Below are 51,983 nucleotides of genomic sequence, written 5' to 3'. Positions count from 1 at the left end.
CACGACGACCTCACCTCCTGGGTGCGGGGGACCTCTTGGGAGGTGGCTCGAAGTGCCGGGCCAGGCGGGACTCAGCCGAGATGAGACCGAGGATGCGGACCTGGAGCCAGCGCCACGTCCGCTCGCGGAGGACGCCGGACTCCACGTCGATGCCGTACAGCTGATGCAAGTCGGCCTCGATCAGCGGCCACTGCTCCAGCAGCCGCTCCCAGGTCAGCGATGTGGCCGACCGCGCCCGCCGCGGCGTTGGGAGCCCGCCCTCGTACCACTCGTAGAGCCCTGTGATGGGGTCGTACTCCCCGCATCCGACTCCGAGGTACGCGGCTTCGCCTGCCGACGGGCCGCCCGATTCGGTGCTTTTCCCGGCTGCTGGCCCGTCTTCCAGAACTCGCGAGCGGTGTCCTTGTCGGTGGTCACCCAGAACATAGCGGTGAGCGCCACGTGCTTGAAGCGGGACCACCTCACGCCGTCCGCCAGCAGCGCGTCGTACGCGTCGCCGAGGCACATCCGGTAGAGGTCCCGCTCCTCGTCGTCGTTGAGGACGGGCGTTTCCGGCGCGCTGCCACCGGCGGCGAGCCGGGCCGCGAGCGAGGTGATCCGCTCGATTCGGATGCCATCCTCGGCGGACGGGTCCTCGATCCGGTACATGCGCTCGACGCCGTCCCGGCCGACAACGGGAAGCTCCAGGTAGTCGTCGAGGAAGTTGTCGAGCGGCTCGAATGTCCCCGCCATCAGGGCGCCAGCGGGTTCTCGATCGGGGTCAGCGGGCCGTCCCCCGTGAACGTGATCTCGACCTCGCCGAGGGCGGTGTACTCGCCGCCGGCGGGCTGCCAGTTCGGGATGGCCTTGCCCTCGTACGCCTCCGGCAGGCCGTTGCGGTTCATGTAGCGCAGGTGGACGAGGTTGGCCTCCCCGTACGCGAAGTGGGCGAGTCTGATCGCTTCGTGGACGGGGTGGTAGACCTTGACGTCCTTGTTGGCCTTGCGGCGGATCGTGGCGCTGATCTCCCACGCCTGTGCAGTCTTGGTGTTGCCCGCCCAGCCGTCGGAGTCGTAGTCGCTGCTGTCCTCGATGTTCGGCTCCGAGGCGGGCTGGAACTCTCTGACGCCTGGGCAGAGTTGCCAGTCGGGCACTTCTGCCGTGCCCATGTTGACCTCCAGCCGCCATTCCCGGGCGAGCTCGGTCTCCTCGGTGGGAGTGGACATACGGTCCTCCTAGTCGATCAGGTGGGATCCGGCCCGCACGGTCCGGAAGTAGTAGTTCGCGACCAGCTCCATGCGGCCGCGGGTGTCCTGGCCGATCCAGGCCTGGCTGTTGCGCCAGGAGATCTCCACGCGCACGCCATGGGCGTCGTAGGAGCGGCGGTTGTGGAGGGCGGTGAACACGTCGTTGGCCAGCTGCACGACGGCGAGCGGGTTGGTGCCCGCGCGCATGCGCGCCTGGATGCCGGTCACCGAGTCCGTGGAGTCGTCGTCGGCCACGGGGTATGGCGTCAGCCCGATCGCCCGGTCTGGGCCGTCGGGCACGCGGCCGAGGACGATGCCCGTGCTGCTGGCTGGCAGGGCCTCGGTCGGCGAGTAGACGCCGACTTCCTGGGCCGCCAGGAGCTCGGCGACACCTTGGAGCAGGTCGGCGTCGTGGGTCTCGCCGCTCACCGCAGCGCCCGCCGAAGCTCGGCGGCGACCAGGGCCAGGACCTGCTCGCGTTCGGCGTTGAGCGAGTTCTCCAGGTACTTCGCCTCGCGCCCGGGCGCGTGCCTGTAGTCCATGCGCTCGTGCTGGGGGACGGCGTACGGGGTGTCGTAGCTGACCATCGCGGTCAGATCCGACTCGTCCACGCTGGCCGTCCCGGACCGCTGCAGCGCGGCCTCGTCCAATGGGACGCGGTCGTTACTCACGCCCAAGACGTGCTCGGCGCCGAGGAAGAGTCCGCGGGCCGCCGCCTGCCGCAGTTCCCCACGGACGGCGGAGGCGTCGAAGCGGAGGCGGTAGGACTGCGGCACGGCGACCTCCTCATTCGAGCTGGATCTCCAGGTGATTGGGAGTGCCGAGGCGTTTACCGTCGCGGCGTTTGGCCTGGATGACGGTGGTCGTCCGGCCGTCCGGGAGCGTCACGCGAGACAGCGGCGGAGCGACCGTGGCGAGGTCTGCGTAGGCGGTCGACGTGGACGTCACCTGCTCGCCGCCGGACGTCCGCACTGCCCGGGTCTGCTCGTCGAGTAGGCATCGGACGGCGGTCGGCGTCCCGTACAGGGAGCCGGTGCTCGACTCGTCGACGTACGGCTCCACCGTGATCTCGTGGATGAGGTACCGGCGGGGGATGCGGCCCATCAGCAGCCGCCCGTGTACGCGACCCAGCGCAGCTTGTCCGCCGGCAGGGACTGAAGCGCTCGGATCAGCTTCGGCGCGTAGTAGTCCGGCCCGGACCGGTTGTCGCCCGCGCCGTACTGGAGGCTTACCGAGCCGATCGTCACGCCCTGAAGCGGGCCGGAGATGTCGGTCTCCTCGCCGACCTCGCCCCAGAATTCGACCTGCGCACACACCGCGTCAGCGAAGGCCTTTACGACCTCTGCGTCGGTGGGCATGCCGTCGCCGTCCACGGCGTACACCGCAGCCTTCAGGAAGTCGCTGTCCAACAGTTCGGTCGCGCGCGCCAACAGCTTCGCGGCATTCAAAGGGGGCGCGGCCTGGAGATAGTTGGCTAGGTCGGTCGTCGTCGCGTACGACACGCCCTCCGTAGCCACTGTGGGCAGCGGTGCTACCGAGACCAGCTCGGGTTCAACGCCAGCTCCGGTTCCGGTGACGGTCCACAGCAGTCGCCACACACCCGCAGCGGTGTAAGTGAGGGGCGCCGTCCACGTCTTGCCACCATCAGCCGTGCTCGTGGCGGGCGCCGTTACGGTGCCGTTCGGTGCCGTGACGGACAGCGCGGCCGCTGTGGTGCCGTCGAAGGGGTCCACGGTGAGGGAGGCGGTGACTGTGTCTCCCACGTCGGGCATCGTCAGCCTCCTTCTGTGCGTGAACGGGTGGAGGGGAGGCCCATGGCTCGGGCCTCCCCAGTCGCAGGACGCCTGGCGTCACTACGCGGAGACGCCGATGATGTGGACGTCGTAGGTGACGGGAGTGCCGGCCGCGCTGTTCGCGACCTTCAGCTGGTCGCCGGTCCCGGCCGTGACCGCGTACCCGATCGCGTCTGCTTCTCCGGTGCCCAGGGCGAGGAAGGCGCCCGGGCGGATGATCGCTGTCCCGGTCGCGCCCAGCAGCGCGGCCCACGCGTTCGAGGTGGCGTTGCCGATGACCACGTTGTTCGTGTTCCCGGCAGCCGCCGCGACGATCAGGCCCTTGATCCGCGCGAAGGTAATCGTCTGGCCGAAAGCGTCGAGCAGGGAGCCCGCCAGGTCCAGGTCTTCCGTGGCGCTGGCGGCGAGCGTGCGCCGGTCGCTGAACACACGGTCGGCGCGACCAGCCCCGGTGCCTGAGAGGAGGGACATCTTCCGGTTCAGCGGTTGGGGCACTCGACCGGTGCCGAGGTCGAGCGCCTGAGTCAGCTCCGCGAAGGCGGATACGGCGAGCAGCGTTCCGGAGAGCGCCATCAGCTGTCACCTCCGTACTGCTTGATCAGCTCGTCCTTGGTGAGGCCCTCGATCGCGGCCTCCTCGGCGGAGTCCCGAGCCTGGGCCCGCGCGTACGCGGCCCACTCGGCCTTAGACGCGGAGCGGGCCGGACGCTGTGCTGCGTCCGGCCCGTCTCCGTCCCCTCCGCCCCCACCAGGCGGCCCGTCGGGCGACGTCGCCCCGTCGCCCTGCTCTTGGGGTTCCTGTGGCCCGAGCGCGGGCTCCTGCGGCGTCTCCGACTCCGAGGACTCCGTCGGCTCCTGGAGCGTCTCCCAGTTCGGGAGCATCTCCAGGCGCGCCGACCGGTACTCGTACTCGACGACGTCGTCGGTGTTCTTGTTGCGGTAGACGAACATCTACTTCGCCTCCGCTCAGGCCAGGTCGTAGGCGTCGGCGTCGATCGCGATGTCAGCCTGGATGACCACCGTGGTGGCGTCACCGGACGCGACCTCCAGGGACAGCACCGCACCCGCGGCCATGTCGCCGGCCGTGCCGGTCGGGGTGCCGGAGGTGAAGACGCCGTTCCCGGCGGTGAGATCGGCGGCGAGGACATCGGCGACGCCGATCTTCGCGTTGACGGCGGCCGCGGCGCCGCCGGAGCGGAGGCCGTGGACCTTCACGACGGTGCAGGCCACGGGCGCCCGCCAGACGACGTGCGTTGCGGCACCGACCGGCGCGCCGGTCAGCCGGATGGACTGGGTCATGATGCGGCGCTGGTACGCCATGAAGGGTCTCCTGACTGGGGAGCGAGCAGAGGGGCGGGCCGCCGCACCGCGCGGGCGCGGCAGCTGCGCGGGATCAGGCGACGTCGGCGCCCTTGATGAGGCAGGCCCGGTTGGCGTCGAGGGTCTTCGTGCCGTACAGGCAGTCGACGCTGACCACGTCCTGCTTCTTGTCCATGTCGTAGCCGTAGATCACGCGCAGACCGAAGCCCTTGTAGCTCGCGATCGCCGCGTTCGGGTTGCCCCGCGGCAGCTGAAGCGGCCGGAAGGCGAGGGCGAATGCGGTGCGGTGGAAGGCGACACCGACCTCGGTCGTGCTGTTCCCGCTGGTCTGGGCGGGCTTGGCGATGTTCTGCGTCATGTACGGGTCGAACCCGAAGGTGCGGCGACCGAGGAACGCCTCGGTGAGGCCCTCGGTGTTGCCGCGCTTGTCGGCCTCGTGGAACAGCGGGTCGGCCAGCCACTTCGACGCGATCATCGGGCCGACAACGGCGCGCCGCTCCGTCATCGGGACGCTGTTCGTGTCCAGCTCACGGCCGGCCTCGATGAGAGAGCGCGGGTTGTCCCACGTGAACTCGTTGTCCCCCGCAACGACGCCGACTTCCTGCGTGATGTCGTTGCGCAGGGTCAGCAGGTCGCGGTCGATCTTCTGGGAGATCGCCTCCATGGCCGGGGTGAGGAGCTGCTCGTCGAAGTCCTCGATCTTCAGCGTGAGGTCCTCCGCCGTGACCGCGAAAGACACGTCGGCGAAGTGGTTCAGCGTGAGGTCGATGCCGTTCTCTTGCGCGTCCTGGACGGTGATGCCCTGGCTGCGGTCGTACTCCTTGGCCTCGAACACGGCGGGCTGGCGGATAGTGATCTTGTCGCCGACGCGGCGGGCGAACTCCGCCTCGTAGTCGCGGTGTACGAGGTTCGCCATGACGGTCGTCTCGTACAGGTTGGCCAGCGCCTGCTGGGCAATGATCTCAGGCGTGAGCAGGGTGTTTGCCATGGTGGCTTGTCCTCCTATCCGGCGCGGCGCTTCCGGCGCTCGGCGCGGATGTCGTCGATGGTCTTAGGCCCGGAGCCGTTGCCCCCGGAGCCGCCGTTGAAGTCGCTCGACGTGCGCGCGGGCGCCGGGCCCGCGGTCTTGAGCTTGGGGTTGTCGTCGACCGCCTTCTTGATGGCGGCCTGGACGGCCTTCGCGAATCCCTCGTCGGACGGATCCAGTCCCTTGATCGAGGCCAGGAACGCCCGGCTGTCGGTGAGGGCGTCCGGGTCGGCGCCGTGCTTGGCCGCACCCCGGTACACCGCCAGCTCGACCGCGGTCTCGCGGTGCGCCGCGGTCGCCTGCTCGATCCTGGCGGTCAGGGCCGCCGGGTCGGGCGGGGTGTCCTTATCGTCCTTGATCAGGCCGAGTGCCTTGCCGAGCTCCTGCACGATCTCCGTGCGAGCCTCGTCGGCCGCGTTCTTCTTCGCGGTCGTACGGGCCTTCGCCGCGTCCGCGTTCGCCGTCTTCAGCTCCTTCTGGAGCCGGGCGATCGTCGCGGTCGGGTCCTCGTCGCCGTCCTTCTTGGCGGGTGGCTTGGGCTTCGGCTTGGTGTCCTTGCCCGCGTCGTCCTGGTCGTCGTCGCCGGTCCCGCCGGCGCCGTCTTCGTCCTGGTCGTCGTCGCCGGTGCCCGAGTCGTCACCGCTGCCGCCGCCGTCGGATCCGGAGTCGTCTCCGTCCCCGCCGTCGGCGTACCAGCACGGGCCGAAAGGGCCGGTCGTGTAGGGGTGCGTCCAGCCGATCTCGCCGGTCTGGCGCGCGAGAGTTCGCTTGTGCATGTCGTGCACTCCTGGTGCGCGTAGGGAAGCCCCGGGCCTGCCAGAGCTGTACTGCAATCCGGCCCGCACCTGGCGGGCGGAAGTCTTTGTCAGTGGTCGGCTGTACCGTGCTGGGATGCCGTCTGAGATAGAGAGCGCTCCAGGCCGATGCCGCCGCTGCGAGGGGCCCCTGAGCCGCAAGGTCGTCGTTGCGCGCGCCTGGGGCGGGTCAGAGATCAGGAAGCCGTCAGCGCCGTATTGCGCCTCGGGTTGCACCAGGCAGGAGTTGGACGCGTGGGACCGCGAGCACGGGTCGGACTCCGTGGGATAGCTACCGCGCGGTAGTGATCTGCTCGCGGTGACTCTTACGAGGCAGGCCGGTCTCGCCGACGAGCTCACGGATACGGCCTTGGTACGCGCGCACCCGGGAACGCGCGTCCGTGCGCGCCGCGTCGTCCATGGCCGCGGCCTCCCGACGCTTCCACTTCCGCACCTGCCGCTCGAAGTACCTCTGCCTCTGCGAGTCCTCGTACGTGCCCCGCGTTGCCTGCGGCTCCGGAACTCGGGAGACGCCAGGCAGGTACGCACTCACGTCGTGGCGACAATTCGGGTGCATGAGGCCGGCCGCGCGAGCCTCCGGCAGAGACCCAGCCACCTTCACGGTGACCATCTCACCGTCCTCGGTGGCGTGCTCCACCTGGACGTCCCGCACCCCGGGCCCACCCGTGCGGGCGAGGATCTTCCGCTCCCACGGACGGCACAGCGGGCACTCCTCCGGTGCCTGCGATACCAGCACCAGTTCCACCCCAGCCGCGCCAAGACGGTCGGAGTGCGCCTCGACGGCGGCCCGGCCAACTGCGGACCGCATCGCCATCTCGACGTACGACCGCAGCTCCCACGACCGGCCAGCCCGGTCGACGAAGCCGGTCACCCCGCGGTTCGCGAAGGCGTCCAGAGCGGACTGCGCGGCCTGCCGCCGGGTCTGCGCGCCGAGTGCCGGCGCTGCGGCTGCACGCGAGATGACATCGCGGTAGGTATCCATCGTGGAGCGCAGGATCCGCAGGTAGACCGGGCCGGTGTCGTTGATGACGGCGGCCGCGAGACGGTCCACGATCGGCGCGGTCGGCACAGCAGTAGCGGCGGCCGCCGCTTGCCCCACACCGAGTGCCCCCAGTTCAGCGACGGCCGCTTGCTGGCCGCGCTCGTACGCCTCGGCGAGGGCCTCGTGGATCGCCCCGGAGGCGTCCGCCTGGAGCGCGGCCAGCACCTCGTCGACGGCGGCCTGAAGGTTGCCGACGGAGGCCAGCTTCAGCTCGACCCAGACGGGACTGTCGATGCCTTCCGCGAGGGCCTGGCGCAGCTTCTGGAGGAGGACGCCCTCGGCCGCCTCGTACAGGTCGGCGACGGCGGCCGCGAGGTCCTCGGCGAGGGCTGGCGAGACGGGCACAGCCGACCACCCCCTGAGCTACGGCAGTGCGCCGGTCTGCATCGGGTCCGGCACGGCCTGCCCGGTCTCTGCCTGGATCCGCCGGACTTCAGCTTCGACCATGCCTTTGTCCCACTCAGGATGGATCATGCCGACCAGCGTCTCCGTGGACGCAGCCATCGCCCGCTTCAGGACGTCGGCCGTGTTCGCCAGCGACAGCGGGTCCTCCTGCACCGAGTCGTAGAACTCGATGTTCGGCCGCTGCGGCACCACCTGTGTGCCGAACACGTGCCGGTCGACGGCGAGGAGGGCGTGCGCTGCGTTGCCGAGGCCCGGCCGTGTCCGCAAGATCTTGCGGCCCCGGGTCGTCATCGACCGCCGCTCCTTGGCGTTGGTCTCTGTCGCAGTGATCGCGACGTCCCCGCCGATCCCGAACGTCTGCCCCGAGTAGCCAGCCGACCTGAGGATCTGGTTGACGAGCTCCTCGGCGGTGTCCCGGTGCTCCTGGACGCGGATCGCGAACTGCGCCACGGTCAGCTGCGCGCCGTCGCCGCGCGCGAGCATGTCGATGCCCGCGAACGCCTCCTGGTCAGGGTTCCAGGACGCCCCGCGACCGGGGCCGTTGGACTGAAGGTACGCGTTCGGGACGATGATGCGGCCCTTGCCGAGGCGGATGTCCCGCATCCATGAGGCGTAGGTCTCGTCGAGGGCGTCCATCAGGGGCTCAACGCCGTCAAGGTCGCTTCGTCCGAGGCTCTGGAGCGCGGTGTTGCAACGCCACCGACGGGAGATGTCGTTGGGAATGTACGAGACATCGAGGCCTTCGAACCCGGTCTCGATCAGCCCCTCTTCGGTGACAGCTTCGGCGAACCCTTCGGTCGCCGGGTGATCCTCCAACGGAACCCGGTGACCGAGCTTGGACTTCGTGCCCTGGTACAGGCCGTGCTCGATGACGCCGCGCTCGTGCCGCTCCAGGTGCCGCCAGACCTGGCCGTCCTCCTCGTGGATGACCCGCCAGAACGTCACCGCAAACAGGCGGTTCCAGCGGAACTCCGGTACGGCGCGGTCGGCGTGGACAGCGTCGAGCCACGGCCGATCGGCCATGTCGGTGTCGTACACCGGCCGTAGGTACACACCGCCCAGTGCGGCGCCGAGTTCGGCCGCCGTCTGGAGGGTGACAAGCATCCCGTCGTCGACCAGCTCGTCGAGGCGCTTCTGCGTCGCCGTGTCGCTGCCGGGGACGGTGAACTTCGGCGGCTCGCTGAAGAGGAGGTTCGCGGAGCCGCCGCAGAGGTCGCCAGCGATCGGCACATGCAGCTTGGTCCGGCGTTCGCCGGGGGCGGTTGGGGTGCCCCACCACCAGCGGGCGATCTTCCCCATGACGCCGGTTGAGTACTGGATCGGTTTGGGGTCGGGGCCGAAGCCTCCTCCGCCGGCGCCGTAGAGGGCTTCGAGGCGGTCGGGGTCGCCGCTCCACCAGGTGTCCCAGGTGTGCATGGCGTCGAGGGCTGGCTTCAGGTAGGGCGGGGGCCAGGTGACGTTACTGGTCGGCAGCGGCATCGCGTGGCCACCTCCCCGTGAGTGCGTGCCAGCAGGCCCAGAGGCGGGCGCGCCGGGTAATGCGGACGTTGAGATCGAAGGCGAGGGCGTTGTCCTCGACTCGGTGGCCGGTTGCGATGGCTCGGACTCCGGTCCAGCGGGGGAAGCCCGGGAGCGGGCCGAGACGAGCCACTACGCGGCCACCTCCAGTCGGGTTGGCAGGTATGGCCGCCACAGAGATTCGGTCGTCCGGATGCCGTACCGAAGTGCGTCGACGCTGTGGTCGTCCTGCTTGATCGGCTTGTCCTCGCCGCGCTCTGCCGCTTCGTCATCCCAGCTGTAGCCAGGCATTTCGTCGATCAGGCCCTGCGCGGACTCGTGGATGTACAGGTCGTCGGTGGACAGCAGGCTGCTGACCGTGCGGATGCCGTCGAGGACGGAGTTGTCGGCCTGGGTGACGCCGAGGACCTGGTCGCGGTGCAGCTGCTCGATGTACGAGCTCGCGGACGGGTCGACGACCGTGAACTCCGGGGCCACCCCCACCACGTTCGTACCCGGCTGTGGAACCTTCGCGAGCCAGGCGCGGCGGGCCTTCGAGTACTCGGCGTCGGTCATCTGCCGGCGCTCGCGGCGGGAGTCGTACCGGTACTCGGAGACGACGTACAGCTTCCGGTCCGCGCCCAGGCCGATCAGGACGTCCGCGTACGGGTTGACCGTGCCGTAGTCGATCGCGTCGCACAGCCAGCGGTCGATCCTGGGGAGCGTCGAGACGACGTGCCGCTTCTCGTCGAAGCACTCGTAGATCGCGCCCTCGGACTGCACCCAATGCCCGAGGATGTAGCGCCGGTACCAGAGGCCGGTGAAGTTCCGCCGCATCCGGGCCTTGTAGTCCTCGGACAGGGCAGGGTTGTCGTCCATGACGAAGTGCCAGGTACGAATGCCCAGTTCATCGGCGCGGTTCAGCCAGTCCTTCTTCGCCCAGTGGCCCGGGTTGTCCGGGTTGGTGGTCGCAAAGATCAGGGCGCCGGGGACGGACATGCGGTCGATGAGCCGCTTGAAGAACTCCTTGGGCAGGAGAGTGAGCTCGTCCACGTACGCGCCCGCGCCCGTGAGACCCCTCAACCGGGCTTCGGCCTTGGCGTCGTTGGCGGTGATGACCTCGATCTGCTTGCCGAGGATCCACGCGACGCTGGAGCCGCGGGTGTAGGAGACGAGCTTGGCGACCTCGGTGCCGACGATGCTCGGGTCCTGGAGTGGCCCGAAGACGTTGCGGGCCACGGTGTCGTAGGTCTTGCCGACGACGACCAGCTGCCCGCCGGTCGGTGCTGTCACGACGTACATCAGCCAGCGGAGCAGCGACGCGATGGTCTTGCCCGACCGGACCGAGCCCTCCCACACGTTCAGCCAGGCCGTGGAGTGCGCGATGGAGATCTCTTGCTTGTCGGACAGCTTGAGGTCAGTGGTCCCCATGCCGGGCCCGGAGCTGGTCGAAGAGGTTCGTCAGCAACGAGCCGACCTGGTCGGCGCCGCCTTCCTCCTTCGGCGGGGCGAGCCTCAGTGACCGGTCCACGGCGGTGGCGACGAGGGACATGTACGCCCGCTTGTCGCCCGGCGTCGGCTCGGGTGCCGTGTGGGTGTCGAAGTCGTGCTCTTTGCCGCCCCAGTCCCAGTACGTGTGAGGTTGATTGATCTTCGCGGCCTCGGCTTCGGCGATGTCCTGGAGCTTCACAGCGAAGGCGGCGCGGCGGGCGGCTAGGTCGGCTTGGCGGATCTCGGTGGCCTGTCGTACCTCGGCGGCCCGGGAGAACGAGAGGCCGAGGTCCTTGGCGATGGTGCTGATGGTGCGGCCGCCGCGCCCGAGGATCTCGGCGATCTCGTTGCGGCCCTTGCCCTCGGCGTGCAACTCACGTACGCGCTGGCGCTCTTCTTCGGTGACTGGCTTGGCCGTGCCCATGGCGGTCACCCCCCTGGACATGCCGAAGGCCCGCAGGATGGGATCCTGCGGGCCTTCGGTGCGCCGAGGGCGCTGGCATCTATTTGTGAGTATGTGTGTCCGGGCACGCCGGACTTGGCCCCAGGATGGATCACGCCGTCCTGGAATGCAACTAAGTCACGCCGCTACACCTTGCAGAAGCCGGACGACTTGAGCGCCTCGTTGATCTTCGCGCCCTGCTCCTCCGTCGTGACGACGTCCTTGTACGTGAAGCGCATGGACGCGGTCCAGTCGAGCCGGTTTCCCCCACCGTTGATTGCTGAGCACTGGTTACGCGCGGCGTCGACGGCCTTCTCCTCGTACTTCACGACATCCGGGGCCGCCCCGGCGAGGGCGTCGAGGAGGGCCTGGCGCTCCTTGCCCGTCGGCTCCGGCGGGATGCCGGCGCTCTTGGCCGCGTTGTCCTTCTGATCCTGCGTGACTTCCTTCTCCGTGGCGGAGGCCTTCGCGGACGGTGTGGCCTTCGCGTCGTCCGTGGCGTTGCTGCCCGAGCAGGCGGTGAGCGCGCACGCGAGCGCGGCGACAACGACGGCGGTATGACGGATGCGCATGTTCCCCCCTGGAACGGTTTCTGCGGGGCATCATGCCGCATATCCCTTGCTGTTCGGGCGGGAACTGTGGGGTCGCGCGTGACGTCTGCCTGGATGGGATGGATGTGAGGCGGAAGGCAGGACATGGGCCCATTGCAGTGGGGTGACGTGCCGACGTGGATCGGGGGTAGTGGGGCGCTCGCTGCGGCCTGGTACGCGTATCAGACGATCACGAGCCAGCGGCAGCAGATCGGTGAGCAGCAGGAGTTCATCGCCGAGCAGACGCGGTTCATGGACGAACAGCGGCAGAACCTGGAATTGGAGCGCGCCGAGCTTCGGGCATCTGCCGAGGATCGGCGAGTGGCACAGGCTCGACAGGTTCGGATGGTGGACACGCTGGTCCCTGTCGGCACAGAGGGCGCGGCGCTGCGCTCCGCCGAGGTGGTCAACGGAAGCAGCGCATCGGTTCGGAACCTGGAAGTCCGATTCGGGACCGCCCACGTCGCTGCTGAGGTCTATGAAGCGTTTGGGAGCCAGGACCGGGGACCCCTCGCCTTGGGGGAGCGATGGGTCACGCCGCTCTCGCTCCTTGGGTCAGGGAGGGCAGCGGTTTTCCGCTCGCAGTCGTGGTCGGAGACCACGGCGTACAACAGTCGGCCCACGCTGTTCTTCACGGACGGCAGCGGCGTGCGGTGGTCTCTGGACTCGTACGGAAAGCTGGAGGAAGTACCAGCCGACGGGGCGCCATGACGCCCGTCAGTGGGTATGCGGTCACGGGGCGGACGGCCGCCACTCCTCGCGGTAGCCGGGCCGGTCCGCATACGGCAGGGCAAGCAGGCGCAGTGTGAGACATGGGAATTGCGCTGGGAAGTGGTCACAGATCTGGCAGTCCTCGATGGCGCCTCCGCCGCTGCCAGTTGACCGCCGCCGCATGGGCCTGTGCAGGTCGAGCAGTTGCCGCTTGGCATCGATCTCCCGCAGCACCCGCGCCGGATCCCACTCCGCGATGTGCTGAGCCACATCCTCGTCGGGCGAGGCCTGCGGATCGACCGTAGTGATCACACCGTCGTCCATCGCGTCCTCGATGTACCAACGCGGGCCCGTCGGCCGAGCAGGCGTGCCGTACGGTGACGGTTCTGCACGCCACGTTCCGGCATCCTCGCACCACGTCGCACCGAGGGCGATCCGCTTGTCCTCGGCGAGCTGGGCGTCCAGCCACTCCACGAACTCGGCGGTCACAGGTTCCTCGCGGCCACGATGTCCGGGTCAGCATCGACCAGGGCGCGGGCCTCAGCCTGGATGTCCGGCGGCAGTTGATCGAAGGCGCCCTGATAGCTCGGCCGGGTGACACGGCCACGGATGTCGTCGGGCATCGACGCGAACGCAGCCGGGGGCATTGCCCCTGCGATGTCGCGCATCGTGATGGAGGCGATCAGGAGGGCGGCTGCGGCGTCGACGAGCGCAGCTCGCTCTGCAGGTGTGGTCATGAGTTCACCCTTCCGTGTTGCGACGGTATCCGCGACGGCCTGTCATGGCCGTCGTGACGGTCTCCCCGTACCAACGGTGCGCGGCGCCCGATGTGTCGTCGGGGGCCGGCCACCGTCCCTTGGAGCGGTCGGCGCGGATCGTCGCAGCGCTGACGCCCGTCATGGCCTCGATCTCGCGCGCGGTGTAGAGGCGGCGGGGTTCGAGCTCGACGGCCTGGCGCTCGAAGTGCTCGGCGATGACGCGGTCGACGGCGGCGGGGTCGTAGATCTTGAAGCGGCCGCGCTTCCCGATGGGGGCGGGCCAGGCGGAGTGGCGCGACCACTGCGCGCGGAGGGTGTCGTACGCGCGGCCGTGGCGGGCGGCGATCTCGGGCAGGGTCTCGCCCTGCGGTGGGCTGTCTACCATGGTGGTCCGGCCTTTCTGGCTGGGTGGGACCGGCAGGTTTTCGCGAGCACCCCTCGGGGTGTCTGGGCTTCGGCCCGGGCCTGCCGGTCGCGTTCTGTGCTTGGAACGGGGGCCGCCCCCGGCTGGCTGCCGGGGGCGGTTGGGTTGATCAGCTGTCCAGCTGATCCTTGATCCATCCGGCGACCACCTTGGCCGAGTCCTCGGCCATGATCAGGTTGGCCAGGGCGGACTGGACGCGGACCTCGTGGAAGTCCTGCGTGAGGAGCCCGTAGAGGTCGATCGCCGCGAGCCAGAAGACGCAGGACGCGAAGAGCTCCGCCTGCACCTCCTCCGGCATCGGCTGGTCCTCGACGATCTCGGCGACCCGGCGGACGGCCGGGATCACCTCGACGTTGGAGACGGAGCCGATCGGGAGGACGATCTTGACCGGGAGGCTCGTGCAGAGCAGGGCGATGGCGGTGTAGATGTCACCAAGGCGCGAGGCCAGGTAGCCCATCGTCATGTCCTGGGAGTCAGCCATGTCCGGCTTCCTTCCTGTGTGGGTGGTGGGTTGGGGTTCGCGGCCCCTTCCCGGTTACGAGATCCATTGTGACATGTTGATGTATTGAATTGCAACACCCTTGGGGAAGGAAACGGCCCCACCCCCACGCCAGGGAGCAGGGCCGCAACCAGGCGTCAGGACAACTGCCAGCCAGACAGGCGATCATCCGGGCCGACCTCGGCCGTCAGGCGCTTCCCAGGCAGCTGCCGGGCCGCCAACCCCACCGCCTTGGCGATCTCCGCCGCCGGGTACCGGACGGGATCCACCGCGTCTCCAGCATCCGCCACCACCTCCGCCTGCTCGCCCACCAGGAGCAGGACCTTGACCTTCACGCGCTCGCTCATAGCGTTGTCCCCGGCTCGTCGTGCACGATGCCCTGCTCGATCTCCCGTGCGCGGCCCTCGCGCTCAGCCTCTTCGCACGCCTCGCACTCGCCGCACTCTTCCTCAGGCGTCACCGCGCCGCAGTCCGGCGCGAACTCGGTGTCTTCACTCATGGTGCTCATCTTCCTTTCGCTGGGTTCGGGTTACTCGCAGAAGTGGCTGATCGGGTAGTAGCCCCCGCATGAGGCGCAGTAGTACAGCGGTTGCTGCTCGTAGCCGAGGGCGGCGAGGAGGCGTCGGATCATGAGTCGTTCACGTCCCCCTTGCCCAGGGCTGTCGGACGGTTCCTGGCAGCTTCTGCGAAGAAGCGGTCGACGAGGTCTTCGAGGTGGGGGGAGGCGCTTACGAGCCGACCGCCTTCACCAATGGCCTGTACACGGATCCCCTCTCCAGCTCCCTCCCCGCGGCCGTTGTCGGTGTTGTTGTTGTCGCCTGGCCTGCAACAACAACCGCCACCATGGGTGTCGGTGACAACGGGAGAGGGTGCAGATGGGATGTCGCTCTTATGCACGCCCGGGCCGTTCCCCTGGCTGGTGCGTACGGCCTTCCACTTGATGCCGGCCTCGTCCAGGAGCTGCTTCACGACCTTTGTGTCGGGGAGCTTCTGGTCGTCGCGGAGGCGGGTGAGGAGGACGCCGTTGTCGTCGCCGACGAGACGGCGCAAGGCCTCGCCGACGTCCGGCGCAGGCCTCTCCTCCGCCTCGTCGGCATCGCTGGCACGACGAGATCCAAGCCATGCCCTCCCCTTCTGCCAGGCAAGGCAGGCGAGCACCCCCGCCACGGAGTAAGCGACGTACGGGGCCACGGTCACGATGGCCTTCAGGGCCAGCACGGCGACACCGGCGAGGACCACGGCAACGCATCCGCCAGCAATACGGCTGGGCGCCTCCGCTTCGGCCTCTCCCCCGGCCTTCTCCTTGGCCGTCGTCTCCTCGGTCATACGATCGCCCCGTACAGGCCGTCGCCAGCCCAGTTCACAGCCTGCGCGAGCGGCACGGCCGCGAGGCCCGCAATGCCTGCGCTGGTACCGAGGGTGATGCCGCACCACATGCCCATGAACAGGTCGTTACGGCGGTCGGACACCTTCAGGGCGGCGCACATGGTCGCGGTGAGGATGAGGGTGATGCCCGCGCCGGGCTGGGTGAGCGGCAGGTAGGAGACTCCGGCCGCGCTGGTCCCGCCTTGACCGCCGACTCCCCAGACGAGGGCGACGTCGCCGAGCCAGGAAGTGATCCACAGCGAGGAGTCGGCGGCCCAGCCGACGAGGCCGCCGATGCTGAGGACGGCGAGGACGCCGTAGCACCAGGCGAGGACGAAGGGGAGGAGACGGGCGAGCTGTCGGAAGGGGTCGGCGCGCAGGGTCTTGGCGCCGGGCCACCACTTCACGAGGGTGTAGGCCAGGATGCAGAAGCCGATGGTGACGCCACCGATGGTCACGAAGGTCACAGGGGTTCCTCAGCGGAGGATGGCGACGCCGAGCGCCGCGAAAGTCAGGATGAGCGCGCACGTCCCGGTGATTCGGGGGACGTCGCGAGGGGTGACGAGCACCAGGCCGACGAAGGCCACCAGCACGCACACGGCGCAGAACACGCCGAAGACGGCGATCACGACGGTGTGGTGGCTACGCGGTGAACGCGACAGGGGCCGGCGGCAGGGCGGCGAGGTGTGGCTCGTGCTTCTCGATCTCGGCCCGCAGGGTGCCCCGGATGAACCCGTCGGACAGGTCCGGGTATCCGGCCGAGATGATCGCGGTCCGCATGGCCTTCGTGCCCGGGCGGGTGCCCGCGTCGTACAGGGGGCGGATGACGGAGCACCGCGGGTCGTTGTACTGGGACGGCGCCGAGGGCTGCGGTGTGGCGGCGGAGGCCTGAGCGACAGGCGGGGTGACGATCGGCAGGAGCTGGGTCCCGGCAGGCACCACGGGCTGCCGCTTGACGGGTGCTGCGGGCAGCGCCGGGGCCACGGGCAGGTGGGCCTTCGGCGGGTCAGGCGGCGTGACGGGGGGCGTCACCGGCTGCTCGACGACCCTGTCGACGCTGGTCACGGTCGTCACGGGCGCCGCGACAGAGTCCAGGGTCGCCAGACGGGTACGAACGGCGCTACGCAGCGTCCGCCACGCCTGTGCCGGGAACATCACCCAGGCCAGGAGCGGGATGTGCGGCATGCGCTCGGCAATCAGGCCGCGGGCGGCACGCTGCTCGTCGCGGACATCCCGGCGATGCAGTTCGAAGAGGAGCTCCACGGCGAAGGAGATGGAGGCGAGGCCGACACCTGCGACCGTGCCGCCGACCACCTTGCCGTGCGACCAGTTCAACAGGCCGGACACGGTGACGAAGGCGAAGACGGCGAGGCGGGCGAGGCCGGCGGGGGTGCCGCGCTCGATCGCGCGGCGCGCGTACTGGGCGCAGAGCAGGCCAGCGAGGTCGAACATGAGGGACAGGCCGAGGGCGAGTTCCTGGTCCATGCCCCAGGCGGTGAGCTTGGCGCTGATGGACCAGGCGGCTGCGGCGAGCATCATCACGAGGACGATGAACCAGGCGACGCGGACGCTGCCGCCGAGGCGGCGGGTGGGCGTCGGGGTGGTCTGGGCGGGCGTGGGCGCACTAGGGTGCAGCTCAGCCATAGGAGGTCACTCTCCGATGGTTAGAGCCCTGGCGGGAGTTGGAGTCTCCTTGCCGGGGCTCGCTCTATTTGGAGGTGACGCCCTACGGGGGGCATCTGCCGTCCATGACGGTACCGCGCGGAGCGCTGGTGGTGCTACAGAGTCAACGACGCATCGGGTTGACGGGCGTCACAGCCTGGCCGACGGCAGCCGCATAGCCTCCCGTGGGGAGGAAACCGGGAGGCGCGGCGGGCCCTGCCGAGTGAACGGCAGGGCCCGACAAGGGGAGCCATCACCCGGGGGTTGGTTCCGGATCCCGCACCCACACCATGCACCACAAACCAGCCACCGTGATAGGTAGCGGCCGAAATTTGTCTCCCAGCACTAGACGACCAATTGGCCCCTGTGCGGCGGGTGTGTCCAACGACGGACGGGCTGACGGGCGTCATGTCGGGGCACGGCCGCTTAGGATCCGTGTTCGTGGCAGACATCGCCGACGAATTGATCATGATGGAACGTTCCGCCGAAGAGGAGCGCGAGAAGCTCGCTGGCCTCGACGGTGAGGAGTATGCCGAGCAGTGGCGACGCTGGCGCAAGGCGGCCGAGACCTTTCAGGCCGCGGTGACCGAGTACGCCGCGCGAGAGGATCCGGGCATGTCCAGGTACGACCTGGAGATGGCGGTGAAGGTCGCCGTGCGGCATCCCGAGGAGGCGGCGGCCGCCTAGATGGAGTGGTGTGCGAGGCCCCTGCGCGTGTGCGCGGGGGCCTCGTTGCGTCCGGGGTCGTCGTGGTGGGCATACCGCGCTAGATTCGAACGCGTGAACGAAAAGCCTCGCCCCGACTACCTCGCCCGTCTCCGCGTCGTCGACGCCTACCTCCGCCACCAGCTCGACCAGATCGGCCGCTGGATCGCGGAAGAGGAACGCAAGGTCGCCGCCGCTGAGGCACGGAGACCACCCCCACCCCCGCCGGATTGGCTCATCGAGCGGGGCATAGGTGTCGGCCGGCCCCCGATGTACGTGCACGTTGGGGACTGCCACATGGCCCGGGGGATGCGTCGCGGCGTCGACCAGGCGCAGGCCCGGCGGGCGCTCGCCGAAGGAGTCGAAGCGTGCTCGCACTGCCGCCCGGACACGGCCCTCGGCATCGTCGAGTGAGCGCACAGATGCGGGCCCGGCGCGTACAGCCGACGATGTGGTCATGGCGAGCGTCATGCCGGTGATCGTGTACCCGCCGGACGAGGAGGGCGGGCGCCGGGTGCGCGTGGACGGGGAGGTCCTGGGGCGGGCGCGCTCGTTGCGGGACATCGCGGAGTTCCTGCGCCGGGCTGGCCTCGACGACGACGTGGACGCGGCGTACGTGCGAGCGAGCGGACTCATCGAGTGGCGCGGCGGAGGGCCGGAAGCATGGGGACCGGAGGCATGAAAGCGCCCTGCCATCCATCGTGGATGACAGGGCGTCGAGGGTCAGACAGCTCGGAAACCTAATTCTGACTGTCCTTCTTCAGGAAGGTGGCGACGCTCATCCCGATGCCGAAGGCTGCTGCTGCGGCGACAGTCCCGGTGCCAGTCGCGGCGTAGAGACTCAGGTCGCCGACATTCGAGGCGAAGATGCCAGCCGCGAAGCCTATGTTGCCAGCTCCAAGCGCGAAGGACGTGACGAGCATCGCGCGCGATGCGGGGGCATTCTGCGGGGCAGGCTGTGTACTGTCCACTGTGGGTCCAGTTCTCTTGCAGGGACACGAGACCCCACCAAGGCCCGCCGGCAGTGCTGTGAGAGGTAGCGCCGGCGGGCCTTCGCGGTTGAGAGAAATCTTGGACGCCCCGACCGGCAAAGGCGAATCCGATCTAAGGATTTCGCGACCTCTGTGGTTTATCCCTCAGTTCTCATAAACCCCTTCCCTGCGGCTTTTCGCCACGTTTAGACTCTTGCGATTCGAGTGGACAAAAGGCTATAAAAGCCCTCAAATGTTTTAATTCACTCCTGGAATTTTCGTGCGCTAAGCTCGCCTAAATACTGATAAATATGGCGAATCTCGGTGAACGCCTCTATCGGCCCCGGTCCCGAGTGCCAAACCACACGGCAGTGCCCGTTATGGGTGACCCGAGCGCATCCCCAGAGGCTCAAGCGGCGGTCGTCTTCTCGGTCCAGGTGCGGCCGCAGTCCGTGCAGCGGACGACCGGAGCTTCCCCGTCCCCGCCCTCGACGACCAGCTGGCCCCCGCACGGGTGCGGACACGGGTGCGGTACGGCCTCGACGCGACGGGCGTCACCGAGGGCCCGACGCATGAGCTCGCTGGCCATGCGCGCGACCTCGACGATGGCGCCGCGCTCGCCGTCGTCGAGTCGCCGGGCCGGACCGGGGCGGTCTGCGAGGCGCGCGGCGAGCCAGGCCGCGGCCGCCGTCGCGGTGCGCTGCCCGGTGAAGCGCCACCGGGCCGGGTCCGCGGCGTCCTTCGCGGCGAGCAGCACCGCCGCCTTGTGCGCCTCGTCTCCCCAGCCCTTCCCGTTCGGGGCCTTGACGGGCTCGCGCTGGATGCGGGAGGCGAGCCAGTCCGCAGCCGTGACGAGACCCGTCTCGACGGTCGTCATGACGTCCAGGACATCCACGTCGACGGGGGCCGGGCGAGGCCCGGGGGCGTCCGGGTTGCTGTCGGCTCGCTCCTCGGCGAGCTCCTGGCGCTCCTCGTCGGACATGAGCCGAGTGATGCCCATGGCCGGCGGCCAGCTGGTGGTGGGCCGGGTGCCGGCACGCTCCTCCAAGGTGGACCAGCGGTCGACGACCGTGTCGAGGTGTCCGATCGGGCACTCGGGGTGCGGGTGGATCTCTCGGCCTGCCTCCTCGTAGCAGAGGCGGCAGGCGAGGAGGCGGGGCGGCCGGTAGGCGCAGTCGGCCTGGCAGGTGGTGCAGTGGCTCTTGCGGGTGTCGTGGGCGTCCTGGGGGTGGTTGCAGGCGCCGCAGGTATTGGGCGGGGTGGGGGTGGTGGCTGCGGTCACGGTGCTGCTCCGGTGTCTGGGTGGGGCGGTACGGTGATCACTGCCGGGGGCGCGCTGGTCTGGCGAGACGTGAAGCGCGCCCCTTCCGCATGCTCAGCGTGGGATTCGGCTTGGCGACCGCGAGGCCTTCCGCATGAGGCGTCGCAACTCGGCCTGGACCGCTTGCTTTGTGCGCTCTTTCATGCGCTGCATGGCGTCCTCCAAGTCCCGCCCGGATGTCTCCTGGTCCGGCATGAGGTCGGCGAGGGCCTGGTCCCAGTTGGTGAAGCGGACGGCACGGTCGTCGAGATATGCCGTGGCGGGGAGCTTCCGGTTGGTGACGAGGAGGCGATCTCTGTCGTTCCAGAACTCGCAGGTGGTCTCGCCAGGCGGCTCCCACGTGATGTTGAACTCGCCGCGCTCGAACAGCCAGTCGGCGACCTGCTGGGTGTTCCGGCTGGTGAAGACAAAGACGGCGTCCTGCTCCATGAGTTGGCGCAGGCCGTCGAGGGCGCCGGGCATGGGCTGGTCGTAGATGCTGCCGTCCTGCCAGCCGCGGCGGTAGGAGTGGATCACTCCGTCGAAGTCGACTGCGATGGTCATGAGGGGCGGTTCCTCTGCTCGATGATCTCTGCGGTCTGGGAGATGCGGAGGGCATGCGGGTGGGAGCCCCAGTGGCGACAGCGGATGACCTTGATGTTCGAGAAGCCGCACAGGCGGTACTCGTTGTCGACGAACACCACCTCGGGGTCGTCGGGGGACAGTCCGCTGTCCCGGCACCAGGCCCGGAACTCGTCGTAGTTGATGGCCAGCACGACCAGGATTGTGCGACCCGTCATGACGGGTCCTTCGTGCCGAGGACGGCTTCGCGGAGTTCAACGAGCCGCTCGTCCCACGAGCGCGCGAGGGACGTCCCGAGCCTCGGTGGACCGGCCTTCACCCACCGCTCGTACAGGGCGATGACGCGCTGCACGGCGGCCTCGGAGTCGCGGGTGAGGGCGGCGGTGATGCGGGTGACGGGCAAGATGACGGCCAGCACCGCGTCTGCGACGTGCTGGCCCATGTCCCCGGGGAGGTCCTGGTAGAGGACGCTGCGGACAGCAACGGCGATCTGTTCGCGGAGCCAGGCCGGGGCGGTTGCTGCCTCGACGGCGGCAGCGTGCTCGACGCGCGCGGTCTCGTCCTGCCGGATGGTGTCCATGAACGAGGGCGGGACGACCGGGCCGCAGTGCTGGTCCTCGTCCTCGCCGTACGAGTCGAGGTCCGCGGCGACGGCGGCCGTGAGCTCGTCGAGCCGCCCGGCCTGCCGGATCACGTCCTCCAGGTCGGCGTGGCTGTACGGGTCGTCGTCTTGGATGGCGCCGATGTCGCAGAGGGCGCGGCGGATGCCGTCGAGCTGGTGCTCCTTCGCGCGGCGCGCCTTGTGGGCGAGGCGGTTCCGGCGCCGGCACTGGGCGAGTTCGGTCTCAGACTTGCCGAGCGCCGCGATCGCGGCCTTCAGCTGGTGGCGGAGCTCGGGGTCGTTTGGGACCGAAGCCAAGACGGCGTCGGCGAGGGCGGGCACCCATTCCTGCGTCTCGGGGCGGTCTGCGAGCGAGTACGAGACGTCGTCCATGGCGTAGTTGTCGAATGGAAACTCTCGGATGACGGTGACGATCTGGTCGCGTGCTGGCGACGGAGTGGGCGGGAGGCTGCCGTCGAGGTAGGCCGTGCCGATCGAGGCCTCCAGGCGCTGCACGATCGTCTCCATGGCGGCCTCGGCCGTGCCTCCGTCCAGGATCTGAACGGAGGCGGCAAGGCCGGTGAGCATCCCCGAGCCGAAGGCCATGGCCGTGGTGCCAGCCGTGCCCTCGGTCAGGACCTTGGCCTCTGTGAGCAGGGCCTTGATGTGGGTACGGGCGCGGTCCTCGCCCGCGCTACCGGTCTGGGGCTGGCTCATCGGCGCGCTCCCTGCCGGTCGAGGTCGGTGATGATCGCCTGGCAGACCGCGGCGATCTGTACGACCTCGGCGCGGAACTTCGTCAAGTCGCGCTCGGCGCCGGCCTCGTACGCCTCCTCCAGGAGGATCGTCATCCAGCACCGCTGGGCCGGGTCGTCGTTCGCCGCGCGCAGGCCCTCCGCCAGGCGCTCGAACAGCGCCACGTTGTGGGCGCCGGTGATGATCGGGTGGTGCTGGTCGCCGAACTGCTCCAGCTGGCGCTGCCGTTCGGCGTCCACGGCCTCGGCGAAATCCCTCATGCCGGGTGTGGTGAAGAGGGCGAGGTAGCTCATGTGTCGCTCCGGGGGTGGTTGGTGCGGCGCCGTACGGACCGAAGGAGCCGGGCGGCGAAGGGTGGGGCGCCCTCGTTGTGGTGGCCACAGACGATCGCGGCGACCGTGACGACGAGGACGAAGACCGCGACGACGTGCGTCATGACGGGGCGTCGCCGGGGAGCCGGTAGCCGGCCTTCTGCAGGCTGTGGATGAGGTCGGAGGCGTCGAGGCCGTGGCCGTCGTTGACGTCCACGAACCAGGACTCGACGATCTCCAGCGCGCCCACGAGGCTCGGCCTGTCCGGGGAGTCGACCAGCTCGTTGCGGAGGCGACGCACCTCAGAAATCAGGGCGGGTACGTCGGTGCGGGCGTGGGCGATGAACACGGCGTCCGCACGGACCTGCGCCCAGTCCTCCTCGGCCGTCCACTCCTTATGGGCCGGATCGTTGTCGAGCGGTTCCTCTTCGAATCGGGCGATCTCACGGCGCGCTCGGTAGCCGCAGCCGGTCTCCTCGAGGTCGGCCGCGATGTCCATCATGCTGCCGCTCTCGTAGATGCCCCATGGCCCGGGGGTAGCGGCGTCAGCACGGCTCTCGAGGACCGTGAATCGCTCGTCAGTGAGGGGCGGTTGGTCGATCACTCGGTGCTCCTGGGTGGTGGGTGGGGTGCCGGCCGCCCGTACTTTCAGCGGGCGGCCGGGTGGGGTCAGACGTGCCGGAAGGTGATTTCGGCGAGTGCGGTCCGGGCCTCGGCCACCGTTGTGAGGCCCTCGGCGAGGTCGCCGATCAGTCCGACGGCGTGGTACTCGCCTTCGTCGGTGGCGTCGCTGAGGCGTCCAGCGATCTCGGAGATCAGCTCGAAGACGTCGCTGTCGGAGTCGCCGTCCTCCTCGCCGTCGTCGTCAAGCACGTCGAGAGCGGTCTGGTCAGGGTTGACGGGCGTTGACGGGGCGTCACCGGGCTGACGGAGGGCCTGGTGCTCGTCGCCTTCGTCGTCGCAGATGGCGCTGCCGTCGGTGAGCACAGTCCAGCCGTGGTCTCGGAGGACCTCGTGGGCCTGCTCGACGTTGGCGAAGAGGACCGTGTGCGAGTCGTCCACGTCGAACTGGTACTGGCAGACAGCGCACTTGACGGCCACGACGACCTCGGCGCGGAAGCCAGCGGGCAGAGGGCTCGGCGACGGGCCAGCGAGGGCCGCTCGCAACTCCGTGGCTAGCTCCTCGGCGCGGGCGGTCGCGGCCAGGCTCGTCGCGAGGTCGCGGCGTGCGTCCTCCAGCTCGATGGCGGTCTTGGTGTACAGGCCGATGGCGTGCCGGGCGCGGTCCTCCGGCGTGGGCTCGAACGGCTGCCAGGCGGTGGCGGCGTCGTACACGTCGCGGGCCCAGCGGGCGTCTCCGAGCGCGGTGTGCGCGGCCTCCTCGGTCGGTGGCTCTACGCCGACCGCCCGGGACAGCACGTGCGCGCGCCACGGGAGGGGGCCGGCAGCCTGGGCGCCGATCTTCGCGGCGGCGAGCTGGACGATGTCGTACGGCCGGTAGTGCCACTGGGCGGAGCCGGGGCCGAGGAGCTTGCGAAGGAACCGGTCGTCGAAGCCGGGGTTCGAGCCGACCAGGACGGCGCCGCGCAGGACGTGGACGATGGCGTCGATGGCGCTGGTGCGGCTCAGCGGCATGATCGGGCCGGAGCCGGTGAACGCGGCACCCCACTCGGGGTCGACGAGGTGGCGCTCGCGGAAGCGGCCGATACGCAGGGCCTCGGGGTCGGCGACCGTCCGGTCGATGGCGAACTGCCACACGTACTCGGTGTCGATGGTGTGCGTGCCGTCCTGTCGACGGAGGATGACGGCGACCTCCCAGGCCTCGCCAATCTCGGCGTCGAGGTGGGTGGTCTCGCAGTCCACGAAGGCGATGTTGATCACGAGGGTCTGCTCCTGGTGGTGGAGTGAGATGGTGGGCTCGGCCGCCCCCGGTTCGAGCAGGGGCGGCCTTCGAGCTGGTCAGGAGTCGGCGGCCCAGGAGTCGACAGCGGCCTGCGCCTGCTCGTGCTGCTCCCACAGCCCGGACGTCATGGTCGACACCGCACGGCCGGCGAGGAGGTCCCGGACCGTGGCGACGACCGCGCCTGGGCGCGCCCAGCGAGGCAGCGTCGGCAGGAACTCCGGGTCATGGGCGAGGCTGCCGCTGCTCTTGCGCGGTGCCCACTGCCACTGCTCGGCGGGGTGGTCCCACATCAGGGCGATGCCGTCCTCGTGCGCCTCGGCGGTGTCCCAGTCGAGGTAGGCGTTGAGCATCGTGGTGCAGCCGGCGTCCGGGCCGGTGTCGTAGCGGTCGATCTCGGCGTCGGATGTCCAGTAGTCGTCGGGGCACAGGCCGTTGGCGGCGAGGGCGTTGACGACGGCGGTGATGTATTGGTCGTGAGGGAGAGTGCGGGGCTCAGGCACTGCGCACCGCCGGGACCTCCGTGACGGCCGTCGACGACCCGTCAGCGCCCAGCACATCGAGGGCCAGGAGCCGGACGTGGCTGTGGATCCGCTCGTACTTCTGCTCCGTCCCATGCCCGTCCCACTGCGCCCGGGCGTCGCTCGGCTCGACGGCCGTCACGTGCCGGAAGAGGTCGGCGTCACGAGGCGAGATGTGCCAGGACATCTGCCAGCCGCCGGCCACGAGGTACAGCAGCTGCCAGCCGTCCTCGTCGATGTCCGGGGCGGTAGTGATGACGGTCGTCGACGGGTGCAGCGCGGCGAGCCAGGCGAGCAGCTGCGCCCGCTCCCGGTACGCACCGTCCCGCTCCTTCCCGGCGGTCTGCGCCTCCTGGACCTTCGCGTTGAAGGCCTCGACGGCGGTGTCGCGCTCCTCGGCAAAGGTGTCGGCGTGCCGCTTCCAGCGCGCAGCCTCATCCTTCACCTCGGCCAGGGCCGTCGACAGGATGGTGACCGGGTCGCCGATCGGGGTGGAGTCCCCGTTAGTACCGCGCGCGAGGGGCTGGAACTGGGGGCGAACCGGTTCCGGTTCCTGGTTCCTGCGGAAGAGCTTGAGTGGCATGGACATGCTCCGGTTTGGTGGCCGGGGCGGGTCCCTGCGTGGGGACCCTGTCCGCTGCGGGTTAGTGCGGGGTTTGGGGCAGTTGGTCGAGGGCGTCGCCGATGTCGTGGGCGAGGGCGCGCCACCGGGTGGCGAGGGCTGGGGCGTCGGTCTGCTTGGCGTCTGCGGCGGTGAGGAGGCCTTCGATGATCTCGCCGAGGTCGTCAGAGCCTGTCAGCCGTACAACGATGGCCATCAGAACGGGGGTTCGTTGTTGCTGGGGCCGGTAGCCCAGGGGTCGTCCTGGGGCGGGCCCTGGCGGTATTGCTGCTGGCCCTGGGGCCGCTGCTGGTTCTGCGGGGGCCGCTGCTGGTCTCCGCCGTTCTGCTGGCTCGCGGCGTCCTTCGACACCTTCGCCACGGCGTACGCCAGGTTCGGGGCGATGGAGCGGATGAGGAGTGCCGGCCGCTCGTGCTTCTGGCCGTCCTTCTCCCATGACTCGGTGCGGAGTTCGCCGGTGACGATGACTTCCATGCCCTTGGCGAGTGTCTCGGCGACGTTCTCGGCGAGGCGCTCCCAAGCGGTACCGCGGATGTAGAAGACGTCACCGTCCTCCCACACGTTCGTCTGCTTGTTCAGCCGACGGGAGTTGAAGGCGAGCGGTACCGATGCGACCGCCTTCTGGGACTGGGTGAAGCGGAGCTCGGGGTCGGCGGTCAGTCGGCCGACGCCGGTCAGGTTGGGCAGCAAGATCAGATCTCCTTCGGGAGTTCGGGCTGGATGGGGATGGCGGTCTGGTCGGGGTGGACGCCGGGCGTCGTGACGGCTGTGACGGTTGTCGTCACGCGGCGCTGACGGGGTGTCGACTTCGGGATCAGACCGAGCTTCTGGCCGCAGATCAGGCCGTAGCCGCGGTCCCGGGACTCCTTCGTGCGGAGTCGACGGGGGCAGTAGCGGCACTTCATTGGCGTCTCTTTCGACGATGCTCGGCGAGGCTGGTCACGCCCACGGGGAGCGCGAGCTGCTCGGCGCGGTTGGGGCAGGTGGCGACGTGGGGCATGTGGAGTCGCTCCCAGCCGTTGATGGGGAGCTCGGTGGTGGGGCGGCGGGAGCGCCAGGTGCCGACGCCGTCGCAGCGGACGGCGGTGTTGCCGGCGGAGTCGGGGTCGGGGTCGACTGCGAGGCGCTTTCCGGCCTCGGTGATGGTCCAGAGGATGGGGCGGCGGCAGTCGTGGCATGTGGCGAGTCGCTTCATGGCGTGGGGGTTGGGGTGTGGGCCGCGGTGATGCGGGCCTGGTGGAGGTCGGGGGTGAGGGTGCAGGGGTGGCCGGGGGTGGCCTGGCAGATGGACTCAGGGCATCGGGTTGACATGACCCTGATCCAGTCGATTTGCCGGGCTTCGTGGACGTCCTTGCGTCGGTCCTGCGTGCTGCGCTGGTTCGTGCACAGGGCGCCGACCTGGGCTCGGCACCAGGTGCATTGCACGGCCATCGCGGCGAACCGGTACGGGCGGCGAGGGCGAGCGACGGTCGTCATGACGCCTCGGCCTCCTGCTCCTGGCCCTCGTCGCGGGCGAGGCTGAGTGCGGCGGCTGAGGCAGCCTTGATGCGGGACTCGGTGGCGTCGAGGTCGGCCAGGGCGAGGCCGGCGGCCGCGCGCTGGGTGTCCTCCAGTCGGATGGGGTGGACGTCGCGGCGTCGGCGGCCGCCGGTCGTGCAGCTGTTGCCGGGGGCGGCTCCGCAGCGGCGGCAGGGGCGGCCGCGGGGGTCCTGGGAAGCGTCCCGGTCGGCGGGCATCTTGCCGATGGCGGCGCGGACCGCGGCTGCACGACCCTCGTACGGGCCGTGATCATCGCCTGGAGGCAGCGCGAGGCGATCACCGACCCCCAGGGACATCCCGATGCTCCTGGGGCCTGTGAGGCCGTCTGCGGCGGCTCGGATGAGGGCGCGGACGGATGCGGCGGACTCGGCGCCGGTTTCGGTGGGGTCTCCGTTGTAGACCACGTTGGCCAGCTCGATGCGCTCGGCGCGACGCTCGCGGATCTCGGTGACGATCTCGGCCGGGGAGACGAACGGCTTGCGGCGGGCGACAGCGATGACGGCGGCGCGGGCCTCGTCGACGGCGTACGGGGCGAGGATCTCACCCCAGACGTCGGGGGTGTACTCGCCGAACTTCTGGGCCGGGCAGGCAGCGGCGACGTACTCGGCGATCTGAACAGCTTCTTCTTCGGTCACTGGGGCTGTCCTTCCTGGCGTGCTGCAGCGCGGGCGGCGGCGCGGGCGCGGGCGCGGTCGAAGACGGATTCACCGGCGGGCTGCTGGCCTGGCGCGGTACCGGCCGGGCCGGTGGTGTTCATGACCTCGTGGACGACGCTCGCGAGGGTGGCCGGGTGGAGGCCCTTCTGCATCCAGCGGGCGATGCCGCGGCGGATCCAGTCCGGGTGGATGCGGTCCTCATCGAGGAGGACGCGGATCTCCTTGGAGAGCTGGCCGATGACGCGCGACGGGGGCCGCTCGGAGCAGCGGTCCAGCCACTCGCCGACGATCGTCTGCGCGGTGACGGGGGTCTCGGCTTCCTCGGCCTCAGCGTCGTCGACCGGCTCGCCCTCGATGACCTCGTCTGGTGTGCCGTCTTGAGGATCAGTCGAAGACGGGGGGTCCCCCACAGAGTGAGGTCCTGTAGAGAGAGGAGAGAGAGTAGGTGTCCGGGATTCCCGGACACTGACGTCCGGGATTTCCGGACACTGAGACTCGTCAGTGTCCGGGTTTTCCGGACACTGGGGTTCAGCGTCAGTGTCCGGAGATTCCGGAGACTGATCCGGTTCAGTGTCCGGGTTTTCCAGACCCTTAAGTTGGGGTCGAGGGTCCGGTGTTTCCGGACTCTGAGGGCCGTCAGTGTCCGGTGAATCCGGACCCTGGGGATCAGGGTCAGCGTCTGGAATCACCGGACACTGAAGGGGGAGGATCCGGTACTTCGCCGTCCCGTTCTTCTGGCCGGCCGTGACCTTCTCCAGGACGCCCTTCTTCACGAGGGCCTTGAGCACTTCGTAGATCTGCGGGCGGGACACCTGCGCACGGCGGAGGATCTTCTCGGACTCGACGCTGGACCAGGTGATCCGCGTGGTGTCCCGGGCATCGTCCGCCAGCACCGAGAGCGCGAGCTTCTCGCGGTGCGTCAGCGTCGTCGGTGCGTAGTCGAGCACCTCGACGTACAGGCGGCTGCCCACGTACTGATCTCCGTTCTGGGGTTGTGCTGGTGGTGGCTGGTGGCCCGGCGGCCGGTCTCATCCGCCGGGCCACCAGCGCTCATCGGGAGGCAGGGACCTTGGTAGAGCCGGTGCGCCGGTACTCCCTGTTGGCGAGTGAGTTCGCGTCCCGGCAGGCCTGGTCGATCGGCTCGCGCTTGCGGCGGTGCCTCTCGTACGCGGACTTCGTGCCGCACGGCGCCAGCGGGCGGCCCGCTCCTGGAGGCTTCGGCTTGGGCTTGCCTGCCTGCTTCGCAGCACTGGCTACGGCGGAGTGCTTCGCGCGCTGCGCGCCCGTGAGCCCGGCCACGATCCCGAAGCGCAAGGTGTCTGCCGTCAGCGATTCACGAGCGAGGATCGCCTCCAGGCACTCCTCGCGGACCGGGCAGACCTCCATGCAGATCTTCTTGGCCTTGGTCCAGGTGGCCTTGGAGAACCACATGTTCGGGTCCTGGTTGCGGCACACGGCCCTCAGCTCCCACTCCCTCGATGTCTCCGTCACGGCCACTCCTTCGGGGTGTGCTTCGGGGCGTCGGGCCAGATCTCCTGGCACCGGCTGAGGTCCGGCGAGGGTGCGCCGGGCTGGGTCTCGCGGCGGGCGGCGGCGATGGCCGTACGCAGCCGCTCCAGGCCCTCCGCGTACGACGGGCGTCCGGGCGGCCCGTGCACCCCGGGCCCCCTGCGGGGGCTGCGGAGCGTCGCGGCGTACGAGGTCAGGGCGATGAGCCAGAGGACAGACAGGCCGATGGCGACGGCGTTGACGGGCGTCATGCCGCCACCTCCGGAGCCCCGACGTAGGTCCCGTGTTCGCGGTAGTACTTGTGGGCCACAGCCTTCGCTGCACGGCACGGTTCGCAGGGCTTTTCCTTGTGGCGGTAGTGCCGGTGGTATCCGGCCTTCGTGCCGCACTTCGCCGGCTGGCGCGACCGCCGGGGAGCCTGCGCTGCCTCGGCCTTGCCTCCCGGGAACCAGGCCAGCATCGTTGACCCGCTCACCCCGAGCCGCTCACAGATGACGGAGTACGTCAGCCCGTGCGCGAACCCCACGGTGGCGGCGTAGAAGGCCTCGTCGGCGCTGAGCGTCCACTCCCCGCGGAGGCCGTTGAGCGCGCGCTCGACGGCGATCAGGTCGAGGCAGGCCAGCCCGTCGGGGGTGGCCATCCACACCGTGGGGGCGCCCATGGGGACGTGGATCCAGTCCCGTTGCCGACCCACCGGCACGCCCAGGTAGATGGGGAGGGCGACGTGCCGCATACGCTCGGGGAGCCTCATTCGCTCACCGCCGTCACGTCGCGCACCCACGCCAGCGCGGTGTCGTCGAGCTGCTCGCGCGCCCGGGTCACCGCCACGTAGGCGAGGCGGGCCTCCTCGCGGGGCAGGATGACCAGACCGGTCGCCTGGTCGGGCTTCGGCGCCCGGAAGTCCGCGTGGATGCGGACGGCCGGCCACTCACGGCCCTTCGACCGGTGCGCGGTGGAGACGACCAGCTCGGCCTGCTGCTCCGAGCACAGCCCGTCCGCAGCCGCGGCGATCCTGGTCGGCCCGTGCTCATCGATGAGCTTCACCAGGACCTCCAGCGAGCCGTCTTCCTCGGCGGCGTACTGGCGGACGTCGTCCCATGAGGCGAAGCCGCAGAGTTCGGGGTGGTCGGTCGGTTGGCCGCCCTGGAGGGCCTCGGCGGCCCAGGCGAGGCGCTTGATGTCGCCGCCCCCGCCGACCAGCGCGACCTTCCGGCCGATTGCGAGGCCCTCCATGACGATGCCCATGGCGCCCGCGTTGGTGCGGCAGAGGATCGCGTCGGGGGCGTCGAGCTGGCCGACGGCGGACTCGGCGGCCTCCCAGCCGGTGAGGCGGAGAGGGGCGTCGATCAGGCGGAGCCAGATGTTGGCGCGGGCGGCGATCGCCGGGCCGAACCTGAACGACTGGCTCAAGGTCAGCTCAGGGCAGCCGAGTTCGCGGACGAACTTCTCCAACGCGTCGTTAGCACCGCGCCAGCTGTAGATCTGCTGGGCCGAGTCGCCGACCGCGATGCGCTGCGCGTGCTCCTGGTTGAGCAAGACGGCGGAGAGCACGTCGTTGGTGTCCTGCGCCTCGTCGAGCAGAACCACGTCCGTCGGGATGCTCGGCTTCGTCAGCGCCCACATCTTCAGGTAGTGGTCGTGGGAGAGGTTGAGGACGCTGTCGTCCTGCTTCAGGTCCTCCCACGCTGCCCGGGCGACCGGCAGGACCAGCTTCTCCAGTTCGGCGCGGGCCTGCCGCTTCGTCAGGCCGTCGTAGCGCTGGATGTGCTTGGCCGCGATCTCCGCATCAGCGCTGTGGCAGTAGCGCTCGACGGTGTCCAACGCCATCCGCATGATGACCTTGCTGGTCATGGCCTTCGGGTGGCCGAGATCTGTGGGGATCGTCGGGGTCGCACCGATGATCCCGAGGATCGAGCGGACGTCCAGAGCCTGCGCGGCCTGGTGGGCAGTCTGGCGAGGCCGCTGGAGACGGCGGCCATACCGCGGGTCGAAGGCGAGGCCGTGGCCGGTCTTGCAGAGGACCGTGCCGGGGAAACTGCGGCGGGCGTCGGCGGCGATTGCCGAGTTGTAGGCGACGTACGTCATCCGGCGCCGAGGGTCTGACCGGGCGATCATTTTGAGCGTCGAGGACTTTCCGCAGCCCGCGCCGGCCTGGAGGACGAGGTCCAGCCCGTCGCCGTACGCGTCGATCGCGTCGGTCTGTTCTGGGGTGGGGTTCACCACTGGGGTGCACCTCCTCTCTGGAAGGTGCGGGCCCGCCCCGCATGGGGTCGGGGCGGGCCCGCGGTCAGTGGTGAATCAGGCGGACTGAGCGGCGCCGACGTACAGGGCGTCGCCCGCCTCCCGGATGGCGTGGTCCTCCAGGCCTTGGACCATCGCGGCGAACTCGTCGGCCGGGTTCTCGCGGTCGCCCCACTGCGTGAGCGTGTCGAGGAGGGTCTGCGCCTCGCCCTTGGTCAGTTCGTTCGCGGAGGAGAGCGGGCGGCCGACGATCAACGAGGTGGACCGGAGACGCTGCTCGCGCAGGTCCTTGTGGCCGAGGCCGACCTTGGTGAAGCAGGCGTGCATCATCCGCATCTGCGGGGCCGTAACGGGCTCGTAGCCCTGGCCCTGCTCGGCGTCCGACGGAGCGGCGGCCGGGGTGCCCGCGCTCTGCCCGGCGGGCGGCGCTGACGGGGCCGACGGGGCGTTCGTGACGGGCTTGACGGCCTGCCCGTACTCCCGAATCAGGTCGCCGAGCTTCCCGGGCTCGCCCGTCTTCGGGTGCAGGAGGTCGGCTCCGAGGAGGTTCCGACTCTGCGCCTGGCCGTGGATCTCCAGCGCTCGGTCATACGTCAGCCCCTCGCGGACCAGTTCGTCCACGATGGCCTGGACCGGGTCGACGCCCTGGCCGAGCTGCTCCAGGATCGCCTCGGCGAAGTCGGGGCCGGGGTGGTGGACGCACGCGTCTTCCAGCGCGGTGTACCGGGTCTTAGTCACGGTGCCGGTGCCCGCAACCATGTCGATCACGACGTCGACTTCGTACTCGGCGCCCTCACGCTGGACGGTCTTGACCCCCAGCTTCTTGACCTTGCCGCCGGTCAGCTCGTAGTCGTTCTTCGTCCGCATCGTCACGATGACGTGGCCGGGGAAGCCGAGCAGGGCGTCCAGCATGTCCTGCTCCAGCTTGTTGACCGGGTCCCAGGCGGAGAACTTCCCACCGCTGATCTTCCTGCCCTCTTCCTCAACGCGGGCGAGGAGGCCGCCCTTGCCCGCCCAGAAGTGGCTCCAGGAGTCGACGATGAGGACGGCGAGCCGGGCCTGCTCGGCGGCCTTCACCGCGGCGATGAGGTTCTCGGGCGAGCAGAACGCCATCGGCAGGTGGGCGAACTCGTGGGCCTCGATGTCCGGGCGGCCGGGGACGGGGGCGTACTTGAGGGCGGAGCCGCGCTCGGTGTCGACGACTCCGATGGCGCCGCCGGCCGCGAGGCCCTCGGCCATACGAAGGGCGGTCTTGGTCTTGCCGGATCCGCCGGGGCCCTGGAGGGCAATACGGGCCTTGGCGGTCTCGCGGGTAGCGGGGGCGAAGGTGAAGGTCGTCATGACGTGCTCCGGTTGCGCTGGTGCGGCGGGGAGAGAAGGAGAGAGGAGGCGGCGAACTCGCGGAGGCGGTTCACGGTGGCCATCGCGGCGCCGTACTTCCTCCGCTTCCGCCGGAACTCGCCGTCGGTGTCGGTGTCGGTGCGCCGGTACTTGCCGTCGAGGTCCTTCTCCAGGGCGTCCGCCAGCTCCTGGCCGGCCTCCCTGCGAAGGTCGGCCAGGAGGGCGGCGGCCTCGTCGGGCCGCAGAGCGCGACCGCTGGTCAGGGCCTGGAAGCCGGTGGTGTACGCGCTCACTCGTCACCGTCCGGGTCGTACGCGGATTCGACGGTCATCGCTGCCACGGAGTAGCCAGTCGCGCGCTCCATGTCCCCGGCGACCAAGTCACCGCCGCCGTCCGCGTCGTCGATCCAGGCGAGCGAGACGCCTGGGAAACGGCTGCGGGCGTGGGCGGTGCAGTGCGCCCGAGCGGCGCGGGGTGTGGCGTACAGACCGAGGCGCATGGAATCGCACCTAGCCCGGTACACCGCGACTGTCGGGTGGAGAGCGGGCCAAGTCGGTGCCTTCGCGATCTCGCGTGCCCGCTCCAACAGGGCTTCGGCGTGCTCGGGCGTGAGTTCGGCCGCCTCGGTGAGCGCGGCGATGGCATCGTCGCGTGCGGCATCAGCACGGTCCTTCTGGCTGACGTACGACCAGAAGTTCGTCTCAGACGCCCTTTCGGAGGCGGTCAGCAGGCGTTCCAGCTCGGCCACTCGGGAGCGCTGCCAGCGGCGGCCGCGCTTGGCCGACTCCAGAGCTACCCGGAGCCGCTCGTACGCCAACTCCTCCTGCGCCAGGTCTACACGTAGGCGCTCAGCGTCGGCGGCCGTCTCCGGCGACTGGAGCAGCTGCGCCGACTCCAGAGCTTCAGCGGCAAGCGTCGCCAGGTCGTAGGCCGGGGCGTTCAGCCACGCAGCCTCGACAGTCTTCTTCGCCAGCATGGCGAGGCGCGAGATCTTCATCGGTCACCGCCGATCGCGCGGCGTCCACCGCGCAGGCCGGTCTGCCCGATGTTCGCCGTACGCCCCGCCGCCCGGCCATCCTGGAAGCCAGAGCCCTGGTACGTCGTGCGACGGGCCTTGAGCTTCCCGAACTCCGCCAGCACCCGCTGCTCGACGATGGCCTTGCGGTCAGCCAGCACCAGCTCGGTGCTCCGTCCCGTCGAGGACACAGCTTCCGGGCTGCTGGCCTCGGCGACGGCGCGGGCCTCGGCCGCCTTGATACGGCGGACCACTTCGTGACGGAACCCGAGAATCCACGACCGACGGTAGGCCCTGGCGTTCTCGCCCCAAGGCACGCTGACGTGGGCGAGCTGCTGGGTCATCTGGAGGAGCAGGGAGGTGTAGAGCAGCTCGGCGCGCTCCAGGTCCGACTGGAAGCCAAACATGTGCACCCGGTGCAGGGAGCCCCAGTCCCGGAGTACTGCCTGGCCCCGGAGCGCCTCCACGATTCCGGCGACGAGACTCTGCTTCTCCCGTGCCCACGGGTTGTCCATGGTGACGATCCGGTCAGCGGGAACGTCGGGCTCGGCGTTCGCGTCGGCGAGCATGGCCCGCTCGATGCCGTACTTCGCCATCAGCTCGCTGGCCTTCGCCGTGAACGCCTCAGCTTCGGCAGGCGTGGAGGCCGGGTCCTCGGCCTTGGCCAGCAGGGCGCGCACCCGCGCCAACAGGGAGTCATTGGGCTGCGTCATGCGGTCTCACCGCCCTTGGCGGCGATGGGCGTCACGGGCGTCCTGACGGACAGCAACGGGCCGACCTGCGCGACGATGTTCGCGAGCGAGCAGCGCTCCGGGCGCCCGTCGGCCGACATCAGAGGCATGCCGTCTTCCGTCTGCTGTCCCTGGAAGTACCAGACGTCCCCGTTGCTGTCCCTCTGCGGCAGCGCCAGGTCGTACACGACCCCGTCGACGAGGAACGGACGCTTCGCCGCCTGCGCGGCCCGAGCCCGAACCTGCGGAACGTCGTACGCCACCACCGACACCCGCACCCCATCGCGGTAACCGTCACCACCGACCGCGTGCGGCATCGGCCGCTCCGCGTCGTGCGTGATCCCGAAGTACCGGCGCCACTCCGACCACTGCGCCTGGCCCGTGATCTGCAACGCGACCAGGACCCGGTCGCCGTCCGTGCGGATGCTCTGGAAGGCCGGGTGCTGACCGGCGTGCTGCTGGATGGCAGCCGCGACCAGCCGCGCCCGCTCGCGGGACTGGTCCCATGCGACGGCCTGCTGCTCCAGGTCCGTCAGCTCCCGCTCCGGGTGTGGCTGGGCCTGCGGGTCCTGGGACCATCCGCCGGCGGCCGTGCGGTGCAGCACGGTGCCGTACGAGCGCTCCGGGTCGACCAGGAGACGGGCCTCGTTCAGGGCCTGGGCGATGGCGGCCGCCGGGTCGTTGGCTGCGGAGGCCAGCGCCGCGCGGATGACGCGGACGGCGTGGGGGAAGTTCTTGTTCATGCCGCCATCCCCTTGGGGGCACGCAGCTCGGCGCGCATCTCCTCCATCGCGCGGAACGTCATCGACTTCACGGCGCCGACGGTGATCTTCAGCTTGGCCGCCGTCTCCGGGCCCGACAGGCCGTGGAGGTAGCGCAGCTCGACGCACCGGCGCTGACTCGGGTTGAGCACGGACATTGCCCGCCGCACGGTGTCGGCGGCCTCGACGACCTCCAGCTCCCGCATGGCGTCGGTCTCCGCGCTGCGGTCCTGCTCGACGGCCTCGAAGAACTCGTCGGTCGGCCGCTCGTACCTCGTCCGCGCCGACTTCAGGTGGTCGAAGTACAGGTTGCGGGCGATCGTCACCAGCCAGGCCTGGATGTTCGAACCCTGGAACTGGAAGGCGCTGATCCGGCGGAGCGCCCGGACGAAGACTTCCTGGGTCAGGTCCTCCGCGAGCTGGCGGTTCCGGACCCGGACGTAGAAGTAGCGGTACACAACCTGCTGGTTGTCGTTGTACAGGGTGGCGAATGCCGTCCGGTCACCGACGCGGGCCCGCTCGATGAGAGTGCGCTCACCTCCCGGCGAGGTGATCTTGGCGTTAGCCTGTGTGTTCACGGTCCGTTCTCCTTTGACGTAGGGGCTGGCGGGTTGTGGTTGGGGGCCGTTCCGGAATGCCGTCCGGGGCGGCCCTTCTTGTGTCAGGCGGCGGTGCGCTGCCTGCGCATGGCGTCGAGGACGGCGTGCGGGTCGAAGCGCCGGCTACGGCCGACGTAGATCAGCCCGGGCCAGAGCTCGCCCCGCTCCGCCGCGTCCTGGATCTGCTTGTCGATCCACGACGGCGACTTCCGCAGGAACTCCGCGAGCGATCGCTGGTCCATGAGCTGCGCGGGCAGGGGCTTCCGACCGTCACCAGTCCACGATTTACGCGTGGATGTGGATTCTCCGAGCGTGAAAACGACGGGCTCGAAGAGGGTCGTGACCTCCCGGCCGAGCGCCGCCGCGACGAGCTCTGCTGCTCGGTCGCTGCATTCCTCGCGCGCCGTCTTGCCGCTGCCGACGATGAAGCCGACCAGGGACTTCGAGAGCCCCTTCTGATCGGGGTCGATCTCTCGGGTCTTGGCGGCGAGGCGCGGAATGTCCAGCCCGGCCGCCGTCATGGCGGCCCGCAGCGGGGCACCTTTGTCCAGTCGTCGCATGGTGATCCTCTGGCCTTGTGGCCTGGATAGGGGTCGCGCAGGCCGCTTTGACCTGCTGCATCCACAGTCTGCATGTGGATGTGGATTCAGTCAAGGGGGGCGCACAGGGTTGTGTAAAAGGTGCACAAGGGTCGAGAGGGGTTACGTAGATGCGCCGCACCCGTCAAATACAGGTCATCAATCCACGTTCTACTTGCGTATGTAGATTTATTGCCCGATCCTCTTGCCTGTGACCACCGCCCCGAGCCACTCCGGCGAGCCCGACCGCCCCGCCGATGACTCCACCCCCAAGGGTGAGGACCTGGCGGCCCTACTCCTGCGTCTGTTGCCAGAGACCCAGCACACGCAGAAGGAACTTGCTACAGCAACAGGCATCAAGTACACGCGCCTCAACCAGTGGCTCACAGGGAAGCGCGGCACCACCCGCGTGGAAACTGACGAGCTGCACCGCATTGCCGACGCCCTCGCCCAGTGGGGAGCGGACGTCACCCGAAAGCAGATCTTCGAAGCCTCAGGCCGGCCCGTGCCCGGGCGGGCGAGCGAGGAGCGAGAGGCGCGACTGCTGAAGATCTACAGGGCGCTGCCCGACGCCCAGCAGCGAGACGTCGTGAAGTATGCCGAGGCCATGGCTGCGGTCACTCGCGTCTCGTAGCAGTCACTAAGGGTTGCCTTAGAAAGGGGTAAATTCACGCGACTGGGGCGGCAGAAATCATTCCGCCTCGAATATGACAACAACCTCCCCATCATCAATACACACAGGTACGATCAGTCACCCGCTGTCCTCCCGGAGCGGATCGTTCCATGCCGTCTGCGCATACCTGGGGGGATACCTGTGTGCATCCGCATCACCGTGGTCGACGATCTCGCAAAGATCGCCATCTGGGACCCGGACGAGGTCAGCATCCTCGTAGACAGGGGCACCCACCCCCACAACCTGATCAGAGAACTGCACGCGATCCTGACGGTCGACCTCGGCGCACCCGACATCCCCAGCGCCGGCCTCACCTGTTTCTGCGGCGACCCGCTTCAGCTCCCCGTCGAGCTTGCCCCGGTCCCCGCCATATCCGGCGCACCCACTCTCTGATCAGGAGCACACCCCGATGGTGCGCAAGAAGGCCCTCGCCAGGGTCACCAACAACCCACGCCCCAACCCGTCCATGCGCTGCGGCTGCCCGACCTGCCTGAAGCGGTACCCCGGCGACCGGCCGCCAGCCGACGAGCACATTGGATCGTGGGAGGCCCGCTACACCGATCCTTCCGGCAAGGACCGCAGCAAGACGAAGCCGACGTACGACGAGGCGGTGGCGTTCCTCGAAGAGACGCGCACCGAGATGAGGAAGCGGACCTGGATCGACCCGGCCCGCGGTGAGATCACCCTCGCCTCCTGGTGGACGCTGTGGTGGCCGACCCAGACGAAGGGCGAGCTCCGCATCGAGCACTGGACCCAGTCACAGCTGCGCGACGAGGGGATGTGGCGCAATCACGTCGCTCCGACCCTCGGAAGCTACAGGTTGTATGAGCTGGCGTGGCTGGAGATTCAGACCTGGGTCAACGACCTGCACGACGAGAACGGCGGCCCGCTCGCCGCCAGCTCGGTCACCAAGTGCTTCCAGGTGCTCGACAAGATGCTGACTGCCGCCAAGCTGGACCGGCGCATCCCGTTCAACCCGGCCGAGGGCGTCCGCCTGCCGACGGTGAAGAAGAAGCACCCGGAGGACCGGCGGCCGCCGACGTACGCGCAGCTGTGGCTGATCCGGCAGAAGCTGCCGGAGTACTTCCACGCGCTGCTGATCGTCGCCCAGGAGACCGGGATGCGCTTCCAGGAACTGGCCGGCCTCCGCTGGCACTGCGTCGACTTCGAGGGCCGGCGGATCCACATCCGCGAGGTCCTGGTGGAGCCGCGGGGGAAGATCAAGCGGAAGGCGTACCCCAAGAGCGACGCGGGCCTGCGGTCCGTGCCGCTCACCGGGCTTGCCGCCCGAGTGCTGCGGGAACTGTGGGCGGAAGAGCCGGGCGCGAGCCGTACTGTGTCCGAACCAGCGGACGGACTGCGGACGGAAGAGCTCGTGTTCCACGGGCGGAACAAGGTCCGCCGGGGTAGCAAGGTGAACGGCAGTGAGGGGGAGCCGTACCGGGCACCGCTGAGGCGTTCTGCCTTCCGTCGGGTGTGGACCGCCGCCATCACGGCAGCCGGGGTCGTCCGGAAGACCGTTCGCACGGTCACGGTGCAGGAGCGCGATGAGACGACCGGCCGGATCCAAGCGGTGAAGCAAGGCCGGACGGATTGGTGGCCGGACTTCCACGACGTCCGTGGCGCCTATGCCTCCAAGCTCCACGCCCTTGGTGTTCCCGAGGTCGTCACGCAGGAGATCCTCGGCCACGAGCGTGCGGGTGAGGTGACGTGGATCTACACGCACGCGGCTGCGGACTATGCGGGCCAGGTTCTGGCGGCGCTGGAAGATGGGAAGCCGGGCGTCCCGACGGGGAAGCTGCGGCGTCGATTCCAGGTGGTGACAGCGGCGTGAGCTACCCCAGGACTACCCCGGACCTACCCCGGGAGAGGACCACTTTCCACAGGGGCGGGGTGGATATCCACAGGGTAGATGGGTGTAGATGGGTGATCCCGACGCAGATCAACTGACCTGCGGAGATTATCTAGTTAGGCCTGAATCCTGATAAGGATGAGGCCACAGGTTCAAATCCTGTTAGCCCCACCAGACGGAAGACCCCCAACCGATCTCGGTTGGGGGTCTTTGCTGTCGTCGGGTGACATGGGGCGGGCCTTCCGGACTTCGACTCCGGAGGGCCGGACATCCTCTGTACTGGCCCTCCGACCAGGGGTCGGAGCAGACTACTTACTCCTCACACCGGCTGCCCCGGCACGTCCTGTGGACTGTGCTCGAAGGCCCGCCACTCACGGAAAAGACCCTCAGCCGCCTCCGGCTGAGGGTCTTCGTCGTTCACGGTCTTCTACGGGCGTCGTACGCAAGATCGCCGCTGGGTCGGTGACTTCTGCCGGGGATCAGAGTTGGAGAGGTGCGCCTGGAGGCTCGGCCCGCGGGAGAGGCGCCTCAGGGGCGGCGGCCTGGCCCGTGACGTTCGTGGCGGTGTCCGTGGCCGTGTCCAGGGCCGTGCGGTGGCGGCAGGACGGAGAGGAGCCGTGGGCCTCGGCGCGGATGCGCTGTTTCATCGTGGGGGGCAGGGCGCGGTCGTGGGGCCGGGCCGGGAGGGCCATCACCGGGGTCGTCGCGGGGGCCGCGCAGTTGCGGGTGGTCTCGGTCTGTGGCACCGCGGCCGAGGCCGTGGTCGTGACGAGTCCGAGCGCCGTGCACAGCGCGAGGAAGGCGGTGACGATGGCGGTCCACAGTTTCATGACCTTGTTCTGGGCCATGGCCCCTCACTTTCGGGTTGGGCGATTTGCGTACTTTCCTCATGATGTGTATGTGGGCTCCGAAATCATGGACCGACGTCCGTGGCGCGGCGTTCTTCGGATGAACACCACTCGGATGGGCGCAAGGAGGCCTGAGGAGTTGCAGGAAGCCCCGGCCCATGGGATCCGCCGGGGTGTGCGAAATGTGATGGACCTGTGTGATGAGCCTGCGATCGGAACAGTGGCGTCCGGTTCTACTACGGCCTTCCCTGGGGGAGTTGGGGGGGCCGACGCAGGTCACCGATCGGTATCGGTCGGTGTGTATAGTCGGGCGCCAGAGGTCCCCTACGTCAAGGAAAGACGAGGTCGCGCGGTGAAGAAGCTTCTCCTGGTCGCACTGGCCGCCATCGGCGGGCTCCTCGTGTACCGCCAGATCCAGGCGGATCGCGCCGAGCAGGATCTGTGGACGGAGGCGACTGACTCCGTGCCCACGGGTTCGTGAACGTCGACACCAGTCTCAGAGCAGACCCCGGCCGCCCTGGCGGTCGGGGTTTTGTGTTGTTTGGGGGTGTCTCTCCTTCTTCCGGACCATCTGCGGACATTCTGCGAACATTCCTGCCCGCTCGGATTCGCTTTGGTGAACGATGTGCTTGCAGTAGCAAGGCGTCGGTCCGGGTAGAGGCCGTTTTCAGCCGCTCCTCCCCAGGAACGCGGGCATCAGCGCACACGGCCCGGCAGGATGGGCGCGTTCGGGGCAGCGACCACTGGTGAGGCCTCGGAGTCACGGTCTACGACGAGGGGTGGCGCTTGATGGTGCGGCGCACGGTCTGGTGGCGGGCTACGGCGGCCGCGGGAGCGGCTCTGTGCGTGACGACGGCGCAGACCGGTTTCTCCGTGGCGGCCGACGCGCCCACGCCATACTCCTACGCCGAGGAGGCGCCGACGGTCGAGGGCGCCGCGAGCAGCACGGGAGCTGTGCGGCTCGCGGCCGGCAAGACCTATCGGAGTTCCATCGGACCGGGCGGAAAGTTGTACTACCGCCTAGATCTCGGCGCCGCCGCCAACGCGTACGTCTCGGCCACGGCCGTACCGGAGGCGGGCTCGGCGGTCGGCTCCGCGGACGGGGTCAGGGTGTCTCTGCAGGACGCCGACGCACACCGCTGCTCCTACGAGACCGCCCGCTTCGGACCGACCCGCAGCGGGCACCCCGTCACCGCCTGGGCCTCGCGGGAGGTCGGCAGCGACGAGTACATGTGCCAGGGGGCCGGTGTGTACTACGTCGTCGTGGAACGCGTCGGCTCGGCCACCGGAACCGGAACCGGTCCGGGAACGAGCACGGGCTCGGTTTCCGGCTCGGCGACGGGTTCCCCTCCGAAGGGCGCGTCGGAGAAGTGGGGGCTGGAGCTCGGCTTCGTCTCGGAGCCCGCTGTGACGAAGGGCGGCTCGACGAGCGCCCCCCAGAGCTGGAACTCCGCCTCGCCCGAAGCCGTGTCCGGTGACCCCGAGCCCCGTCGTGGCGGCAGCGGCTTTGCCACGGCGAGCCCCGTGACGCAGGGCGTCTGGCAGGACGAGGTCGGCATCAGAGCCGGGGAGACGCTCTTCTACAAGGTGCCCGTCGGCTGGGGGCAGCAGCTCCACGCCACCGCGGAGCTGGGCAGCACGACCGAGGGCGACGGCTATGTGGGGAACGCGTTCGTCATGTCGCTCTACAACCCCGTACGCGGCTTGGTGGACGACAGGACAGCCAACTACGGGGGCGAGCAACGTTCCGTCGGGCTGGAGCCGCTCCCGCCCGTCGCGTACGAGAACCGTTTCTCCCTCGACGGCGAGGTGGGCGGTATGCGGTTCGCGGGCTGGTACTACCTGGCACTGCACCTCGGAACGTCGGTCGCCGAACGCTTCGGAGACGGGCCGGTGGGGCTGACGCTGCGGGTGCGGCTGGAGGGCGAGGCCGGGGCCGGGCCGGGCTATCTGGGGGGCACGGAGCCGCGTGGGGTCTTCGAGGTCACCGAGGGGGACCGGGAGGCCGCCGAGGACGGCGCCACGGGGGACACGCTGGAGGGGGGCGCGGAGGGCGGCGGTGACGAAGGGGCCGCGGGGAGTTCCGGCGAGGGGGAGGACTCCGGGAACTCTCTGGGCAACGGGGACCAGCGCCTGGCCATGACCGTCGTCGCCGCGGGCGGCATCGGCACGGGGAGCCTGCTGGTTCTCGGGCTCCTGGTGTGGGCACTCGTGGCCCGCAGACGGGCGTCGATCGCCACCGAGTCCGAACGACCGAGGGCGGGCACGGCTGCGCGGGGGCGGCACGGGGCGTCCCGAGGGTGGTAGAGCGGGCGGCGTGCCGCGGCCGGGGCTGGCTGAGGCTGGCTGAGGCGGGCGATGTCCGTGGTCGGTGGGGGCGGCGGGCCTGGTGGGATCGGCGGGCCTGGGAACGGTAGGAACGGTGGCTGGGGCCTCAGGGTCGACAGGTGTCCGCAGGGTCGGTGTGCGGTGGATCAGAGCTGGCCCAGCGCCCAGAATCCCACCGCGAAGCAGGCCAGGGCGAGCAACAGGACCGGGACGACGACCTTGACGGGCGGGCCCGGGCGGCGCCGGGGAAGCGCCCTCGATCGACGTGGAACCTGCGGGGGCCGAGCGGTGTATGAACCAGTAGAGGTGTACGCGTGCTGCTGCACCGCCGAGGCCGGGGCTGGAGAGAGGCCCAGCGGTGGGTGCGACTGGGGGGAGGGCACATGCGCGGGTTCGGGGTGTTGCGCTGGGATCGTTCGGACGGGAGTCCCGGCAGGGGGACTGGCTTGCTGCTCGGGTTGCTGTGGTGGGTGGCCCAGGCCGGGGGTGTGCTGCTGCTCGGCCTGTCGCGACGGCGCGTCGGCGGTGAGCACCTGGGGCGGGGGCAGATGGAAGCTGCCGGTGTCGGACATCGTCGAGGGCCGCAGCGGTGCAGGGGCGCGTTCGGGGCGGGGTGGTACGGCGGTGGGGGGCGGCTCCGGCGGCAGGTGGGCGGCTTGGGGCGACGATGCCGAAGACGCCGAGGACGCCTGGCCGGGATCTTGGGTCCAGTGACCGGTTCCTGGTCCCGTGCCGACGCCTGAATGTGTGCTTGAGCCCGTGGCCGTGGCACCGGTACCGACCGCGGAGCCATTGCCAGAGTTGGAGGAGCCTGTCCGGGGCGGCGCGGTGGTGGGCATGGGGGGCGCGGGTATGGAGCCTGTGGTCGTGTGCGAGGGCTGAGGGGTGGCGCCCGGGAGCGGCGCCGGTAGCGCGGGGCCATTCCCGGGCTGGGACGGCACATCCAGGGGAGACGGACCGTATGCCGGCGGATGGTGAGGCGGCGGCGGGGTCGCGTCTGATATGCCGCCGGTGCCGGCACCGGTGCTTGTGTCCGTCTTGTCCAGCCCCGATGCCCTGTGCAGGGGGCCTTCGGGGGCGAAACCCTTGGGAAGCGGACCGAGTTGGTCGAAGACCTCGACCAGTTCGTCGTCCGGCCCCGGCTCGGGAAGCAGTTCGGTGGCCGCGGCGAGGGCCTTGCGGGCGCCTGTGGCGGTACGGAAGCGGGAGTTGGGGTCCGGCTGGAGGAGCGTGGCGATGACCTGCCACAGCGGCTCGGGGATGCCTCGCGGCGCTTTCGGCGTGCCATGGGCGGCGAAGTGCTCGATGAGGGCCTTGGCGTCGGGCTTCGCGCCCTCCAGGAGGTACAGGGCGACGAGGCCCACCGCGAAGAGGTCGGCAGGGAAGTCCGGATCTGCGCCCAGCATCTGCTCGGGAGCGAAGTAACCGGGCGTTCCCACCACGTAGTTGGTCTCGGTCAGGCGGGGCTCGCCCAGACGCATGGCGATGCCGAAGTCGGACAGGCGCAGCCGGGGGCGGGCCGTGCCCGTGGCCTCCAGCAGCACGTTGGCGGGCTTGATGTCGCGGTGGATGACGCCCTCGGCGTGCACGGCGGCGAGGCCGGACAGGAGTTGGTCGAGCAGGCCGCAGACGTAGACGGGCGGAAGGGGACCGTAGTCGTTGACGAGGTTGACCAGAGAGCCTCCGGCCACCAGGTCCATGGTGAACAGGACCTTGTCGTCGTCGGCGGCCCAGCTCGCGGGGGCGAGGACATGAGGGTGGTCGATTCGTACGGCCTGCTCGCGGACGAAGCGCAGCAGGGCGTGCGCGTCACGCTGTTGCAGGACCTTTGCGGCCACATAGCGGCGGCGGCGGTGGTCCCAGGTGCGCCAGACCGCGCCGACTCCCCCGCGCCCGATCGGGTCGACCAGTTCGTACCGGCCGGCGAAGACCTCACCCATGGCTGTGCGTCGTTCCCCCTTCGGCTCCCCTCTTGGCTGCCCGTCGGCGGAGGGCTCGGCACTCGTGCCGCCCTCCGCGGAGCCGGCTCGCACGTGCCCGGCTTCCCTCGGAGCTAGTACCCGCTTCTGTCCCCCTGCCGCTCTGTGCTGTTCCTGATTCCCGGTCTATGCGCGGAGCCTACGTCCACGACGTCGCGGCTCACGAGGGGCCTACAGACCCCTTGTCCCCCTCTTCGGCCTCGGCCCGGTCGCCGAACCCCCTTTCGGGGACCGGGCCTTGAGCTCAGTTCTGGTGGGACTGGTAGTGCGCCACCGCGTCCGAGGTGCGACCCGCGCCGTACACCCGGAGGAACTCTGCCAGCTCCGGGTGGGTCGGGGCGAGGGTGTCCGCCGCCTCGATGATGTCGCCCGCGGCCGCCACCGAGCGAAGCAACGACTGGATCTCGCGGACGACCCGCTTGACCGTGGGCGCCCCCGAACTCGTCGTCGACTGCGTGGTGTTGCTGAGCACCGAGCCCCCCTGTGACTTCTTGATCTCATCCATGCGCTCGGTCGCCTCGGCGGCGCTCACGCTGCCGTCCGCGACCTGACCCGCCAGGTCCTGCAGCAACTGCACCCGCTGGACCACCGCTGGGTTGCCGATCTTGGCACGCTGACCGCTCATCAGCTGCGACAGCATCGGTGCGGAAAGGCCCAGCACTCCCGCGAGCCGGGCCTGGTTGAGACCCAGGTCCTCGATGAGCCTACGGAAGAGCGCCCCCAACGGCTCTCCGTACCAGTTCCGCTGCAGCTCCCGGGCTCTTGCGGTCGCTTCCTGCTGTGCGGCGTCCATTGCGTCTCCCCATCGCTTCCCCAAATACCGTGGTTCGCTGTAGCGAACCACGACGAGCATCTTACGGAGAGTGGTCGTTCACGGGGACCCCCAATCTTTTTGCGAGATCCCGGGGGTGACCCGGTACTCTGGTCTGCGAAGCCTCCCGGTGGTCCTTCCTTCCGGGTGGACGCTTCCCTTCCGGGGCCTTAGCTCAGTTGGTAGAGCGCTGTCTTTGCATGGCAGATGTCAGGGGTTCGACTCCCCTAGGCTCCACAGCGGATTGACCGGGCCGGATGTCGTAGGACATCCGGTCCGGTCTTTTTTCGTGCCTACGGAGCCTCGGCGTCGGTGGCTTCTCGGGTGAGGATCGTCGCGATCGCTATGTGTGCACTTCGTAGAAGAAAGGCCGCTGGAGCGGGGGCAATGGATCGTGGCACGTGTCGATGTGCGCATATGCGAAACCAGTGTTCTGGGTCACAACGATAGATGGCGGAATGTGTGCGTCACCCTTCGCAACCGGACCAACACATTCCGGTCGGAGGGCAGCGGTGCACTGGGGGCAGGGCTGTTTCACGTGAAACAGCCCTGTGGGGCAGAAGACCTTCAGGTCTTCTGCCCCACAGGGCTGTTGAAAGGTGTCCCGCCGAACACACCCTCGTGCAGGGGCGAGTCGGGGGGAACCTGTCCTCCGCCGACGGCCGTGGGAAGGTGCCCTCAGCTGCCGGCGCTCAGTGGGTTCTCAGCGGCGGTTGTCCCGGTCGGCGGCCTCGTCCTCGGCCTGTTTGGCCTGGACCTCGGGGTCGAGATCGGCCTGGCCGCTGCCGTCCACGGAGGACAGACGACCGGAGTCGGAGACTTCGGTGGCGGCAGGGGGCTCGACCAGCCAGTCGGGGTTGGCCTGCTTGTCCCACCACTTCCAGGCGGCGAAGGCGCCGCCCGCCAGCACGCCCAGGACGGCCAGGCCCTTGGCGGCACGGCCGAGCCTCGCCCGGCGCTGCTGCCTGCGGACCAGCCGCTGGATCTGCTGGGGTGAGACCTGTCCACGCAGTGCGGCCAGCGCCGCGACACTGCGGGCGGTGGCCTCCTCGCGGACGGGGCCGGCCGCGGCTACGGCCTGCTCGATACGTGGACGGGAGTAGTCGGCGGCCTGGCGGGCCGCCTTACGGGTGCGTGCGGCGGCTTCGTGGGCCGCGTGGTCGACCTTCGGCGGCACATGCGTGCGGGCCTGCTCCAAGCGCGGGACGACATGGGCGCCGTACTGGACGCGTGCCTGTTCCGCGGCCTGCGACACTTTCGGCGCGAGTCGTACACGTGCCTCTTGCGCGTAGTGCGAGGCCTTGTCCTTGGCCGTGTCGGCGTAGGGCGCCACCACTTCCGCGGCGTGCAGCACGCTGTCCTTCGCCGAGCCGGTCGCGGCGCGCACGCTGTCGATGCGGGTCACGGGATCCTCCTCCTCGGTGGCGTACGGTAATTCGACTTTCCACCCTTTTGGGGATCATGCCTCCCGGAGTGCTCCGGGGCATGTGCGGGCGGGCATCCGGGTCATGGCCGCGACTCCGGCCGACGTCGATCAGAGCCGCTCATGAACCCGTTCACGTGCAATATGAGGATGAATACGGGGCAACAGGAAGTTGTCCACGACAGTGCCGACAATGCCACGGATCGCCGTGAAGCGCGCCGGTACCGGGGCTACTCGGCCGGTTTTCCGCGCGCCCGCCGTACAAGAGCGAGGGCGTCGGGGGACGCACGGCGTCGTCCGTGCGAGGATCGGGGGAGTCACAGAGGACAACGGAAGGCAGATCGTGGCAGAGCAGCTGTACGCCACCCTGAAGACCAACCACGGCGACATCGAGGTGCGGCTGCTGCCGAACCACGCGCCCAAGACGGTCCGCAACTTCGTCGAACTCGCCCAGGGCGAGCGTGAGTGGACCAACCCGGCCACCGGCCAGAAGTCCACGGACAAGCTCTATGACGGCACGGTCTTCCACCGGGTGATCAGCGGATTCATGATCCAGGGCGGTGACCCGCTGGGCAACGGTACCGGCGGTCCGGGCTACCAGTTCGCTGACGAGTTCCACCCGGACCTCGCCTTCGACAAGCCCTACCTGCTGGCCATGGCCAACGCCGGCCCGGGCACCAACGGCTCCCAGTTCTTCATCACCGTCTCCCCGACGGCATGGCTGAACCGCAAGCACACCATTTTCGGTGAGGTCGTCGACGCGGCCAGCCAGAAGGTCGTGGACGCCATCGCCGGTGCCCAGACCAACCCGCGCACCGACCGCCCGGTCAAGGACGTCGTCATCGAGTCGGTCGTCGTCGAGACCCGCCAGGGCTGAGCCCTCGGACAGTGGCTCCCGGGCCGAGCATCCTGTGGTTCACCGCGCGGACCGGACCCCGAAAGGTTCACAAGGTCCCGAAGGGAACCAATCGCCCCGCCCATCCGTAAGGATGAGCGGGGCGATGCGTTCACACAGGAGACGAAGGGGACCCGATGGATCAGGTGCCGAGCAGCCCGCAGGACGCGCAGGGCCTGCCCTCCTGCTACCGGCATCCGGACCGCGAGACGGGCATCCGCTGCACCCGCTGCGAGCGTCCCATCTGCCCCGAGTGCATGGTGAGCGCCTCCGTCGGCTTCCAGTGCCCCGAATGCGTCCGCAACGGCTCCGGCACGGGCCACGCGCCCTCCGCCTCCGCCCCGCGCACCCTCGCGGGGGGCACGGTCGCCGCCGACCCTCGGCTCCTCACCAAGATCCTTATCGGCGCGAACCTGCTGCTCTTCCTCGTGAAGGAGTCCCTCGGCGAAAGCTTCACCCACCGGTTCGACCTCATCGGTCGCGCCTGGGTGCCGGAGCTGGGCGCCTCGCTCCAGGGCGTCGCCGAAGGCCAGTGGTACCGGCTGGTCACGTCGATGTTCCTGCACGGCAGCGTCACGCACATCCTGTTCAACATGCTGAGCCTGTGGTGGATCGGCGGCCCGTTGGAGGCGGCCCTCGGCCGGGCCCGCTATCTGACGCTCTACTTCGTCTCGGGTCTCGCGGGCAGCGCCCTCACCTACTTGATCGCCGAGCCGACTCAAGCGTCACTCGGAGCCTCCGGCGCCATCTTCGGACTCTTCGGTGCGACCGGTGTCCTCATGCGCCACCTCAAGTACGACATGCGCCCGCTGATCATCCTCCTGGTGATCAACCTGATCTTCACCTTCAGCCCGATGTTCAACATCGCCTGGGAAGCCCACGTCGGCGGCCTCGTCGGCGGTGTGCTGATCGGCTACGCGATGGTGCACGCACCGCGCGAGCGGCGGGCGCTGATCCAGTACGGCATGAGCGCGCTGGTGCTGGCCGCCGTGGTCGTCATGACCCTGCTGAGGACCGCCCAGCTGACCTGAGGTGATGGCGGACCGTCACCGCCCCGCCCCTGGTCGGGCACCGTTACAGCACTGTTGTCCACAGACTGTGGCGGATCTTGTGCATAGGGTGCGGGAACAGGTGTGCCCCCTGTCGCTCACCTGCGTTTTCGCAGGTCAGACAGGGGGCGAACATGCTTGCGAGTGCCGGTAGGCCAGTCGTACCGGCGTCAACGCCCAGTGAGTTATCCACAGATCGTCGTTCTTTTTCCCCACTGTGGAAAACACCTGTGGATAACTCCGTGGATGGCTCTGGGGAGAACTACCTCCACCGAGCGGAGACCACTACTTCCACTGGGTCGAGACACCGAATCCGGCAGCGATGAAGCCGAAGCCGACCACGATGTTCCAGTTGCCGAGCGAGTCGATCGGCAGCGAGCCGTCCGTCACATAGAAGACGACGATCCACGCCAGCCCGATCAGGAACATGGCCAGCATGACCGGAGCCACCCAGCCACTGCTGTTCAGCTTGATGTTCGTGGCCTGCTTGGACGGCGGCGGCGTGTAGTCGGCCTTCTTGCGGATACGTGACTTCGGCACGAGGGTCTCTCCTGTCGATGCGCTGCGTGGCCGCGCAGGGAACTGTGGCGGGCTCCGGGGCAGCGTACAAGGGGACACTGAATGCTCCCCCGGGCGTCCGTTAGCGTAGTGCTTCCGCGGCGCCTAAGGAGATAAGGGTACGTTGAGCAATTCAGCCGACTCCCCCGAGGCGGGTTCCGGAACCTCCCCCCGAGGCGGTTTCCGGCCCGTGAGCGTGCTCACCGTCGGGGTCTTCGCCCTCGCCGGACTGATCTTCTTCACCAGCTTCGACACGGCCAAGGGCACCAATATCCGTACGGACGCCTCTCTGCTGAAGCTCTCCGACCTGATCCAGGAGCGCAGCCACAAGAACGGGCAGCTCGACGAGTCCAACGCGGTGCTCCGGGACGACGTGGAGGCCCTCGCGGAGCGGGACGACGGCAGCACCGAGGCCGAGGACGCCCGGCTGAAGGCGCTGGAGAAGAACGCCGGCACCCAGGAGCTCAGGGGTCAGGCCCTCACGGTCACCCTCAACGACGCCCCGCCGGACGCCACCGCCAAGCTCCCCGGCTACCCCGAACCGCAGCCCGACTACCTGGTCATCCACCAGCAGGACCTGCAGGCCGTGGTGAACGCCCTGTGGCTGGGTGGGGCCGAGGGCATCAAGGTCATGGACCAGCGGCTGATCTCCACCAGTGCCGTCCGCTGCGTCGGCAACACCCTGATCCTCCAGGGCCGCGTCTACTCACCCCCGTACAAGATCCAGGCGGTCGGTGACCCGGAGAAGCTGCAGAAGGCGCTCAGCGCCAGCGAGGCCATCCAGAACTACATGGTCTACGTGAACGTCTACGGGCTGGGCTGGAAAGTCACCGAGGACGGGCCGGTGACTCTTCCCGGCTACTCGGGCACAGTGGATCTGAAATACGCGAAGCCCGTGGAGTGACGGCAGCCGGGGGACCCGTGTCGGTGCGCGTGATCGTGAGGACCACCAGCGAGCTCTGCATCACCGTCGGCACCCTGATCGTGCTCTTCGTCGTCTACGTGCTGTTCTGGACCGGTGTGAAGGCCGACACCGAGATGGACCGCCAGGTCGACCTGCTCCAGGACCGGTGGGCGAAGCAGCCGGTGCGACCCACCTCCGGCCCGGGCTCCCCGGCGTCTCCCGAGCCGCCCGCCGCGTACGAGAGCGGCAAGTCCTTCGCGCTCATGTACATCCCGCGCCTTGGTGCCGCGTGGAACAAGCCCGTCCTGGAGGGCACGAAGACGGACACTCTGAAGAAAGGACTCGGCCACTACGCGAACAGCGCGCAGCTGGGACAGAAGGGGAACTTCGCGGTGGCCGGCCACCGCCGTACGTACGGCGATCCCTTCAAAGATTTTCCCAAGCTGCGTCCCGGTGACGAGGTCGTCCTGACCGACGGCGCGGACTGGTTCACGTACGTCATCGACAAGGGGCCCTACCGGACCTTGCCCACGGACGTCCAGGTCATCGACCCCGTGCCGACGAAATCCGGCTTCACGCGCGCGGGGCGCTATCTGACGCTGACGACATGCGACCCGGAGTGGGGACACAGTCATCGGCTCATCGTCTGGGGCCATCTGGATTCCACACAGCCTGTGGAGTCAGGGAAACCGGAGGCACTACGCCGTTAGTCTGGTGGCGGTACGGCGTGAGTCCGGTGCCGTGGTGTGAAGGAAGGGACGGCATGTACGGCTGGATCTGGCGACATCTGCCGGGTAACGCGTGGCTGAAGGCGCTGATCTCCATCGTGCTGACCCTGGCCGTCGTCTATGTCCTCTTCCAATACGTCTTTCCCTGGGCCGAGCCTCTGCTGCCCTTCAACGATGTGACGGTGAACGACCAGTGAGTGCCGCCCGACCCGCCCGGGTCCTCGTCGTCGACAACTACGACAGCTTCGTCTTCAACCTGGTCCAGTACCTGTACCAGCTGGGCGCCGAGTGCGAGGTGCTGCGCAACGACGAGGTGGCGACCGCCCACGCCCAGGACGGCTTCGACGGCGTGCTCCTGTCCCCCGGGCCGGGCACTCCTGAGGAGGCCGGCGTCTGCGTGGACATGGTCCGCCACTGTGCCGCGACGGGCGTCCCCGTCTTCGGCGTCTGCCTCGGCATGCAGTCCATGCAGGTGGCGTACGGCGGTGTCGTGGACCGCGCGCCCGAACTGCTGCACGGAAAGACCTCGCTGGTGGAACATGAGGGCAAGGGGGTCTTCGCGGGCCTGCCCACCCCCTTCACCGCGACCCGCTACCACTCCCTGGCCGCGGAGCCGGCCACTGTGCCGGCCGAGTTGGAGGTCACGGCCCGCACGCACGACGGGATCATCATGGGCCTCAGGCATCGGGAACTGCCGGTCGAGGGCGTGCAGTTCCACCCCGAGTCGGTGCTCACCGAGCACGGCCACCGCATGCTCGCCAACTGGCTGGCCGAATGCGGTGACCAAGGGGCCGTGGCCAGGTCGACGGGGCTCGCCCCCGTGGTGGGCAGGGCCACGGCGTGACGGCACTGCGCCCCGAGCGCGAGAGTGCCCCCTACGGCGGCGAGGCCGCGTACGGGGGCGCCGAGTCGTTCGAGGCGGAGGCCTTCCAGCCGGGAACGCCGTTCGGGGACACGGCTGATCCCCGGCCGTGGACCGTCCAACAGACACCGCAGTACGGGCAGGACGACTGGTTCGGGCAGCCGCAGCCGTACACGGAGCCCGCGTCCGAGTCGTACGAGCGGTACGAGCCGTACGAGACGTACGAGCCGCTTTCCCAGCCCGCGTCCGACGGGCTGTACGAGACCTATGCCGCGGCCGGCTCGGTGGGCGCGCCAGGCGGCCTCCCGACCGAAACGGCCCTGCAGCACCCTCCGATCGACGAGGAGACGGTGGCGCTCCGGGTGGAGGAGGCGCGGCGGATAGCTGCCGCGGCCGAGCCGATACCCGCGCCCCCGGTTCCCGGAGGCCGTGCGGCCCGCCGTAAGGCCGCGAGACGGCACGGGAGGCACGGGGGCTCCCCGGGGGCCCACGCGGGCTCCGGAGCGGCTCAGGGGCCCGAGGAGGGCTTAGGAGAGGACGAGCGGCCGTCGCCCCGCTCCAGGATCGAGGCGCGCCGGGCGGCGCGGGCGCGCAAGCCCAGCGCGGGAGTGATCGCGAGCCGGGTCATCGGCGAGGTGTTCATCACCACCGGCGTGGTGATGCTGCTCTTCGTCACCTATCAGCTCTGGTGGTCCAACATCCGTGCCCATCAGCAGGCGGGCCGGGAGGCGACGAGCCTCCAGGAGGAGTGGAAGAGCGGCAAGCGCG

Annotated in this window: 78 protein-coding genes and 1 tRNA gene (2 of these 79 only partly in view); 17 read left to right on the top strand and 62 right to left on the bottom strand. The window is 69.3% G+C overall.

The window, feature by feature from the left end:
* The 18 genes from RM704_RS10645 to RM704_RS10560 form a co-directional block, all read right to left on the bottom strand.
* Positions 1-3, bottom strand: the 5' end (the start) of a protein-coding gene (locus tag RM704_RS10645; protein WP_052146369.1) for a phage tail tape measure protein. It extends 3,180 nt beyond the left edge of the window; 3 of the gene's 3,183 nt are visible here — the first part of the coding sequence; its start codon is at positions 1-3; the stop codon falls past the left edge of the window.
* A gap of 7 nt (positions 4-10) precedes the next feature.
* A complete protein-coding gene (locus RM704_RS10640) occupies positions 11-169 on the bottom strand; it encodes a hypothetical protein (protein ID WP_311590494.1) in 159 nt (52 codons plus the stop codon).
* Between the two features lie 44 nt (positions 170-213).
* Entirely contained in the window at positions 214-732 is a 519-nt protein-coding gene (locus RM704_RS10635) for a DUF7426 family protein (protein WP_033530634.1), read from the bottom strand.
* Positions 732-1,205: a phage tail tube protein gene (locus RM704_RS10630; protein WP_033530633.1), complete on the bottom strand. Its 474-nt coding sequence runs from the start codon at positions 1,203-1,205 to the stop codon at positions 732-734. The genes RM704_RS10635 and RM704_RS10630 overlap by 1 nt, the downstream gene beginning before the upstream one ends.
* A gap of 9 nt (positions 1,206-1,214) precedes the next feature.
* A complete protein-coding gene (locus RM704_RS10625; RefSeq protein ID WP_033530632.1) occupies positions 1,215-1,655 on the bottom strand; it encodes a minor capsid protein in 441 nt (146 codons plus the stop codon).
* A complete protein-coding gene (locus RM704_RS10620) occupies positions 1,652-2,002 on the bottom strand; it encodes a hypothetical protein (RefSeq protein WP_033530631.1) in 351 nt (116 codons plus the stop codon). The genes RM704_RS10625 and RM704_RS10620 overlap by 4 nt, the downstream gene beginning before the upstream one ends.
* A gap of 10 nt (positions 2,003-2,012) precedes the next feature.
* Complete coding sequence (locus tag RM704_RS10615; RefSeq protein ID WP_033530630.1) at positions 2,013-2,330, bottom strand: hypothetical protein; 318 nt, start codon at positions 2,328-2,330, stop codon at positions 2,013-2,015.
* Complete coding sequence (locus RM704_RS10610; RefSeq protein ID WP_033530629.1) at positions 2,330-2,998, bottom strand: head-tail connector protein; 669 nt, start codon at positions 2,996-2,998, stop codon at positions 2,330-2,332. The genes RM704_RS10615 and RM704_RS10610 overlap by 1 nt, the downstream gene beginning before the upstream one ends.
* A gap of 81 nt (positions 2,999-3,079) precedes the next feature.
* Positions 3,080-3,592 carry a hypothetical protein gene (locus RM704_RS10605; RefSeq protein WP_052146368.1) on the bottom strand — a complete coding sequence of 171 codons (513 nt, stop codon included), beginning with the start codon at positions 3,590-3,592 and terminating at the stop codon, positions 3,080-3,082.
* The gene (locus RM704_RS10600; RefSeq protein ID WP_033530628.1) at positions 3,592-3,969 is read right to left on the bottom strand and encodes a hypothetical protein; all 378 of its coding nucleotides are present in this window, start codon (positions 3,967-3,969) and stop codon (positions 3,592-3,594) included. Before RM704_RS10600 ends, RM704_RS10605 begins: the two co-directional genes overlap by 1 nt.
* 15 nt (positions 3,970-3,984) lie before the next feature.
* A complete protein-coding gene (locus RM704_RS10595; RefSeq protein WP_033530627.1) occupies positions 3,985-4,338 on the bottom strand; it encodes a hypothetical protein in 354 nt (117 codons plus the stop codon).
* Between the two features lie 73 nt (positions 4,339-4,411).
* The gene (locus RM704_RS10590; protein WP_033530626.1) at positions 4,412-5,326 is read right to left on the bottom strand and encodes a major capsid protein; all 915 of its coding nucleotides are present in this window, start codon (positions 5,324-5,326) and stop codon (positions 4,412-4,414) included.
* 14 nt (positions 5,327-5,340) lie between these two features.
* Positions 5,341-6,141, bottom strand: a complete 801-nt coding sequence (locus RM704_RS10585; RefSeq protein WP_033530625.1) for a hypothetical protein — start codon at positions 6,139-6,141, stop codon at positions 5,341-5,343.
* Positions 6,142-6,451: 310 nt separating this feature from the next.
* Positions 6,452-7,567, bottom strand: a complete 1,116-nt coding sequence (locus tag RM704_RS10580) for a phage minor capsid protein (RefSeq protein ID WP_033530624.1) — start codon at positions 7,565-7,567, stop codon at positions 6,452-6,454.
* 18 nt (positions 7,568-7,585) lie between these two features.
* On the bottom strand, positions 7,586-9,106 hold the full coding sequence (locus RM704_RS10575; RefSeq protein ID WP_033530623.1) for a phage portal protein: 1,521 nt from the start codon (positions 9,104-9,106) through the stop codon (positions 7,586-7,588).
* Positions 9,107-9,277: 171 nt separating this feature from the next.
* Complete coding sequence (locus RM704_RS10570; RefSeq protein WP_033530622.1) at positions 9,278-10,555, bottom strand: PBSX family phage terminase large subunit; 1,278 nt, start codon at positions 10,553-10,555, stop codon at positions 9,278-9,280.
* Entirely contained in the window at positions 10,542-11,060 is a 519-nt protein-coding gene (locus tag RM704_RS10565) for a helix-turn-helix domain-containing protein (protein WP_311590493.1), read from the bottom strand. Before RM704_RS10565 ends, RM704_RS10570 begins: the two co-directional genes overlap by 14 nt.
* A 143-nt stretch (positions 11,061-11,203) precedes the next feature.
* Positions 11,204-11,629, bottom strand: coding sequence for a hypothetical protein (locus tag RM704_RS10560; protein ID WP_033530621.1), 426 nt, complete (start codon positions 11,627-11,629; stop codon positions 11,204-11,206).
* Between the two features lie 147 nt (positions 11,630-11,776).
* Here RM704_RS10560 and RM704_RS10555 point away from each other — a divergent pair, with 147 nt between their 5' ends.
* The gene (locus RM704_RS10555) at positions 11,777-12,358 is read left to right on the top strand and encodes a hypothetical protein (protein WP_157856779.1); all 582 of its coding nucleotides are present in this window, start codon (positions 11,777-11,779) and stop codon (positions 12,356-12,358) included.
* Between the two features lie 21 nt (positions 12,359-12,379).
* Here RM704_RS10555 and RM704_RS10550 read toward each other — a convergent pair whose 3' ends face one another.
* The 10 genes from RM704_RS10550 to RM704_RS10505 all read right to left on the bottom strand — a co-directional run bounded on the left by RM704_RS10550 (position 12,380) and on the right by RM704_RS10505 (position 17,048).
* Positions 12,380-12,847: a DUF6221 family protein gene (locus RM704_RS10550; RefSeq protein WP_052146367.1), complete on the bottom strand. Its 468-nt coding sequence runs from the start codon at positions 12,845-12,847 to the stop codon at positions 12,380-12,382.
* On the bottom strand, positions 12,844-13,095 hold the full coding sequence (locus tag RM704_RS10545) for a hypothetical protein (protein WP_033530619.1): 252 nt from the start codon (positions 13,093-13,095) through the stop codon (positions 12,844-12,846). The genes RM704_RS10550 and RM704_RS10545 overlap by 4 nt, the downstream gene beginning before the upstream one ends.
* Before the next feature lie 4 nt (positions 13,096-13,099).
* Positions 13,100-13,501, bottom strand: a complete 402-nt coding sequence (locus tag RM704_RS10540; RefSeq protein WP_033530618.1) for a helix-turn-helix transcriptional regulator — start codon at positions 13,499-13,501, stop codon at positions 13,100-13,102.
* Positions 13,502-13,649: 148 nt separating this feature from the next.
* On the bottom strand, positions 13,650-14,021 hold the full coding sequence (locus tag RM704_RS10535) for a hypothetical protein (protein ID WP_052146366.1): 372 nt from the start codon (positions 14,019-14,021) through the stop codon (positions 13,650-13,652).
* Between the two features lie 155 nt (positions 14,022-14,176).
* Positions 14,177-14,386, bottom strand: a complete 210-nt coding sequence (locus RM704_RS10530; RefSeq protein WP_033530617.1) for a hypothetical protein — start codon at positions 14,384-14,386, stop codon at positions 14,177-14,179.
* Entirely contained in the window at positions 14,383-14,538 is a 156-nt protein-coding gene (locus tag RM704_RS10525) for a hypothetical protein (RefSeq protein WP_157856778.1), read from the bottom strand. Before RM704_RS10525 ends, RM704_RS10530 begins: the two co-directional genes overlap by 4 nt.
* Before the next feature lie 128 nt (positions 14,539-14,666).
* Positions 14,667-15,365, bottom strand: coding sequence for a hypothetical protein (locus RM704_RS10520; protein ID WP_033530616.1), 699 nt, complete (start codon positions 15,363-15,365; stop codon positions 14,667-14,669).
* Complete coding sequence (locus RM704_RS10515; protein ID WP_033530615.1) at positions 15,362-15,871, bottom strand: hypothetical protein; 510 nt, start codon at positions 15,869-15,871, stop codon at positions 15,362-15,364. Before RM704_RS10515 ends, RM704_RS10520 begins: the two co-directional genes overlap by 4 nt.
* 9 nt (positions 15,872-15,880) lie before the next feature.
* On the bottom strand, positions 15,881-16,033 hold the full coding sequence (locus RM704_RS10510) for a hypothetical protein (protein WP_192829795.1): 153 nt from the start codon (positions 16,031-16,033) through the stop codon (positions 15,881-15,883).
* Between the two features lie 13 nt (positions 16,034-16,046).
* Complete coding sequence (locus RM704_RS10505) at positions 16,047-17,048, bottom strand: DUF2637 domain-containing protein (RefSeq protein WP_052146365.1); 1,002 nt, start codon at positions 17,046-17,048, stop codon at positions 16,047-16,049.
* A 459-nt stretch (positions 17,049-17,507) separates the two neighbouring features.
* On the opposite strand from RM704_RS10505, the gene RM704_RS10500 reads away from it, so the two are divergent.
* From RM704_RS10500 to RM704_RS10490, 3 genes are all read left to right on the top strand, one after another.
* Positions 17,508-17,753, top strand: a complete 246-nt coding sequence (locus tag RM704_RS10500; protein ID WP_311590492.1) for a hypothetical protein — start codon at positions 17,508-17,510, stop codon at positions 17,751-17,753.
* 93 nt (positions 17,754-17,846) lie between these two features.
* Complete coding sequence (locus tag RM704_RS10495; protein WP_033530820.1) at positions 17,847-18,185, top strand: DUF6233 domain-containing protein; 339 nt, start codon at positions 17,847-17,849, stop codon at positions 18,183-18,185.
* Positions 18,186-18,228: 43 nt separating this feature from the next.
* The gene (locus tag RM704_RS10490) at positions 18,229-18,453 is read left to right on the top strand and encodes a hypothetical protein (RefSeq protein ID WP_033530614.1); all 225 of its coding nucleotides are present in this window, start codon (positions 18,229-18,231) and stop codon (positions 18,451-18,453) included.
* Between the two features lie 58 nt (positions 18,454-18,511).
* Here RM704_RS10490 and RM704_RS10485 read toward each other — a convergent pair whose 3' ends face one another.
* The 29 genes from RM704_RS10485 to RM704_RS10350 all read right to left on the bottom strand — a co-directional run bounded on the left by RM704_RS10485 (position 18,512) and on the right by RM704_RS10350 (position 36,287).
* Positions 18,512-18,694 carry a hypothetical protein gene (locus RM704_RS10485; protein WP_033530613.1) on the bottom strand — a complete coding sequence of 61 codons (183 nt, stop codon included), beginning with the start codon at positions 18,692-18,694 and terminating at the stop codon, positions 18,512-18,514.
* Positions 18,695-19,151: 457 nt separating this feature from the next.
* Positions 19,152-20,024: a hypothetical protein gene (locus RM704_RS10480; RefSeq protein ID WP_033530612.1), complete on the bottom strand. Its 873-nt coding sequence runs from the start codon at positions 20,022-20,024 to the stop codon at positions 19,152-19,154.
* A gap of 93 nt (positions 20,025-20,117) precedes the next feature.
* Positions 20,118-20,606, bottom strand: a complete 489-nt coding sequence (locus RM704_RS10475) for an HAD family hydrolase (protein ID WP_033530611.1) — start codon at positions 20,604-20,606, stop codon at positions 20,118-20,120.
* The gene (locus RM704_RS10470; protein ID WP_033530610.1) at positions 20,603-20,842 is read right to left on the bottom strand and encodes a hypothetical protein; all 240 of its coding nucleotides are present in this window, start codon (positions 20,840-20,842) and stop codon (positions 20,603-20,605) included. The genes RM704_RS10475 and RM704_RS10470 overlap by 4 nt, the downstream gene beginning before the upstream one ends.
* Positions 20,839-21,942, bottom strand: coding sequence for a hypothetical protein (locus tag RM704_RS10465; RefSeq protein ID WP_033530609.1), 1,104 nt, complete (start codon positions 21,940-21,942; stop codon positions 20,839-20,841). Before RM704_RS10465 ends, RM704_RS10470 begins: the two co-directional genes overlap by 4 nt.
* Positions 21,939-22,274, bottom strand: a complete 336-nt coding sequence (locus RM704_RS10460) for a hypothetical protein (protein ID WP_052146364.1) — start codon at positions 22,272-22,274, stop codon at positions 21,939-21,941. The genes RM704_RS10465 and RM704_RS10460 overlap by 4 nt, the downstream gene beginning before the upstream one ends.
* The gene (locus RM704_RS10455; protein WP_157856777.1) at positions 22,271-22,417 is read right to left on the bottom strand and encodes a hypothetical protein; all 147 of its coding nucleotides are present in this window, start codon (positions 22,415-22,417) and stop codon (positions 22,271-22,273) included. Before RM704_RS10455 ends, RM704_RS10460 begins: the two co-directional genes overlap by 4 nt.
* Positions 22,414-22,896 carry a hypothetical protein gene (locus RM704_RS10450; RefSeq protein WP_033530608.1) on the bottom strand — a complete coding sequence of 161 codons (483 nt, stop codon included), beginning with the start codon at positions 22,894-22,896 and terminating at the stop codon, positions 22,414-22,416. The genes RM704_RS10455 and RM704_RS10450 overlap by 4 nt, the downstream gene beginning before the upstream one ends.
* 65 nt (positions 22,897-22,961) lie before the next feature.
* Positions 22,962-24,173, bottom strand: a complete 1,212-nt coding sequence (locus RM704_RS10445; RefSeq protein WP_033530607.1) for a 3'-5' exonuclease family protein — start codon at positions 24,171-24,173, stop codon at positions 22,962-22,964.
* A 78-nt stretch (positions 24,174-24,251) separates the two neighbouring features.
* The gene (locus tag RM704_RS10440; RefSeq protein ID WP_033530606.1) at positions 24,252-24,695 is read right to left on the bottom strand and encodes a hypothetical protein; all 444 of its coding nucleotides are present in this window, start codon (positions 24,693-24,695) and stop codon (positions 24,252-24,254) included.
* Positions 24,688-25,302: a WDGH domain-containing protein gene (locus RM704_RS10435; protein ID WP_157856776.1), complete on the bottom strand. Its 615-nt coding sequence runs from the start codon at positions 25,300-25,302 to the stop codon at positions 24,688-24,690. The genes RM704_RS10440 and RM704_RS10435 overlap by 8 nt, the downstream gene beginning before the upstream one ends.
* Before the next feature lie 55 nt (positions 25,303-25,357).
* Positions 25,358-25,531, bottom strand: coding sequence for a hypothetical protein (locus RM704_RS10430; protein ID WP_192829794.1), 174 nt, complete (start codon positions 25,529-25,531; stop codon positions 25,358-25,360).
* Positions 25,531-26,025 (bottom strand): single-stranded DNA-binding protein, encoded by a 495-nt coding sequence (ssb, locus tag RM704_RS10425; protein ID WP_052146362.1) that lies wholly within the window; start codon positions 26,023-26,025, stop codon positions 25,531-25,533. Before ssb ends, RM704_RS10430 begins: the two co-directional genes overlap by 1 nt.
* Before the next feature lie 2 nt (positions 26,026-26,027).
* Positions 26,028-26,240, bottom strand: coding sequence for a DUF6011 domain-containing protein (locus RM704_RS10420; protein ID WP_052146361.1), 213 nt, complete (start codon positions 26,238-26,240; stop codon positions 26,028-26,030).
* Complete coding sequence (locus RM704_RS10415; protein ID WP_033530605.1) at positions 26,237-26,530, bottom strand: hypothetical protein; 294 nt, start codon at positions 26,528-26,530, stop codon at positions 26,237-26,239. Before RM704_RS10415 ends, RM704_RS10420 begins: the two co-directional genes overlap by 4 nt.
* On the bottom strand, positions 26,527-26,811 hold the full coding sequence (locus RM704_RS45540; RefSeq protein ID WP_033530604.1) for a zinc finger domain-containing protein: 285 nt from the start codon (positions 26,809-26,811) through the stop codon (positions 26,527-26,529). Before RM704_RS45540 ends, RM704_RS10415 begins: the two co-directional genes overlap by 4 nt.
* Positions 26,808-27,509, bottom strand: a complete 702-nt coding sequence (locus tag RM704_RS10410; RefSeq protein ID WP_033530603.1) for a zinc finger domain-containing protein — start codon at positions 27,507-27,509, stop codon at positions 26,808-26,810. The genes RM704_RS45540 and RM704_RS10410 overlap by 4 nt, the downstream gene beginning before the upstream one ends.
* Entirely contained in the window at positions 27,506-28,501 is a 996-nt protein-coding gene (locus RM704_RS10405; protein WP_157856775.1) for a hypothetical protein, read from the bottom strand. The genes RM704_RS10410 and RM704_RS10405 overlap by 4 nt, the downstream gene beginning before the upstream one ends.
* 79 nt (positions 28,502-28,580) lie before the next feature.
* Positions 28,581-29,021 (bottom strand): WhiB family transcriptional regulator, encoded by a 441-nt coding sequence (locus RM704_RS10400; protein WP_033530601.1) that lies wholly within the window; start codon positions 29,019-29,021, stop codon positions 28,581-28,583.
* Positions 29,018-29,290, bottom strand: coding sequence for a hypothetical protein (locus RM704_RS10395; RefSeq protein WP_033530600.1), 273 nt, complete (start codon positions 29,288-29,290; stop codon positions 29,018-29,020). The genes RM704_RS10400 and RM704_RS10395 overlap by 4 nt, the downstream gene beginning before the upstream one ends.
* The gene (locus RM704_RS10390; RefSeq protein WP_157856774.1) at positions 29,287-29,790 is read right to left on the bottom strand and encodes a hypothetical protein; all 504 of its coding nucleotides are present in this window, start codon (positions 29,788-29,790) and stop codon (positions 29,287-29,289) included. Before RM704_RS10390 ends, RM704_RS10395 begins: the two co-directional genes overlap by 4 nt.
* On the bottom strand, positions 29,787-31,259 hold the full coding sequence (locus RM704_RS10385; protein ID WP_033530816.1) for a UvrD-helicase domain-containing protein: 1,473 nt from the start codon (positions 31,257-31,259) through the stop codon (positions 29,787-29,789). The genes RM704_RS10390 and RM704_RS10385 overlap by 4 nt, the downstream gene beginning before the upstream one ends.
* A gap of 78 nt (positions 31,260-31,337) precedes the next feature.
* Positions 31,338-32,621 carry an ATP-binding protein gene (locus tag RM704_RS10380; RefSeq protein WP_052146359.1) on the bottom strand — a complete coding sequence of 428 codons (1,284 nt, stop codon included), beginning with the start codon at positions 32,619-32,621 and terminating at the stop codon, positions 31,338-31,340.
* A complete protein-coding gene (locus tag RM704_RS10375) occupies positions 32,618-32,914 on the bottom strand; it encodes a hypothetical protein (protein WP_033530598.1) in 297 nt (98 codons plus the stop codon). The genes RM704_RS10380 and RM704_RS10375 overlap by 4 nt, the downstream gene beginning before the upstream one ends.
* Positions 32,911-33,618, bottom strand: coding sequence for a hypothetical protein (locus RM704_RS10370; protein WP_052146358.1), 708 nt, complete (start codon positions 33,616-33,618; stop codon positions 32,911-32,913). Before RM704_RS10370 ends, RM704_RS10375 begins: the two co-directional genes overlap by 4 nt.
* Positions 33,615-34,349, bottom strand: coding sequence for a DUF2786 domain-containing protein (locus tag RM704_RS10365; protein ID WP_033530597.1), 735 nt, complete (start codon positions 34,347-34,349; stop codon positions 33,615-33,617). Before RM704_RS10365 ends, RM704_RS10370 begins: the two co-directional genes overlap by 4 nt.
* Positions 34,346-35,110, bottom strand: coding sequence for a BN159_2729 family protein (locus RM704_RS10360; RefSeq protein WP_052146357.1), 765 nt, complete (start codon positions 35,108-35,110; stop codon positions 34,346-34,348). The genes RM704_RS10365 and RM704_RS10360 overlap by 4 nt, the downstream gene beginning before the upstream one ends.
* Complete coding sequence (locus RM704_RS10355) at positions 35,107-35,706, bottom strand: RNA polymerase sigma factor (RefSeq protein ID WP_052146356.1); 600 nt, start codon at positions 35,704-35,706, stop codon at positions 35,107-35,109. The genes RM704_RS10360 and RM704_RS10355 overlap by 4 nt, the downstream gene beginning before the upstream one ends.
* Positions 35,707-35,789: 83 nt before the next feature.
* Positions 35,790-36,287 carry a hypothetical protein gene (locus tag RM704_RS10350; RefSeq protein ID WP_052146355.1) on the bottom strand — a complete coding sequence of 166 codons (498 nt, stop codon included), beginning with the start codon at positions 36,285-36,287 and terminating at the stop codon, positions 35,790-35,792.
* Between the two features lie 229 nt (positions 36,288-36,516).
* On the opposite strand from RM704_RS10350, the gene RM704_RS10345 reads away from it, so the two are divergent.
* From RM704_RS10345 to RM704_RS10335, 3 genes are all read left to right on the top strand, one after another.
* Complete coding sequence (locus tag RM704_RS10345; protein ID WP_033530596.1) at positions 36,517-36,939, top strand: helix-turn-helix domain-containing protein; 423 nt, start codon at positions 36,517-36,519, stop codon at positions 36,937-36,939.
* Between the two features lie 180 nt (positions 36,940-37,119).
* Complete coding sequence (locus RM704_RS10340) at positions 37,120-37,371, top strand: hypothetical protein (protein ID WP_033530595.1); 252 nt, start codon at positions 37,120-37,122, stop codon at positions 37,369-37,371.
* 16 nt (positions 37,372-37,387) lie between these two features.
* Positions 37,388-38,812: a tyrosine-type recombinase/integrase gene (locus RM704_RS10335; protein ID WP_033530594.1), complete on the top strand. Its 1,425-nt coding sequence runs from the start codon at positions 37,388-37,390 to the stop codon at positions 38,810-38,812.
* A 497-nt stretch (positions 38,813-39,309) separates the two neighbouring features.
* On the opposite strand, the gene RM704_RS10330 is transcribed toward RM704_RS10335, so the two are convergent.
* Complete coding sequence (locus RM704_RS10330) at positions 39,310-39,678, bottom strand: DUF6344 domain-containing protein (protein ID WP_033530593.1); 369 nt, start codon at positions 39,676-39,678, stop codon at positions 39,310-39,312.
* 352 nt (positions 39,679-40,030) lie between these two features.
* Between RM704_RS10330 and RM704_RS10325 the strand changes: the two genes are divergently transcribed.
* Positions 40,031-40,159 carry a DLW-39 family protein gene (locus tag RM704_RS10325; protein ID WP_003999697.1) on the top strand — a complete coding sequence of 43 codons (129 nt, stop codon included), beginning with the start codon at positions 40,031-40,033 and terminating at the stop codon, positions 40,157-40,159.
* Positions 40,160-40,524: 365 nt separating this feature from the next.
* Entirely contained in the window at positions 40,525-41,985 is a 1,461-nt protein-coding gene (locus tag RM704_RS10320; RefSeq protein ID WP_311590491.1) for a hypothetical protein, read from the top strand.
* A 167-nt stretch (positions 41,986-42,152) separates the two neighbouring features.
* Here RM704_RS10320 and RM704_RS10315 read toward each other — a convergent pair whose 3' ends face one another.
* Positions 42,153-43,946 carry a serine/threonine-protein kinase gene (locus tag RM704_RS10315; protein ID WP_033530591.1) on the bottom strand — a complete coding sequence of 598 codons (1,794 nt, stop codon included), beginning with the start codon at positions 43,944-43,946 and terminating at the stop codon, positions 42,153-42,155.
* 283 nt (positions 43,947-44,229) lie between these two features.
* Positions 44,230-44,778: a helix-turn-helix domain-containing protein gene (locus tag RM704_RS10310; protein WP_033530590.1), complete on the bottom strand. Its 549-nt coding sequence runs from the start codon at positions 44,776-44,778 to the stop codon at positions 44,230-44,232.
* A 182-nt stretch (positions 44,779-44,960) separates the two neighbouring features.
* Between RM704_RS10310 and RM704_RS10305 the strand changes: the two genes are divergently transcribed.
* Positions 44,961-45,033, top strand: a tRNA-Ala gene (locus tag RM704_RS10305).
* A gap of 466 nt (positions 45,034-45,499) precedes the next feature.
* Here the strand turns inward: RM704_RS10305 and RM704_RS10300 are convergent.
* Positions 45,500-46,201, bottom strand: coding sequence for a DUF5324 family protein (locus RM704_RS10300; protein WP_033530589.1), 702 nt, complete (start codon positions 46,199-46,201; stop codon positions 45,500-45,502).
* A gap of 361 nt (positions 46,202-46,562) precedes the next feature.
* Between RM704_RS10300 and RM704_RS10295 the strand changes: the two genes are divergently transcribed.
* Positions 46,563-47,096, top strand: a complete 534-nt coding sequence (locus RM704_RS10295) for a peptidylprolyl isomerase (protein ID WP_033530588.1) — start codon at positions 46,563-46,565, stop codon at positions 47,094-47,096.
* Positions 47,097-47,251: 155 nt separating this feature from the next.
* Positions 47,252-48,145 (top strand): rhomboid family intramembrane serine protease, encoded by an 894-nt coding sequence (locus RM704_RS10290; RefSeq protein WP_033530587.1) that lies wholly within the window; start codon positions 47,252-47,254, stop codon positions 48,143-48,145.
* A gap of 303 nt (positions 48,146-48,448) precedes the next feature.
* Here the strand turns inward: RM704_RS10290 and crgA are convergent, their stop codons facing one another.
* Entirely contained in the window at positions 48,449-48,703 is a 255-nt protein-coding gene (gene crgA / locus RM704_RS10285; RefSeq protein WP_033530586.1) for a cell division protein CrgA, read from the bottom strand.
* A gap of 142 nt (positions 48,704-48,845) precedes the next feature.
* On the opposite strand from crgA, the gene RM704_RS10280 reads away from it, so the two are divergent.
* The 5 genes in view from RM704_RS10280 to RM704_RS10260 are tightly spaced (at most 53 nt apart) and all read left to right on the top strand, a layout consistent with a single transcriptional unit that may run on beyond the window.
* Positions 48,846-49,625: a DUF881 domain-containing protein gene (locus RM704_RS10280; protein ID WP_192829793.1), complete on the top strand. Its 780-nt coding sequence runs from the start codon at positions 48,846-48,848 to the stop codon at positions 49,623-49,625.
* 17 nt (positions 49,626-49,642) lie between these two features.
* The gene (locus RM704_RS10275) at positions 49,643-50,335 is read left to right on the top strand and encodes a class E sortase (RefSeq protein ID WP_033530584.1); all 693 of its coding nucleotides are present in this window, start codon (positions 49,643-49,645) and stop codon (positions 50,333-50,335) included.
* A 53-nt stretch (positions 50,336-50,388) separates the two neighbouring features.
* Entirely contained in the window at positions 50,389-50,550 is a 162-nt protein-coding gene (locus tag RM704_RS10270) for a hypothetical protein (RefSeq protein ID WP_033530583.1), read from the top strand.
* Entirely contained in the window at positions 50,547-51,197 is a 651-nt protein-coding gene (locus tag RM704_RS10265) for an aminodeoxychorismate/anthranilate synthase component II (protein WP_033530582.1), read from the top strand. Before RM704_RS10270 ends, RM704_RS10265 begins: the two co-directional genes overlap by 4 nt.
* Positions 51,194-51,983 carry the 5' portion of a class E sortase gene (locus RM704_RS10260; protein ID WP_033530581.1) on the top strand. It continues 500 nt past the right edge of the window, so 790 of the gene's 1,290 nt are visible here — the first part of the coding sequence; the start codon lies at positions 51,194-51,196; its stop codon lies off the right edge, out of view. The genes RM704_RS10265 and RM704_RS10260 overlap by 4 nt, the downstream gene beginning before the upstream one ends.

It is taken from the genome of Streptomyces gottesmaniae (assembly GCF_031845845.1).
Lineage (GTDB): Bacteria > Actinomycetota > Actinomycetes > Streptomycetales > Streptomycetaceae > Streptomyces > Streptomyces akebiae.
This window is presented reverse-complemented; position numbering and strand designations above follow the sequence as displayed.

Coding starts and splice junctions, on each gene's coding strand:
- RM704_RS10610 (WP_033530629.1), bottom strand. CDS start 2,998: ATGCCCGACGTGGGAGACACAGTCACCGCCTCCCTCACCGTGGACCCC.
- RM704_RS10460 (WP_052146364.1), bottom strand. CDS start 22,274: ATGAGCTACCTCGCCCTCTTCACCACACCCGGCATGAGGGATTTCGCC.
- RM704_RS10570 (WP_033530622.1), bottom strand. CDS start 10,555: ATGGGGACCACTGACCTCAAGCTGTCCGACAAGCAAGAGATCTCCATC.
- RM704_RS10430 (WP_192829794.1), bottom strand. CDS start 25,531: ATGGCCATCGTTGTACGGCTGACAGGCTCTGACGACCTCGGCGAGATC.
- RM704_RS10380 (WP_052146359.1), bottom strand. CDS start 32,621: ATGACGACCTTCACCTTCGCCCCCGCTACCCGCGAGACCGCCAAGGCC.
- RM704_RS10525 (WP_157856778.1), bottom strand. CDS start 14,538: ATGAGTGAAGACACCGAGTTCGCGCCGGACTGCGGCGCGGTGACGCCT.
- RM704_RS10360 (WP_052146357.1), bottom strand. CDS start 35,110: ATGAACAAGAACTTCCCCCACGCCGTCCGCGTCATCCGCGCGGCGCTG.
- RM704_RS10415 (WP_033530605.1), bottom strand. CDS start 26,530: ATGAAGCGACTCGCCACATGCCACGACTGCCGCCGCCCCATCCTCTGG.
- RM704_RS10595 (WP_033530627.1), bottom strand. CDS start 4,338: ATGGCGTACCAGCGCCGCATCATGACCCAGTCCATCCGGCTGACCGGC.
- RM704_RS10545 (WP_033530619.1), bottom strand. CDS start 13,095: ATGACCACACCTGCAGAGCGAGCTGCGCTCGTCGACGCCGCAGCCGCC.
- RM704_RS10520 (WP_033530616.1), bottom strand. CDS start 15,365: ATGACCGAGGAGACGACGGCCAAGGAGAAGGCCGGGGGAGAGGCCGAA.
- RM704_RS10370 (WP_052146358.1), bottom strand. CDS start 33,618: ATGAAGATCTCGCGCCTCGCCATGCTGGCGAAGAAGACTGTCGAGGCT.
- RM704_RS10465 (WP_033530609.1), bottom strand. CDS start 21,942: ATGAGCCAGCCCCAGACCGGTAGCGCGGGCGAGGACCGCGCCCGTACC.
- RM704_RS10315 (WP_033530591.1), bottom strand. CDS start 43,946: ATGGGTGAGGTCTTCGCCGGCCGGTACGAACTGGTCGACCCGATCGGG.
- RM704_RS10365 (WP_033530597.1), bottom strand. CDS start 34,349: ATGACGCAGCCCAATGACTCCCTGTTGGCGCGGGTGCGCGCCCTGCTG.
- RM704_RS10635 (WP_033530634.1), bottom strand. CDS start 732: ATGGCGGGGACATTCGAGCCGCTCGACAACTTCCTCGACGACTACCTG.
- RM704_RS10350 (WP_052146355.1), bottom strand. CDS start 36,287: ATGCGACGACTGGACAAAGGTGCCCCGCTGCGGGCCGCCATGACGGCG.
- RM704_RS10585 (WP_033530625.1), bottom strand. CDS start 6,141: ATGCACAAGCGAACTCTCGCGCGCCAGACCGGCGAGATCGGCTGGACG.
- RM704_RS10475 (WP_033530611.1), bottom strand. CDS start 20,606: ATGACCATCGCAGTCGACTTCGACGGAGTGATCCACTCCTACCGCCGC.
- RM704_RS10600 (WP_033530628.1), bottom strand. CDS start 3,969: ATGTTCGTCTACCGCAACAAGAACACCGACGACGTCGTCGAGTACGAG.
- RM704_RS10575 (WP_033530623.1), bottom strand. CDS start 9,106: ATGCCGCTGCCGACCAGTAACGTCACCTGGCCCCCGCCCTACCTGAAG.
- RM704_RS10470 (WP_033530610.1), bottom strand. CDS start 20,842: ATGACGGGTCGCACAATCCTGGTCGTGCTGGCCATCAACTACGACGAG.
- RM704_RS45540 (WP_033530604.1), bottom strand. CDS start 26,811: ATGACGACCGTCGCTCGCCCTCGCCGCCCGTACCGGTTCGCCGCGATG.
- RM704_RS10390 (WP_157856774.1), bottom strand. CDS start 29,790: ATGAGGCTCCCCGAGCGTATGCGGCACGTCGCCCTCCCCATCTACCTG.
- RM704_RS10270 (WP_033530583.1), top strand. CDS start 50,389: ATGTACGGCTGGATCTGGCGACATCTGCCGGGTAACGCGTGGCTGAAG.
- RM704_RS10530 (WP_033530617.1), bottom strand. CDS start 14,386: ATGAGCGAGCGCGTGAAGGTCAAGGTCCTGCTCCTGGTGGGCGAGCAG.
- RM704_RS10565 (WP_311590493.1), bottom strand. CDS start 11,060: ATGTCCAGGGGGGTGACCGCCATGGGCACGGCCAAGCCAGTCACCGAA.
- RM704_RS10630 (WP_033530633.1), bottom strand. CDS start 1,205: ATGTCCACTCCCACCGAGGAGACCGAGCTCGCCCGGGAATGGCGGCTG.
- RM704_RS10290 (WP_033530587.1), top strand. CDS start 47,252: ATGGATCAGGTGCCGAGCAGCCCGCAGGACGCGCAGGGCCTGCCCTCC.
- RM704_RS10615 (WP_033530630.1), bottom strand. CDS start 2,330: ATGGGCCGCATCCCCCGCCGGTACCTCATCCACGAGATCACGGTGGAG.
- RM704_RS10490 (WP_033530614.1), top strand. CDS start 18,229: ATGGCGAGCGTCATGCCGGTGATCGTGTACCCGCCGGACGAGGAGGGC.
- RM704_RS10420 (WP_052146361.1), bottom strand. CDS start 26,240: ATGAAGTGCCGCTACTGCCCCCGTCGACTCCGCACGAAGGAGTCCCGG.
- RM704_RS10310 (WP_033530590.1), bottom strand. CDS start 44,778: ATGGACGCCGCACAGCAGGAAGCGACCGCAAGAGCCCGGGAGCTGCAG.
- RM704_RS10330 (WP_033530593.1), bottom strand. CDS start 39,678: ATGGCCCAGAACAAGGTCATGAAACTGTGGACCGCCATCGTCACCGCC.
- RM704_RS10435 (WP_157856776.1), bottom strand. CDS start 25,302: ATGTCCATGCCACTCAAGCTCTTCCGCAGGAACCAGGAACCGGAACCG.
- RM704_RS10485 (WP_033530613.1), bottom strand. CDS start 18,694: ATGCTCGTCACGTCCTTCGCGCTTGGAGCTGGCAACATAGGCTTCGCG.
- RM704_RS10540 (WP_033530618.1), bottom strand. CDS start 13,501: ATGGTAGACAGCCCACCGCAGGGCGAGACCCTGCCCGAGATCGCCGCC.
- RM704_RS10395 (WP_033530600.1), bottom strand. CDS start 29,290: ATGACGCCCGTCAACGCCGTCGCCATCGGCCTGTCTGTCCTCTGGCTC.
- RM704_RS10590 (WP_033530626.1), bottom strand. CDS start 5,326: ATGGCAAACACCCTGCTCACGCCTGAGATCATTGCCCAGCAGGCGCTG.
- RM704_RS10455 (WP_157856777.1), bottom strand. CDS start 22,417: ATGACGCACGTCGTCGCGGTCTTCGTCCTCGTCGTCACGGTCGCCGCG.
- RM704_RS10535 (WP_052146366.1), bottom strand. CDS start 14,021: ATGGCTGACTCCCAGGACATGACGATGGGCTACCTGGCCTCGCGCCTT.
- RM704_RS10505 (WP_052146365.1), bottom strand. CDS start 17,048: ATGGCTGAGCTGCACCCTAGTGCGCCCACGCCCGCCCAGACCACCCCG.
- RM704_RS10560 (WP_033530621.1), bottom strand. CDS start 11,629: ATGCGCATCCGTCATACCGCCGTCGTTGTCGCCGCGCTCGCGTGCGCG.
- RM704_RS10335 (WP_033530594.1), top strand. CDS start 37,388: ATGGTGCGCAAGAAGGCCCTCGCCAGGGTCACCAACAACCCACGCCCC.
- RM704_RS10605 (WP_052146368.1), bottom strand. CDS start 3,592: ATGGCGCTCTCCGGAACGCTGCTCGCCGTATCCGCCTTCGCGGAGCTG.